The 56,701-nt window shown below is 72.1% G+C and carries 53 protein-coding genes, 1 CRISPR repeat array and 2 riboswitches (1 of these 56 cut by a window edge); of the genes, 17 read left to right on the forward strand and 36 right to left on the reverse strand.

Annotation, left to right across the window (positions count from 1 at the left end):
- Positions 1-217 precede the first annotated feature (217 nt).
- Positions 218-673: direct repeats of the CRISPR family, unit length 29 nt; unit sequence CTGCTCCCCGCGCACGCGGGGATGGACCC.
- A gap of 98 nt (positions 674-771) precedes the next feature.
- The 4 genes from BDW27_RS00005 to mraZ form a co-directional block, all read right to left on the reverse strand.
- The gene (locus BDW27_RS00005) at positions 772-2,748 is read right to left on the reverse strand and encodes a penicillin-binding protein 2 (protein WP_110047736.1); all 1,977 of its coding nucleotides are present in this window, start codon (positions 2,746-2,748) and stop codon (positions 772-774) included.
- Positions 2,745-3,212, reverse strand: a complete 468-nt coding sequence (locus tag BDW27_RS00010; protein WP_110047737.1) for a hypothetical protein — start codon at positions 3,210-3,212, stop codon at positions 2,745-2,747. The genes BDW27_RS00005 and BDW27_RS00010 overlap by 4 nt, the downstream gene beginning before the upstream one ends.
- Positions 3,213-3,221: 9 nt before the next feature.
- Entirely contained in the window at positions 3,222-4,277 is a 1,056-nt protein-coding gene (gene rsmH, locus BDW27_RS00015; protein WP_110048066.1) for a 16S rRNA (cytosine(1402)-N(4))-methyltransferase RsmH, read from the reverse strand.
- A 275-nt stretch (positions 4,278-4,552) separates the two neighbouring features.
- Positions 4,553-4,984 (reverse strand): division/cell wall cluster transcriptional repressor MraZ, encoded by a 432-nt coding sequence (gene mraZ, locus BDW27_RS00020; RefSeq protein ID WP_017546133.1) that lies wholly within the window; start codon positions 4,982-4,984, stop codon positions 4,553-4,555.
- Between the two features lie 309 nt (positions 4,985-5,293).
- Between mraZ and BDW27_RS00025 the strand changes: the two genes are divergently transcribed.
- From BDW27_RS00025 to BDW27_RS00035, 3 genes are read left to right on the forward strand one after another with little or no spacing between them, the layout of a single operon-like run.
- Complete coding sequence (locus tag BDW27_RS00025) at positions 5,294-6,286, forward strand: MoxR family ATPase (RefSeq protein ID WP_110047738.1); 993 nt, start codon at positions 5,294-5,296, stop codon at positions 6,284-6,286.
- A gap of 32 nt (positions 6,287-6,318) precedes the next feature.
- Positions 6,319-7,626, forward strand: a complete 1,308-nt coding sequence (locus tag BDW27_RS00030; protein WP_110047739.1) for a DUF58 domain-containing protein — start codon at positions 6,319-6,321, stop codon at positions 7,624-7,626.
- Positions 7,627-7,643: 17 nt separating this feature from the next.
- Positions 7,644-9,995 carry a transglutaminaseTgpA domain-containing protein gene (locus BDW27_RS00035; RefSeq protein ID WP_110047740.1) on the forward strand — a complete coding sequence of 784 codons (2,352 nt, stop codon included), beginning with the start codon at positions 7,644-7,646 and terminating at the stop codon, positions 9,993-9,995.
- A 194-nt stretch (positions 9,996-10,189) separates the two neighbouring features.
- On the opposite strand, the gene BDW27_RS00040 is transcribed toward BDW27_RS00035, so the two are convergent.
- From BDW27_RS00040 to BDW27_RS00095, 12 genes are all read right to left on the reverse strand, one after another.
- Positions 10,190-10,615 carry a DUF3040 domain-containing protein gene (locus BDW27_RS00040; protein ID WP_110047741.1) on the reverse strand — a complete coding sequence of 142 codons (426 nt, stop codon included), beginning with the start codon at positions 10,613-10,615 and terminating at the stop codon, positions 10,190-10,192.
- Positions 10,616-10,858: 243 nt separating this feature from the next.
- The gene (gene dinB / locus BDW27_RS00045) at positions 10,859-12,145 is read right to left on the reverse strand and encodes a DNA polymerase IV (protein WP_110047742.1); all 1,287 of its coding nucleotides are present in this window, start codon (positions 12,143-12,145) and stop codon (positions 10,859-10,861) included.
- 41 nt (positions 12,146-12,186) lie between these two features.
- Positions 12,187-12,984, reverse strand: coding sequence for a methyltransferase domain-containing protein (locus BDW27_RS00050; RefSeq protein ID WP_017546139.1), 798 nt, complete (start codon positions 12,982-12,984; stop codon positions 12,187-12,189).
- A gap of 44 nt (positions 12,985-13,028) precedes the next feature.
- Positions 13,029-13,442 (reverse strand): transcription antitermination factor NusB, encoded by a 414-nt coding sequence (gene nusB, locus BDW27_RS00055; RefSeq protein WP_026129525.1) that lies wholly within the window; start codon positions 13,440-13,442, stop codon positions 13,029-13,031.
- On the reverse strand, positions 13,442-14,005 hold the full coding sequence (gene efp / locus BDW27_RS00060) for an elongation factor P (RefSeq protein ID WP_017546141.1): 564 nt from the start codon (positions 14,003-14,005) through the stop codon (positions 13,442-13,444). The genes nusB and efp overlap by 1 nt, the downstream gene beginning before the upstream one ends.
- A gap of 160 nt (positions 14,006-14,165) precedes the next feature.
- Positions 14,166-15,248, reverse strand: coding sequence for a 3-dehydroquinate synthase (gene aroB, locus BDW27_RS00065; RefSeq protein WP_017546142.1), 1,083 nt, complete (start codon positions 15,246-15,248; stop codon positions 14,166-14,168).
- The gene (locus BDW27_RS00070) at positions 15,245-15,748 is read right to left on the reverse strand and encodes a shikimate kinase (protein ID WP_110047743.1); all 504 of its coding nucleotides are present in this window, start codon (positions 15,746-15,748) and stop codon (positions 15,245-15,247) included. The genes aroB and BDW27_RS00070 overlap by 4 nt, the downstream gene beginning before the upstream one ends.
- 427 nt (positions 15,749-16,175) lie before the next feature.
- Positions 16,176-16,526: a hypothetical protein gene (locus BDW27_RS00075; RefSeq protein ID WP_017546144.1), complete on the reverse strand. Its 351-nt coding sequence runs from the start codon at positions 16,524-16,526 to the stop codon at positions 16,176-16,178.
- A 67-nt stretch (positions 16,527-16,593) separates the two neighbouring features.
- On the reverse strand, positions 16,594-17,775 hold the full coding sequence (gene aroC / locus BDW27_RS00080; RefSeq protein ID WP_017546145.1) for a chorismate synthase: 1,182 nt from the start codon (positions 17,773-17,775) through the stop codon (positions 16,594-16,596).
- A 45-nt stretch (positions 17,776-17,820) separates the two neighbouring features.
- Positions 17,821-18,792: an A24 family peptidase gene (locus tag BDW27_RS00085; RefSeq protein ID WP_110047744.1), complete on the reverse strand. Its 972-nt coding sequence runs from the start codon at positions 18,790-18,792 to the stop codon at positions 17,821-17,823.
- A gap of 67 nt (positions 18,793-18,859) precedes the next feature.
- Positions 18,860-19,567 carry an SseB family protein gene (locus BDW27_RS00090; RefSeq protein ID WP_026129526.1) on the reverse strand — a complete coding sequence of 236 codons (708 nt, stop codon included), beginning with the start codon at positions 19,565-19,567 and terminating at the stop codon, positions 18,860-18,862.
- A 192-nt stretch (positions 19,568-19,759) separates the two neighbouring features.
- Positions 19,760-20,209 (reverse strand): MarR family winged helix-turn-helix transcriptional regulator, encoded by a 450-nt coding sequence (locus tag BDW27_RS00095; RefSeq protein ID WP_110047745.1) that lies wholly within the window; start codon positions 20,207-20,209, stop codon positions 19,760-19,762.
- 183 nt (positions 20,210-20,392) lie between these two features.
- Here BDW27_RS00095 and BDW27_RS00100 point away from each other — a divergent pair, with 183 nt between their 5' ends.
- The 4 genes from BDW27_RS00100 (at position 20,393) to BDW27_RS00115 (ending at position 25,457) form a co-directional block, all read left to right on the forward strand.
- Complete coding sequence (locus BDW27_RS00100) at positions 20,393-20,935, forward strand: YceI family protein (protein WP_017546149.1); 543 nt, start codon at positions 20,393-20,395, stop codon at positions 20,933-20,935.
- Positions 20,936-21,073: 138 nt separating this feature from the next.
- Positions 21,074-21,421, forward strand: a complete 348-nt coding sequence (locus tag BDW27_RS00105) for a DUF2470 domain-containing protein (RefSeq protein WP_110047746.1) — start codon at positions 21,074-21,076, stop codon at positions 21,419-21,421.
- 239 nt (positions 21,422-21,660) lie between these two features.
- Entirely contained in the window at positions 21,661-24,423 is a 2,763-nt protein-coding gene (locus tag BDW27_RS00110) for a protein kinase (protein WP_110048067.1), read from the forward strand.
- A gap of 44 nt (positions 24,424-24,467) precedes the next feature.
- The gene (locus BDW27_RS00115; RefSeq protein ID WP_017546151.1) at positions 24,468-25,457 is read left to right on the forward strand and encodes an aldose 1-epimerase family protein; all 990 of its coding nucleotides are present in this window, start codon (positions 24,468-24,470) and stop codon (positions 25,455-25,457) included.
- A 197-nt stretch (positions 25,458-25,654) separates the two neighbouring features.
- Here the strand turns inward: BDW27_RS00115 and BDW27_RS00120 are convergent, their stop codons facing one another.
- From BDW27_RS00120 to rpe, 8 genes are all read right to left on the reverse strand, one after another.
- On the reverse strand, positions 25,655-26,227 hold the full coding sequence (locus BDW27_RS00120) for an NTP transferase domain-containing protein (protein WP_110047747.1): 573 nt from the start codon (positions 26,225-26,227) through the stop codon (positions 25,655-25,657).
- A 164-nt stretch (positions 26,228-26,391) separates the two neighbouring features.
- A complete protein-coding gene (locus tag BDW27_RS00125; protein ID WP_110047748.1) occupies positions 26,392-27,558 on the reverse strand; it encodes an XdhC/CoxI family protein in 1,167 nt (388 codons plus the stop codon).
- A 133-nt stretch (positions 27,559-27,691) separates the two neighbouring features.
- Entirely contained in the window at positions 27,692-28,165 is a 474-nt protein-coding gene (locus BDW27_RS00130; protein WP_017546154.1) for a PH domain-containing protein, read from the reverse strand.
- 108 nt (positions 28,166-28,273) lie between these two features.
- Positions 28,274-28,747 (reverse strand): 6,7-dimethyl-8-ribityllumazine synthase, encoded by a 474-nt coding sequence (ribH, locus tag BDW27_RS00135; RefSeq protein WP_017546155.1) that lies wholly within the window; start codon positions 28,745-28,747, stop codon positions 28,274-28,276.
- A 56-nt stretch (positions 28,748-28,803) separates the two neighbouring features.
- A complete protein-coding gene (locus BDW27_RS00140; protein ID WP_110047749.1) occupies positions 28,804-30,090 on the reverse strand; it encodes a bifunctional 3,4-dihydroxy-2-butanone-4-phosphate synthase/GTP cyclohydrolase II in 1,287 nt (428 codons plus the stop codon).
- A 56-nt stretch (positions 30,091-30,146) separates the two neighbouring features.
- A complete protein-coding gene (locus BDW27_RS00145) occupies positions 30,147-30,791 on the reverse strand; it encodes a riboflavin synthase (protein WP_017546157.1) in 645 nt (214 codons plus the stop codon).
- Between the two features lie 117 nt (positions 30,792-30,908).
- Positions 30,909-31,039, reverse strand: a riboswitch (FMN riboswitch).
- 67 nt (positions 31,040-31,106) lie between these two features.
- Positions 31,107-32,123 carry a phosphatase PAP2 family protein gene (locus BDW27_RS00150; RefSeq protein WP_110048068.1) on the reverse strand — a complete coding sequence of 339 codons (1,017 nt, stop codon included), beginning with the start codon at positions 32,121-32,123 and terminating at the stop codon, positions 31,107-31,109.
- 196 nt (positions 32,124-32,319) lie between these two features.
- Positions 32,320-32,988, reverse strand: a complete 669-nt coding sequence (gene rpe / locus BDW27_RS00155; protein ID WP_017546159.1) for a ribulose-phosphate 3-epimerase — start codon at positions 32,986-32,988, stop codon at positions 32,320-32,322.
- Between the two features lie 68 nt (positions 32,989-33,056).
- Between rpe and BDW27_RS00160 the strand changes: the two genes are divergently transcribed.
- Entirely contained in the window at positions 33,057-33,443 is a 387-nt protein-coding gene (locus tag BDW27_RS00160) for a hypothetical protein (RefSeq protein ID WP_110047750.1), read from the forward strand.
- 81 nt (positions 33,444-33,524) lie between these two features.
- Here the strand turns inward: BDW27_RS00160 and BDW27_RS00165 are convergent, their stop codons facing one another.
- Together BDW27_RS00165 and fmt are read right to left on the reverse strand one after the other, a co-directional pair.
- Positions 33,525-34,988, reverse strand: a complete 1,464-nt coding sequence (locus tag BDW27_RS00165; protein WP_110047751.1) for an RsmB/NOP family class I SAM-dependent RNA methyltransferase — start codon at positions 34,986-34,988, stop codon at positions 33,525-33,527.
- A gap of 76 nt (positions 34,989-35,064) precedes the next feature.
- Positions 35,065-36,000 (reverse strand): methionyl-tRNA formyltransferase, encoded by a 936-nt coding sequence (gene fmt / locus BDW27_RS00170; protein ID WP_110047752.1) that lies wholly within the window; start codon positions 35,998-36,000, stop codon positions 35,065-35,067.
- Between the two features lie 109 nt (positions 36,001-36,109).
- Here fmt and BDW27_RS00175 point away from each other — a divergent pair, with 109 nt between their 5' ends.
- On the forward strand, positions 36,110-38,191 hold the full coding sequence (locus BDW27_RS00175; RefSeq protein ID WP_110047753.1) for a primosomal protein N': 2,082 nt from the start codon (positions 36,110-36,112) through the stop codon (positions 38,189-38,191).
- On the opposite strand, the gene BDW27_RS00180 is transcribed toward BDW27_RS00175, so the two are convergent.
- The 3 genes from BDW27_RS00180 to BDW27_RS00195 all read right to left on the reverse strand — a co-directional run bounded on the left by BDW27_RS00180 (position 38,188) and on the right by BDW27_RS00195 (position 41,388).
- The gene (locus BDW27_RS00180; protein WP_110047754.1) at positions 38,188-38,757 is read right to left on the reverse strand and encodes a DinB family protein; all 570 of its coding nucleotides are present in this window, start codon (positions 38,755-38,757) and stop codon (positions 38,188-38,190) included. The two genes, BDW27_RS00175 and BDW27_RS00180, sit on opposite strands and share 4 nt — an antisense overlap.
- Complete coding sequence (locus BDW27_RS00185) at positions 38,748-39,470, reverse strand: SAM-dependent methyltransferase (protein ID WP_199560503.1); 723 nt, start codon at positions 39,468-39,470, stop codon at positions 38,748-38,750. Before BDW27_RS00185 ends, BDW27_RS00180 begins: the two co-directional genes overlap by 10 nt.
- Positions 39,471-39,999: 529 nt before the next feature.
- A complete protein-coding gene (locus tag BDW27_RS00195) occupies positions 40,000-41,388 on the reverse strand; it encodes an aminotransferase class V-fold PLP-dependent enzyme (protein ID WP_110047757.1) in 1,389 nt (462 codons plus the stop codon).
- A gap of 62 nt (positions 41,389-41,450) precedes the next feature.
- Positions 41,451-41,565: riboswitch (SAM riboswitch) on the reverse strand.
- 215 nt (positions 41,566-41,780) lie between these two features.
- On the opposite strand from BDW27_RS00195, the gene BDW27_RS00200 reads away from it, so the two are divergent.
- The 4 genes from BDW27_RS00200 (at position 41,781) to BDW27_RS00215 (ending at position 45,277) form a co-directional block, all read left to right on the forward strand.
- Positions 41,781-42,182, forward strand: a complete 402-nt coding sequence (locus tag BDW27_RS00200; protein WP_026129533.1) for a DUF3870 domain-containing protein — start codon at positions 41,781-41,783, stop codon at positions 42,180-42,182.
- Positions 42,183-42,188: 6 nt separating this feature from the next.
- Complete coding sequence (locus BDW27_RS00205) at positions 42,189-43,475, forward strand: CaiB/BaiF CoA-transferase family protein (RefSeq protein WP_110047758.1); 1,287 nt, start codon at positions 42,189-42,191, stop codon at positions 43,473-43,475.
- 61 nt (positions 43,476-43,536) lie between these two features.
- A complete protein-coding gene (locus BDW27_RS00210; RefSeq protein ID WP_110047759.1) occupies positions 43,537-44,730 on the forward strand; it encodes an acyl-CoA dehydrogenase family protein in 1,194 nt (397 codons plus the stop codon).
- Between the two features lie 79 nt (positions 44,731-44,809).
- Complete coding sequence (locus BDW27_RS00215; protein ID WP_017546170.1) at positions 44,810-45,277, forward strand: nitroreductase/quinone reductase family protein; 468 nt, start codon at positions 44,810-44,812, stop codon at positions 45,275-45,277.
- A gap of 57 nt (positions 45,278-45,334) precedes the next feature.
- On the opposite strand, the gene BDW27_RS00220 is transcribed toward BDW27_RS00215, so the two are convergent.
- From BDW27_RS00220 to ruvC, 7 genes are all read right to left on the reverse strand, one after another.
- The gene (locus tag BDW27_RS00220; RefSeq protein ID WP_110047760.1) at positions 45,335-46,258 is read right to left on the reverse strand and encodes a GNAT family N-acetyltransferase; all 924 of its coding nucleotides are present in this window, start codon (positions 46,256-46,258) and stop codon (positions 45,335-45,337) included.
- Between the two features lie 109 nt (positions 46,259-46,367).
- The gene (locus BDW27_RS00225) at positions 46,368-48,551 is read right to left on the reverse strand and encodes a bifunctional (p)ppGpp synthetase/guanosine-3',5'-bis(diphosphate) 3'-pyrophosphohydrolase (RefSeq protein WP_110048069.1); all 2,184 of its coding nucleotides are present in this window, start codon (positions 48,549-48,551) and stop codon (positions 46,368-46,370) included.
- 608 nt (positions 48,552-49,159) lie between these two features.
- The gene (locus BDW27_RS00230; RefSeq protein ID WP_017546173.1) at positions 49,160-49,720 is read right to left on the reverse strand and encodes an adenine phosphoribosyltransferase; all 561 of its coding nucleotides are present in this window, start codon (positions 49,718-49,720) and stop codon (positions 49,160-49,162) included.
- Between the two features lie 154 nt (positions 49,721-49,874).
- Positions 49,875-50,240, reverse strand: coding sequence for a preprotein translocase subunit YajC (yajC, locus tag BDW27_RS00235; RefSeq protein WP_017546174.1), 366 nt, complete (start codon positions 50,238-50,240; stop codon positions 49,875-49,877).
- 323 nt (positions 50,241-50,563) lie between these two features.
- Positions 50,564-51,640: a Holliday junction branch migration DNA helicase RuvB gene (gene ruvB / locus BDW27_RS00240; RefSeq protein ID WP_110047761.1), complete on the reverse strand. Its 1,077-nt coding sequence runs from the start codon at positions 51,638-51,640 to the stop codon at positions 50,564-50,566.
- 30 nt (positions 51,641-51,670) lie between these two features.
- Entirely contained in the window at positions 51,671-52,288 is a 618-nt protein-coding gene (gene ruvA, locus BDW27_RS00245; protein ID WP_017546176.1) for a Holliday junction branch migration protein RuvA, read from the reverse strand.
- Positions 52,289-52,374: 86 nt separating this feature from the next.
- On the reverse strand, positions 52,375-52,923 hold the full coding sequence (ruvC, locus tag BDW27_RS00250; protein WP_017546177.1) for a crossover junction endodeoxyribonuclease RuvC: 549 nt from the start codon (positions 52,921-52,923) through the stop codon (positions 52,375-52,377).
- 229 nt (positions 52,924-53,152) lie between these two features.
- Between ruvC and BDW27_RS00255 the strand changes: the two genes are divergently transcribed.
- The 4 genes from BDW27_RS00255 to BDW27_RS00270 all read left to right on the forward strand — a co-directional run.
- A complete protein-coding gene (locus BDW27_RS00255; RefSeq protein WP_110048070.1) occupies positions 53,153-53,971 on the forward strand; it encodes an NUDIX hydrolase in 819 nt (272 codons plus the stop codon).
- A 72-nt stretch (positions 53,972-54,043) separates the two neighbouring features.
- Positions 54,044-55,165, forward strand: a complete 1,122-nt coding sequence (locus BDW27_RS00260; protein ID WP_017546179.1) for a hypothetical protein — start codon at positions 54,044-54,046, stop codon at positions 55,163-55,165.
- A gap of 51 nt (positions 55,166-55,216) precedes the next feature.
- Complete coding sequence (locus tag BDW27_RS00265) at positions 55,217-56,203, forward strand: hypothetical protein (protein WP_017546180.1); 987 nt, start codon at positions 55,217-55,219, stop codon at positions 56,201-56,203.
- Positions 56,200-56,701 carry the 5' end (the start) of an adenylosuccinate synthetase gene (locus tag BDW27_RS00270; RefSeq protein ID WP_110047762.1) on the forward strand. The gene runs 860 nt beyond the window's last position, so only the first 502 of its 1,362 coding nucleotides appear in the window; it begins with the start codon at positions 56,200-56,202; the stop codon falls past the right edge of the window. The genes BDW27_RS00265 and BDW27_RS00270 overlap by 4 nt, the downstream gene beginning before the upstream one ends.

A 56,701-nucleotide genomic window follows, 5' to 3' on the forward strand; every position in this document is an offset into this window, starting at 1 on the left:
CAGTCCTGGTCCCGCGCTCTCCTTCGCTGCCGCTGTTGCGTCGGGAAGCGTGACCGGCCGCGACACGAATCCCGGTCAGCGCAGGCATGGAGAAACACATCGCTGTGGCCGTAGGCTCACCCATGACAGCAACGACGAAGGTGGATGTCGGTTTTGTCTGTTTCTCGACAAGTTGGAAAAACGAGCGCTTGCCACCGGTAAGTTCCCAGGTGAAAAACTGCTCCCCGCGCACGCGGGGATGGACCCGCCAGGCCCTGACGACGGAAGATCCTCTCAACCTGCTCCCCGCGCACGCGGGGATGGACCCGAGCGGGCACCACGTGGGAAGGCCAGGCCTTCCTGCTCCCCGCGCACGCGGGGATGGACCCCCAAGCGTCACAGATGGAGGTCGTCGTTGCGGCTGCTCCCCGCGCACGCGGGGATGGACCCGTGCCGTTGGGCTTGAACTCGAACAGCGGCTGCTGCTCCCCGCGCACGCGGGGATGGACCCAGAGCGTTCGGTGAGGTGTGTAGGACGTCACTCTGCTCCCCGCGCACGCGGGGATGGACCCCTCGCGGAGGCCGGCCACCACCCCAGAGTCGTCTGCTCCCCGCACACGCGGGGATGGACCCTGATCATCCGGCAGCGGGCCGAGGCCCGCGCGCTGCTCCCCGCGCACGCGGGGATGGCTCCTGCTCAGTTCAGAAGGACAGGAGTACAGCTACCCCAAGGGCGGGGAAGGGCCATGCAACGCTGGCGGGAGCCGCAGGGTTGCGGCTCCCGCCGATGGGTCAGCGGTCCTCTTCTTCTTCGAAGAGGCGGATGGCCGGGGGCTCGGTGTCCGTCGGAGGGACCTTCATGGTCTTGAGGGCGAAGGACATGATGTCGTTGAACACCGGTCCTGCGGCCTCGCCGCCGTAGTAGGTCTCCTGCGGGTTATGCAGGACCACCTGGACGATGAGCTCGGGGTTGTCCGCCGGGGCGAAGCCCGCGAAGGTCGCCGTGTAGCCACCGCCGTCGTAGCCGCCTGTCTCCGGGTTGATCCGGTTGGCGGTACCGGTCTTGCCCGCTACCCGGTAGCCGTCGATGCGGGCCTGGGGCGCGGTGCCCTCGTCGCTGGTGACGGCTTCGAGCATCAGGGCGAGCTGGTCGGCGGTCTCCTTGCTGACGACCCTGGTCTTCTCCGGCTCCTCGGCGGGGGTGAACTCCCCGTCCGTGTCGACGGTTCCGGCGATGAGCCGGGGCTCGACGCGCACCCCGCCGTTGGCGATGGTGCCGTAGACCGAGGCCATCTGGGTCGCGTTCACCGACAGGCCGTGCCCGATGGACACCGACGGCAGCTGGGTCCCCCACCAGTCGTCGGGGTCGGTGAGCACCCCGGACTCCTCCCCCGGCAGGGCGAGACCGGTGGGCTGTCCCAGGCCGAAGTCCTTCATGTAGGTGTGCAGCACCCCCGCCTTGACCTGGTCGGCGATCTTGATGGTGCCCACGTTGCTGGACTGCGCCATGATGCCGTTGACGGTCAGCCGCTGGGTGCCGTTGTTCGTGGAGTTGCGGAAGGTCTGGTCGTAGTACTGGAGGGTGTACGGCACCGTGTACACCGTCTCCGGTGTGGTCAGCTCCTCCTCCAGCGCGGCGGCGACCGTGATCACCTTGTTGGTACTGCCCGGCTCGAAGGTCTCGGCCACGGCTCCGTTGGACCACTCCTCCGGACCGGTGGCCGCGATGTCGTTCTGCGAGTAGGACGGGTAGTCCGCCATCGCGAGGATCTCCTGGTCGGTGTTGGTGACGATGGCGCTTCCGCCCTCGGCGTCCAACTCCTCCACGCGTTCCGCCAGCGCCTGCTGGACGAACCACTGGAGGTCGCGGTCCAGGGTCAGGCGCACGTCCTGACCGGGCTCGGGCTCGCGCACCAGACCGCCCGCCATGGGGATCTGGGTACCGTCGTTACCCACCTCGACCTGCCGCTTGCCGGCCTCACCGGCGAGCGTGGAGTCCAGGTAGCCCTCCAGTCCCTCCAGGCCGTGCCCCTCCGAACCGACGAAGCCGACCAGGTCCGCGGCGCCGGTCTCCTCCGGGTAGACGCGTTCGTAGTCCACCTCGGCCCCCACACCGGACAGGCCGAGGTCGCGCATGTCCTGCCAGTCCTCCGGCGACACCAACGTGGCCACCACCTGATAGCGGCTGGGCGCGGCGTCGACCTTGGCCTCGACCTCCTCCTGCTCCAGGTCGAAGCGGGTGACCAGCTCGTCCACGAGCTGGTCGCGCTCCTCCTCCTTGACCTCCTCGGGGTCGACGAAGACGGTGCGCACCTCGGCTGACAGTGCGAACGGGTTGCCCCCGGCATCGGTGATCTGTCCGCGCAGGGTGGGGATGTCGATGGTCTGGAGCCGCAGGTTCGCGGCGGCCTCGGCGTACCTCTCGGCCTCCACCCCCTGGATCTGGGTGAGCCTCCCCGCGAACAGGAGGAGGATCACCACGATGATGGCCCCGCCCATCCTGATGCGCTTGTTCGGGTCGCCCTGCCGGAAGGTGCGCCGCAGGAGCGGCGGCGGAGGCGGCGGGGCCGGGCTCCGTCGCCGCGGCCGTTCACCGCCCCTGCGCACCTCGCGCGCGGACCCGCCACGGTTCGTTCCGGAACTCGCGCGGGCACCGCTGGCGGGGCGCCTGGGCTCCCGCTGGGGACGCTTGCTGGGCCGGGACCCGGAGCGTCCCGCCGCTCCGGGTCCACGGGGGTCACGGGGGCGGCGGTCCCGGGGGTTGCTCACTCTCCGCTCCCAACGTTCCCGGTGTCCGTACCGCTGCCGGTGATCTCACCACTGTCCAGGTCGAGGAAGAGCGGAGCGTCCCCCTGCTCCATCCCCATCTCCTCGGCCTCCCTGGCGATGCGCTCGGAGGTCTCCATGTGGGCCACCGACTTCTCCAGCTGCTGCTCCACGTAGGACATCTCCCGGTTCTCCGACTGGAGACTGGTGATCGTGTACGCCTCCTGGGCGACGACGCTGCGCAGCACCAGGAGTGACACCAGCGCACCGCCGAGAAGGCACAGGATGAGCAGGACGAACGGGATCTTCGGCGCGGGTCCGGTACCGCCTGTGCGTGTGGTCGCCGCTGGGCGCGCCGGACGTTTGGGCGCCGGTGGACGCCTGGTGGCCCCTGTGCGCCTGGTGGTCGTCGCCCGCCCCTTGGTGGCGCGGCGCGTGTCCGTCTTCGTGTCCGTCTTCGTGCCCATCTGGTCTCCCTACTGCCGCGACGGCCAGCGCACACGTTCGGCCGCCCGGAGGCGTGCCGACTGTGCGCGCGGGTTGCGTTCGTTCTCTTCGTCCGTGGGGAGTTCCGAGCCCCTGGTGAGGAGCCGGAGTTCCGGTTGGCGGTCCGGGAGGGGGACCGGAAGGTCGGCGGGTGTGGTGTCGGTGACCAGGGCTGCGAGTGCCCTCTTGGTCATCCGGTCCTCCAGCGAGTGGTAGGACAGCACCGCGATGCGGCCGCCGACGTCCAGGCGGGAGATCGCGGCGGGCAGGGTCTCCTTGAGGATGGAGAGCTCGGCGTTGACCTCGATGCGCAGGCCCTGGAAGGTGCGCTTGGCGGGGTGGCCGCCGGTGCGGCGGGTGGCCGCGGGGATGGCGTCGCGCACCAGTTCGGCCAGTTCCCTGGTGGAGTCGATGCGTCCCTGGGCGCGGCGGCGTTCGATCGCCCTGGCCACACGGGAGGCGAAGCGCTCCTCACCGTAGGTGCGCAGGACCCGGGTGAGCTCGGCGACGGAGTAGTCGTTGACGACCTCGGCGGCGGTGAGCGCCTGGGTACCGTCCATGCGCATGTCGAGGGGCGCGTCGTGGGCGTAGGCGAAGCCGCGTTCGGTCTCGTCCAGCTGCGGCGAGGAGACGCCGAGGTCGAGCAGGACCGCGTCGGCGTGCTCCGCCCCGGCCTCGTCGAGTGCGCGCGGGATCTCTGAGTAGACGGCGTGGACGAAGTGGGTCCGGTCCGCGTAGGGTGCGAGGCGCTTGGCGCTGCGTTCCAGGGCGGTGGTGTCCCGGTCCACGCCGACCAGCCTCATGGTGGGGCAGGCCTTGAGCAGCGCCTCGGAGTGTCCGCCCAACCCAAGAGTGCCGTCGACGAACACCGCCCCGGGCCTGCTGAGCGCCGGTGCGAGCAGTTCCACGATCCGGTCGAGCATCACCGGCACGTGCAGGGGGTCGATCCCCGCCCTGGCCGCCTGGATGCGGGCCGCGATGTCGTCGGCCCCGTGGTCCGTCGAGCGGTCCCCTTCGGGCCGCCCGTCCTGCCGGTTGTCCCCCATGCGCTGCTGTTCCTCCACGCTGTCGCGATCTCCCCCTGGGTCCGTGCAGCGCACTGGGCGCGCTCCACGGTGTCCTTCGCGTGGCCCCTCCGAAGTAACCGGCGGGGCCTCCGGACACGGCCGCTATTGTCCACCTTTCGGTGGGCGAACGCTCACGACCTGGCACCGGGGAAGTCGCGCCAGCTCGTGTGACCGTCTCCGGAGACCACCACCGGTCCCGGCGTTGCATGGACTGTGTGCTGGTGGATCGAGGCGTTCCAGCGACCGCCCCGCCGTCACAGCACCCCGGGCAGCACCTCCTCTGAGAGTTGCGAGAACGCCTGCTCCTGCTCGGTCTCGTACTCCGACCACGCGGCGGCGTCCCAGATCTCCAGGCGTGTGTTGGCCCCGATGACGACGCACTCGCGGTCCAGGCCCGCGTAGGCGCGCAGCTTCGACGGGATCGTGATCCTGCCCTGTTTGTCGCAGGACTCGTCGGACGCGCTGGCGAAGAGGACGCGGCTGTAGTCGCGGACCGCCTTGGCGGTGACCGGTGCGGAGCGCAGGGCGTCGGTGACGCGGCGGAACTCGTCCGCCGGAAAGACGTAGAGACAGCGCTCCTGGCCCTTCGTGATCACCAGACCCCCCGACAGTTCGTCGCGGTACTTCGCGGGAAGGAACAGCCGTCCCTTCTGATCGAGGCGAGGTGTGTGGGTGCCGAGGAACACACACTCACCCCCTCACCCCTATGCGGAGAATTCACCCTCTCCACGCTGCTCCACCTTACTCCACTCTTCCCCACCGTCAACAGCTTCAATCCGTATTCAGACGCTGAAGAATCGACAAATGCGCAGGTCAGAATGGCGGGATGGGAACGGTCTGCGCGTGGGGCACCATGACGCCCGCGTGCGTCGCGCACCACCTCCACCCCCCGGGCAACCGTTCGGCGGCCGATTCCGGCATTTTGGTTTGCAAGGGATCTGATTGGCCCTAGCCTCGGAGCGATACACGCAGACACACCGATCGAGAGGGTTCTCGTGTCACTCGGCACACAGCAGGACGGTCACGGGGGCGACGTCCGAGGAGACGTCGGTGCCGTTGTCGCCGTCGCCGAACGCGTCCGTGGCGCGATCGAGACGGTCATCGAGGGCAAGCCCGACGTGCTGCGCATCGCGCTGACCGTCCTGCTCGCTGAGGGCCACCTCCTCGTCGAGGACGTTCCCGGCGTGGGCAAGACGATGATGGCCAAGGCCCTGGGCCGCGCCGTCGACTGCTCGGTGCAGCGCGTCCAGTTCACCCCGGACCTGCTCCCCAGCGACATCACCGGTGTGAGCGTCTACCACCAGGACCGCAACGAGTTCGAGTTCAACCCCGGCCCGGTCTTCGCCAACATCGTGCTCGGCGACGAGATCAACCGGGCCTCGCCGAAGACGCAGTCGGCGCTCCTGGAGTGCATGGAGGAGCGGCAGGTCAGCGTGGACGGCCAGACGCGCGCCCTGGAGCGGCCGTTCATGGTCGTCGCCACGCAGAACCCGGCGGACATGGAGGGCACCTACGCGCTGCCCGAGGCACAGCGGGACCGCTTCATGGCCCGGGTCTCGGTGGGTTACCCCTCACCCCAGGCCGAGCTGGACATGATCGACAGCCACAGCACCCGCTCGCCGCTGGACCGTATGGAGCCGGTGACCAACGCGGCGGAGATCCGATCCCTGGTGGACCGCGTGCACAACGTGCACATGGCCCCGGGCATGCGCCGCTACGTCGTGCACCTGGTCAACTCGACCCGGACCGCCCCCGAACTCAGGTTGGGTGCCTCTCCCCGCGCCACCCTGCACCTGGTCCGCGCCGCGCGGGCGCACGCCGCCCTGGAGGGGCGCCACTACGTCGTCCCCGACGACGTCCAGGCGCTGGCCGTCCCGGTCCTCGCCCACAGGCTGCTGCCCGGTCCCGAGGCCCAGATGGAGCGGCTCAGCGCCGAGCAGATCGTTGCCAAGCTGGTCTCCCGGCTACCCGTGCCCGGCCCCCGCTGACCCTCTGCCCCCTGATCCCCGAGAGACGGACCATGCGCCCGCAACGTACCCTCACCGCACGCGGTGGTCTGATGTTGTTCTTCGGCGTCGTCGCGCTCGTGTGCGGTTTCGTCATCGGTCAGCGGGAGCTCACGGGTGTGGGTCTCTTCCTGCTCCTGGTGCCCCCGATCTCGGCGCTGACGATCCTGGGCGCGACCGGTCGGGTGGTGCAGAGCCGGGCGCTGCAACCGAACCGGATCCCCGCCGGAACCGACACCCGGGTCCTGGTGCGGATCGGCAACGCCTCCACCGCCTGGCCGGTGGTCTGGCTGCGGATCGAGGACGCCCTGCCGGTCCGGCTCGGGTACGAGCCCCGCTACACGGTGGGCTTCCTGTCCGCGAGGGCGGTGCGGGACGTCACCTACCTGGTGCGTCCGGCGGTCCGCGGCCGCTATCCGATCGGCCCGCTGCGGGTCAGCGTGGTGGACCCCCTGGGCTGCGTCCGGGTGACCCGTCAGGTCGGTGCGCCCACTCCGCTGCTGGTCACCCCGCCCGTGGTCCCGCTCTCCACGCTCGGTGTCTCCGACGGTTCCCAGGGGGAGCACTCGCCGCGCCGTTCGGTGACCGGTGCCGGGGAGCAGGACCCCATTCCGCGGGAGTACCGCTACGGCGACGAGATGCGCCGGGTGCACTGGCGTTCCACCGCCAAGCACGGCGAACTCATGGTGCGCCGGGACGAGCAGCACTGGCGGGAGCACAGCACCCTGCTCCTGGACACCAGGTTCGGGGCGCACGACGGCGAGGGTGTCCGGGACTCGCTGGAGACAGCGGTCAGCGTGGCCGCCTCCGTGGCGGTGAACCTCCTGGACAGCGGGCACGAACTGCGTCTGCACACCGAGCGGGGCCAGCTGCACACCGGGAACACCTCGGGTGTGCTGGACGGGCTCGCCACCGTGGAAGCCTCCGAGGCGGACAGCCTGTACGGAGGGATCAGCACCCTGGAGGGCGCGCGGGGTTCCTCGTCCAGTCTGGTGGTGGCCGTCCTGGGCGCTTTGTCGCCCGAGGACGCCGCTGCGCTGTCCCGGGTGCGCGGCTCCGGGCTCCACGTGGCGGTGCTGTGCACGCGGGCCGCGTGGACCGACCCCGAGCACACCCGGAGAACCGCCGAGCTGCTGGCCGCCAACGGCTGGCGGGTGGTTCCGGTCGCCGACCCCGCCGAACTCCCCCCGCTGTGGGGGCGGGCGATCACCCCCGGTTCCGGGGTCTCCCCCATGTCCCCCGTAGCCCCCGGAGGCCCCCTCACCGGCGAGACGCCGCTGGCCCCGGCAGGCACCCGTGTCCCCTGGGAGGGGTCCCGTTGAGACTGTCGCGAACACTGATGCCCCTGGCCGCCCTGGTCTCCATGCTGGCGGCGCTGCCGCTGCTCGGCGGGCTCATCCGCGGCGACGGCTGGTGGGGGCCCGCCGTCGTCCTCATGGTCGCGGTGACCCTGGTGTCCGCCCTGTACCGCCTCACCGGACGCACCTCGATCCCGGTGCCGTTCCTCCAACTGCTGGTGGCGGCGCTGCTGTTCACCCCGATCCTCACCCCCGGCACCGGGTTCCTCGGTGTCGTGCCGACCGCGGCCACCTTCGAGCAGTCCTGGGTGCTGTTCGAGCAGGGCGTCAACGGCATCAACACCAGCACTCCCCCGGTTCCGACCACCACCGGGCTCCAGCTGATCATCGCGCTGACCTTCCTGGTGTTCACGATGACGGCGGACTTCCTCGCGGTGACCGCCCGCTGCCCGGGCATGGTGGGCGGGCTGCTCCTGGCACTGATCGTGGTGCCGTTGGCCGTGGACGGTGCCGGTCTGACCTGGGTGCAGGCCGCCGTCTGCGCGGCGGGGTACGTAACCCTGCTGGCCACGGACATGTGGGTCCGCGGGCGTGAGTGGGGGGTCCGGGTCCCGGACGGGCACACCCCCGGCAGCCGGTTCGTGGCGGGCGCCGCCCAGCTGGGCACCGTGGTCGTCGCCGCCTCCGTCGCGATCCTCCTGGCCCTGTCCCTCCCGTTGATGGTGCCGTCGCTGCGCACCGACGCCTTCCGCACGATGGCGGACGGCGCCGAGTTCGGCTCCAGCGGCAGCGTGACCACCACCCACCCGCTGGTCTCGCTCCGCCGTGACCTGGCAGCCTCCTCCGACCGCACGGTGTTGACCTACCGAAGTGACGCCGAGGAGCCCGAGTACCTGCGCACCTACGTCCTGGACGAGTTCGGCGGCGAGAACTGGACGATGTCACCGGTCCGCACCGGACGCGACACCGCGCTCAGGGGCACCCTCCCGCTGCCCACGGGCTGGAGCCGTGACTCCGGAACGGCTGTCACCACCCAGGTGTCGCTGACCTCCGACGCACCCCGCATGGAGTTCCTGCCCCTGCCCTACCCGGCGCGCTCGGTGGACGTGTCCGGCGACTGGTACGTGGACCCCGCCACCCTGATGGTCTTCACCACCGACACCCCCTCGACCGGGTTCGACTTCACCGTGGAGTCCTCCGAGTACCGCCCCGAGGCGGAGGCCCTGGCCGACGCCGGTCCCCCGGTCTCCCTGACCGACGACCACCTCGACCTCCCCAACAGCATTGACGGGCGGGTCCAGGAGCTCACCGACTCGCTGACCGAGAACGCGGACTCCACCTACGAGCGGGCCGTCGCCCTCCAGGAGTTCTTCACCGGCGGCGACTTCACCTACGACCTCAGTCCGCCCGCGGTCCCGAACGGCGCCGACCCGCTGTCCTACTTCCTCCTGGAGGACAGGGTCGGCTACTGCGAGCAGTTCGCGGGGGCGATGGCCGTCATGGCCCGCCAGGCGGGCATCCCCGCCCGGGTCGCGGTGGGTTACACGGCGGGCCAGCGGGGCGGCGACGGCAGCTGGTCGGTCTCGGTCGGGGACGCGCACGCCTGGCCCGAGCTGTACTTCGAGGGTGCGGGTTGGCTGCGCTTCGAGCCCACCCCCGCCTCCTCGCAGGGGCAGGGCACGGCCTCGGTCCCCGAGTACGCGGGTGGCGACGCAGCCCCCGAGCTCCGCCCCGAACCCGAACCCAGCGCCTCGAACACCCCCGAGCCCAGCCCGAGCCCCGAGGACGAGCCCTCCGCGAGCCCCTCCGACGCGAGCCCGCCCCCCGAGGCGGACGAGGATCCCACGGACTCCGCCGCCGGTACCCCGGGGGGGAGCGCTGGTTCCGGCGCGGCTCCCTGGTGGCCGGTGGCGGTGGGTCTGCTCGGCGGACTGCTGCTGTTGGCCGGCCCCGCCCTGGTGCGGTCCGTGATCCGCTGGTCGCGTCGGGCCGCGGTGGCCTCGGGCGGGACCGCAGCCGCGCACGCCGCGTGGCTGGAGCTGCGGGACACCTGCCTGGACCTGGGTGTGGAGTGGACACTCACCGAGAGCCCCCGGGCGACCGCCGCCCGGCTGGGCGCCGTCCGCCCGAACGGGGCGCTGCTGCCCTCGGAGGCGCACGCCGCCGTGTGGCGCCTGGCTCTGGCGGAGGAGGCGGCCCGCTACGCCCCCGCCCCGGGCGACGACCAGCACCCGAACGGTGCCGAGCTCACCGCGGACCTCGCCACGGCCCGGTCGGGAGCGAGGGCCGCGGCCACCCGTGGCGACCGGTGCCGCGCCCTGCTGCTGCCGCGCTCCCTGGCCCCGTGGCACCGCCCCCGGGTCGCCGCCGACGCCGTTCCCGCCACCGCCTGACCGACCGGGGCGGCCCTGCCGGGACCGCCCCGATGGGGAGCCTCCCGATGGGGCCGCCCGGACGGGGCGACGCGGGGCACACACGACAGTGGGGCCCGCACACGACTGGCGTGTGCGGGCCCCACCGGTGCGAACGGGCGAGCGTTCTGGGCATCCGTCACCTGGGAGGACCGGTGTCCGTCCCGAGCGGGCTGCTACTCCTCGCCCTCCTGGCGACGGCGCCACCGCTCCTCGAAGCGGTTCATCATCCCAGGACGCTTGGCGCCCCTGCGCTTCTGCTTGGTCTCCGTCTCGGCCTCGGCCAGCATCGCCTCCGCGCCGCCCCCGGCGGCCTTGCGCCAGGCGTTGGCGCCCAGCAGGAAGGAGGCGAGCATAAAGATGAACCCGAGGACGCTGATGGTGACCGGAACCGCGATCGACGAGTCCGGACTACTCAGCAGCAGCCCCAGGAGCAGCAATGCCATACCGAGTACGAAGCCGATGACGGCCTTGATGATCCAGCGCTTGTAATGGACTCCGGGGTTCGTCTGCCGAACAGTGTTCGCGAACTTCGGGTCCTCGGCATACAGCGCCTGCTCGATCTGGTCGAGCATGCGCTGCTCGTGTTCAGAGAGCGGCACGGTGCCTCCCTACGGCAGTCCCCGGTTGGGGTGACGGGTACTGATGAACAGTCTCTTGGTCAGTGGTATGCCCAGAATACGGTGCACTAGCGCCTGGTGGAAAGAAAAGCTGCGTGTGTACCTGACCCACTACGGCCACGATACCCTCGCCCTGTATCGGAAACACCGGCTTCCATGCCTCTCTTCTTACCCTTACTCCGGTTCTACTCTGAGAACGTTCAGAGGTCCCCGGAAGTTGCCGCATCATACGTCGTTTTCGTCACGCTTGGCCAATACGGCCGACTGTATCGCGCCTGGACCGAAACGGGCCTTCACCCGGTCCATAACCCGTTCAACGTCCCGCCAACCCGAGTCCTCCTCCCCCAGTGCGAGCTGGTGGTGCGCCTGCCCGACCGGGGCGACGCCCTCCACCCGAACCCCCACCAGGCGCAGCGGGGTGCCCTTCAGCCCCGACGCCGCGTAGAGCGCGCGCGCCACCGCGCTGATCTCCCGGGCCACGTCCGTGCTCTCGGAGAGGGTCCGCGCCCTGGTGATGGTGGAGAAGTCGGCCCGGCGCAGCTTCACGCTCACCGTGCGCCCCACCTGCCCCGAGACCCGCATACGGTGGGCCACCTTCTCGGACAGCCGCAACAGCTCGCGGTCGATCAGGCCCGGGTCATCCACGTCCTCGGCGAAGGTCTCCTCCGCGCCGACACTCTTGTCCGGGGTTTCGGGGACGACCGTGCTGGGGTCCTCACCCCGGGACAGCGCGGCCAGGCGGACGCCGGCCTTCTCCCCCAGCTCCATGCGCAGCAGGTCGGGGTCGGCCCGGGACAGGGCGCCCACCGTGCGCAGCCCCAGCCGGACGAGCGTGCGTTCGGTCTTGTCCCCCACCCCGGGCAGGGCGCCGATCGGCAGGGGGTCCAGGAAGCCGTGCACCTCCCGCGTGGGCACCAGCAGCAGACCGTCGGGCTTGCAGTGGGTGGAACCGAGCTTGGCCACGAAACGAGTGGCGGCCACCCCGACCGAACAGGTGAGCCGCTGCTCGCGGCGGACGCGTTCGCGGATCATCGCGGCGATGCGCACCGGACCGCCGAGACGGCGGCGGGCGCCGGAGACGTCCAGAAAGGCCTCGTCCAACGACAGCGGCTGCACCAGGGGCGTCACCGAGCCCAGGATGTCCATGACGGCCTCGGAGGCCTGACGGTAGGCGGCCCCGTCCGGCGGGTAGACCAGGGCGTCCGGACACAGCCGCATCGCTTGGGCCATGGGCATCGCCGAGTGCACGCCGTGGCGGCGGGCGATGTAGTCGGCGGAGGAGACCACGCTGCGCGGACCGGTGCCGCCCACGATCACCGGACGGCCGCGCGCCTCGGGGTGGCGCAGCTGTTCCACGCTCGCGAAGAACGCGTCCATGTCCAGGTGCAGGATGTTGCAGTCGTCGTCCGGACCGGAGCCGTCCAAGGGGAAGTCGGACCGCAGGGGCGTGATCCCCTCGGAGGTGACCACACCCCGCAGAGCGGCACCGCGCTCCAGTTGACGTCGGCTCATATGCCCAGGTTATGCCCTGTCCGCAGCGCCCCGCCCCGGCCCTAGGGCTTCAGGGCGACGGCGTGCAGCTGGGTGGCGACGCCGATCAGTTCCGGGTGGTCGGCGACGGCCCGCTCCAGTTCCACCAGCTGCTGTCCGGCCTGGGCGTCGCCCTCCCAGGCGTGCCCGGGCAGGATGTCGGCGAACACGCGGACCCCCCGCACGCTCTCCCCGGTGAGGCCGGACTGGCCGATCAGGTCGAGGAGCTGCTGGCGGGTGAACCGGCGGGGCATGGGGTCGGCCCCGCCCCAGCGGCCGTCGGGGTCCTCCAACAGGTGCCGGGCCTCGGTGATGTGCCCGGCCAGGACCCGGTGCAGGGCCCCGGCCACGGCGTTGGTGACCAGCAGGCTGACCGCGCCGCCGGAGCGGGTGACGCCGGCGACGTCGGCCAGCGCGGCGACGGGGTCGTCGACGTACTCCAGCACGTTGTGCACCAGCACGAGGTCGGCACTGGCGGCCGGGAAGAGCGAGGCCAGGTCCTGGGTCTCCCCCTGGACGCCGCGCACCATGACACCGCTCTCGGCGGCGCGGCGCTCCAGGGCGGCCAGGGAGTCGGGGCTGGGTTCGACGACGGTCACGCGGTGACCGAGCTCGGCGAGCGGAACGGCGGCGCCACCGGTGCCACCGCCCGCGTCGACGATCTCCAGGGGTTCACCGTCGAAGAGACGGTCCAGCAGCCGCGAGAGGGCGTCCCACACCACGGCGGTGCGGGCCGCGTTGGCCGCCCGCCCGGGGCCGGTCGGACCACCCGTGCCGAAACCGCTCGCGGCGGTCGCGGGCGTGCCGCTCCTGTCAGTCACCTGCGTTCCCTCAATCAGCTAGTGTCCGGCCTCGGCGCGAGGTCTCAGAGCGCGAGCGTCGCCTTGTTCTCCATCAGCCTGGACAGGAGTCCGCTGATGAAGTTGGGCGACTCGTCGGTGGACAGCTCCTTGGCGACACCGACGGCCTCGGCGATCGCCACACCGTCGGGGATGTCCTCGGCCCACAGGAGCTCGTAGGCTCCCATCCGGAGGATGTTGCGGTCGACGACCGGCATGCGCTCCAGGGTCCACCCGATGGCGTACTCGTCGAGGAGGGAGTCGATCCGGTCGCGCCGCTCGTCGACGGAGCGGGCCAGCAGCTCCGTGAACTCGTTGATCGGCGGTTCGGGCTGGGCTCTGCGACGCTTGATGACGTCCTCCACCGAGGTGGAGCGCACCTCGGCCTCGTAGAGGACCTCCACCGCGCGCCGACGGGCCTTGCGCCGTGCGCCACTCATCAGTTGACACGCCCGAGGTAGTCGCCCGTGCGGGTGTCGACCTTGACGCGCTCGCCGGTGGTGACGAACAGGGGCACCTGGATGGTGGCGCCGGTCTGGACGGTGGCGGGCTTGGTGCCGCCGGTGGAGCGGTCGCCCTGGACGCCCGGGTCGGTCTGGGTGATCTCCAGCTCGACGGCGGCGGGCATCTCGATGTAGAGCGGGTTGCCCTCGTTGGTGGCCACCGTGACCTTGGTGTTCTCCAGCAGGAAGCCCTTGGCCTCGCCGACCACGGCGTCGCCGACCGGGATCTGGTCGAAGGTCTGGGTGTCCATGAAGATGAAGGAGTCACCGTCGTGGTACAGGTACTCCATGTCACGGCGGTCGACGCTGGCGAACTCGACCTTGGAACCGGCGTTGAAGGTCTTGTCGACGATCTTGCCCGTGAGGACGTTCTTGAGCTTGGTGCGGACGAACGCGCCGCCCTTGCCCGGCTTGACGTGCTGGAACTCCAGGACGTTCCAGAGGACGCCGCCGTCGAGCCGCAGGGTCGTGCCGTTCTTGATGTCGTTCGTCGTGGCCACTTCGGTCGTCTCTCCCAGGGGTGTGACACGTCGGAGACCGGACTCGCTGGTCCGGTCGGTGGTCAGTGGGGCGAGGCGTGGTTCCCGTGGCCGCCGGCGGCTGTGCCGACCGGCACCCGGGCACTCCTCGCCTTGGGTCAGTCTAGTGGCTTCCGAGGACTCAGGAACCGTCCACGACCGCCTGGTAGGCCTCGTCCAGCAGCTCGGGGGCGGGTCCGCTCAGGATCGCGGGCCGGGCCAGACCGTCCAGGACCACGAATCGCAGTGTGGAGCCGCGGGCCTTCTTGTCCACGGCCATGGTGGCGCGCAGCTCCGGCCAGGCCTCGGCGGCGTAGGCCACGGGCAGGCCCACGGAGGTGAGCACGGAGCGGTGTCTGCGCACCAGCGCGTCGTCGATGCGCCCGTCCAGCCGGGCGAGTTCGGCAACGAAGACCATGCCGATGGAGACCGCGTAGCCGTGCCGGAAGGTGTAGTTCTCGGCGCGCTCGATGGCGTGCCCGAGGGTGTGGCCGTAGTTGAGGATCTCCCGACGGCCGCTCTCCTTGAGGTCGCCCGAGACGACGTCGGCCTTGACCCGGATGGCGCGTTCGATGAGTTCGCGCGTGTGCCTGCCCTCCGGAAGGGCGGCACCCTCGGGGTCGTCCTCGACCAGGTCGCAGATGACGGGGTCGTCGATGAACCCCGCCTTGACGATCTCGGCCAGCCCGCCGACGTAGTCCGCCCGGGGGAGGCTGGGCAGGGTGGCGAGGTCGCACAGCACCCCCGCGGGGGGGTGGAAGGCGCCCACGAGGTTCTTGCCCTCGGGGGTGTTGATGCCGGTCTTGCCGCCCACGGCGGCATCCACCATGCCCAGCAGCGTGGTGGGAACCAGCACCGAACGCACCCCGCGCAGCCAGGTGGCGGCGACGAACCCGGCGAGGTCGGTGACGGCGCCGCCGCCCACGCCCACCACCGCGTCGGTGCGGGTGAAGTTGAACGACCCCAGCCGGGACCACAGCTCGGTGGCGACCGCGGCGGTCTTGGCCGCCTCGCCGTTCGGCACGGGCATGGGCCGGACGCGGTATCCGGCCTCCTCCAGGACCCCGACGACGGGGCGGGCGATCTGGTCCAGGCCCTCGGGGTGGATGACGGCCACCTGCGCGGCGCCGCCGACCAGGGAGGGCAGTTCCGCGAGGATGCCACTGCCGACCACCACGTCGTAGCGTCCGGTGGGCTCCCCCACGCCGATCCGGGTCACGGTCACTGGGCGGCCTTTCCGGTGGGGAGGGACGCGACGATCGAGTCCACGATCTCCTCGGGGTGGTACTCGGTGGTGGGCACGGTCACCGAGGCGAGGCCCTCGTAGACCGGGAGCCGTTCGTTGAGGAGCCTGCGCAGCTGGGTGCGGGGGTTACCGGACAGGAGCGGGCGGGCGACGTCCATGCCGACGCGCTTGGCGGCCTCACCGAAGTCCACCTGGAGGTAGACGACGTGGTGGTCCACGAGGTCCTTGCGGGTGTCCTCGTTCAGCACCGCGCCGCCGCCGACCGCGATGACGCCCTCCCACGAGCGCAGGCCCTCGGCGACGACCTCGCGTTCCAGGGCGCGGAAGTGCTCCTCGCCCTCCTGGAGGAAGATGTCGCTGATGGGCTTGCCCGCACGCCTCTCGACCTCGGTGTCGGTGCACAACAGGTCCGTGTCCAGGCGGCGGGCCAGGGCCTCGCCGACGGTGGACTTGCCCGAACCGGGCGAACCGATGAGCACCGCGATCGCTCTTGCCACGCTCTGCCTACCTCTGGGGGTCACCCCCGCGCGCCCGCGGGGAACGTTCTGACCGCCTGCTCAGAGCCGCGCCTGACGGCGGCCCATCCCCGCGCGTGCGGGGAGCAGGCTCTGTTCGACCAACGCTACCGGTAGTCGCGAGGACCCTTCCCACGTGCGCGGGGCTCCCCCACCTCAGCCGTCAGCCGTCGCCTGGCAGGGGCGCCGCCCCGCGTGGGTGTGTGGCTCGCTCGAACGGGACGGACCACGGCTCCGAGTGTGATCATCGCCGTGGGCGCGGGGGAAGACACTGTCCGCGCGGGGGATGGTCATGGAAGCTCCGGGCCCCGTGCCGGGGAAGCAACCGCACAGGGCGCTCAGGCGGTGAACAGCACGGCCCTGCCCGCGTGGGCAGGGCCTCTCCGAGGCGTCAGGGTGCCTGCGCGGCGAAGGCGAGGCCCCGGTGGCTGAGTTCGGTGTCCTCGCAGCGTCCCTCCACGGTGGCCTCGACGTCGAAGACGTGCTGCTCGGTGGGCGGGTAGCCGATGAGTTGCAGGGCGCGGCTGGGGACCGGCCCCTCGGAGGCCGCGGCGGACTCCCACAGCAGGACCGCTCCCCAACGGTTGGTCTCGGGGTCGGCGATCCAGGCCTTGAGGCGCAGACCGGGCACCTCGGCGAAGGCGTCGACGGACGTCTCCTTCAGGTACGCGCGCAGGGACTCGATGGTCTGGTCGGACTCGGTCAGGTCCCACCAGACGGTGGCGAGGCGGGGGTGGTGCATGGGGGTGCTCCTGGTGGTGAAAGTGAACTGGCCCGCTCTCCGAGGAGGGCGGGCCAGTGGGGTGGTTCTAGCGGATCGTCAGCGCGTCCAGGTAGCCCTGGAGGTTGCGGGCGGTCTCGGGGACCGAGTCGCCGCCGAACTTCTCGATGGCGGCCTCGGCGATGACGAGGGCGACCATGGCCTCGGCGACCACACCGGCGGCGGGCACGGCGGTGACGTCGCTGCGCTGGTGGTGGGCCTTGGTGGGCTCGCCGGTCTCGGTGTCGATGGTGTCCAGCGCCTTGGGCACCGTGGCGATGGGCTTCATCGCGGCGCGCACCCGCAGGGGGTCGCCGGTGGACATGCCGCCCTCGACCCCTCCGGCGCGGTTGGTGCGGCGGCGGACGCCGTCGGGGCCGGGCTCGATCTCGTCGTGGGCCTCGGAGCCGCGGCGGGCGGCGGTGCGGAAGCCGTCACCGACCTCCACGCCCTTGATGGCCTGGATGCCCATGAGGGCCCCGGCCAGGCGGGAGTCCAGACGGCGGTCCCAGTGCACGTGGCTGCCCAGGCCGGGCGGCAGGTTGTACGCGAGGACCTCGACGACGCCGCCCAGGGTGTCCCCGGACTTCTTGGTGTCGTCGACCTCCTCGACCATGCGGGCGCTGGTCGCGGTGTCGAAGCAGCGCAGCGGGTCCTCGTCGATCGCCGCGAGGTCCTCGGGGCGCGGTTCGGGCGCACCCTCGGGAACCGCGACGGGGCCCATGGAGACCACGTGGCTGAGGATCTCGATGCCGAGCGCCTGTCGGCAGAACTGCCGGGCGACCTCGCCGACCGCGACCCGGGCCGCGGTTTCGCGGGCGCTGGCGCGCTCCAGGATCGGGCGGGACTCCTCGTGCCCGTATTTCTGCATGCCGACGAGGTCGGCGTGCCCGGGGCGGGGGCGGGTGAGGGGCGCGTTGCGCGCCGTGCCGTCCAGTTCCTCGGCGGGAACCGGGTCGGGCGACATCACCTTCTCCCACTTGGGCCACTCGGTGTTTCCGACCTCGATCGCGACCGGCCCACCCTGGGTGATGCCGTGCCGGATACCTCCGATAACGGAGACCTGGTCCTTCTCGAACTTCATCCGGGCGCCCCGACCGTACCCGGCGCGACGTCGGAGCAGCGCGGCGGCGATGTCGTCAGAGGTGACGGACACACCGGCCGGAAGGCCCTCCAGGATCGCGACGAGTGCAGGTCCGTGGGACTCCCCCGCGGTCAGCCAACGCAACATGTGCACGATCCTCCCACGGATCGGAGGGAGGCGTGGTCACCGGGTTCAGGGTTGCGGAAGCAGGGGGTGACCGGCCAGGACGGTCGCGAGGGTGGCGGCGAGCATGAAGGGGCCGAGCGGGAGCGGTTCGGCCCGGGTGATCCGGCGCAGGAGCAGCAGGACCACTCCCAGCAGGGAGAAGGCCGCGAAGGCCCAGAAGGCGGCGACCAGCGCGCCCACCGGTCCGGCGACCCAGCCCGCGTAGAGGCCGGTGAGCCCGGAGAGCTTGACGTCCCCGAAGCCGAGCCCGCCCGGTCTGATCCGCCACATCAGCCAGTAGAGGACCGTGATGAGCGCCATGCCGACCAGGGCACCGGCGCCGCGCTCCAGGTGGGGTCCGAAGGGCGGGAGGAGCACCGCCGCGGCCAGGAGGAGCGCGGCGACGGGGTAGGCGGGGGCGACGAGGGCGTCGGGCAGGCGCATGACGCGCAGGTCGACGACGGACAGCGGGACGCCGAGAGCGACGAGCCAGAGCACGGCCAGGAGCCCGAACGGCGACCAGTCGGCCAGGTGGGCGGGGCTGAGGGCGCCGACCGCGGCGAAGAGGAGCGCCGTGGTGGCGACGACGGCCGGGTGGGGTCGGACCCGGAGCGCGCAGTGGGGGCAGGTACCGTCCCGCCGGAAGGCACGGGAGGCGACGACGGGGAGCCCCCGGGCGAAGCGGATCGGGTTCAGGCAGTGCGGGCAGCGGGGCGGCGGGGGCCCGTCGTGTTCCTCCTCCGGGTCGGGGACGGTCGTGGTGACGGGCGCCGTCGGTGTGTCGGGCGCGCCTGCCCGCTCCTCGATTCCACCTGTGGCAGCGTCCTGGTGGGGAGCGGGCCGCCCGGGGCCGGGTGGCCCCGGCGGAAGGGCCGTACCGAAGAGGTGGACCAGCCGGCCGCCGGTACGGCCGACCGTGAGGCCCAGGGCGAAGAGCACGGCGGCCGCGAGGACCGCCCACGGGAGCGGGGACGACGTGAGCACCAGGGGGGTGGGCATGTTCGGAAACTACCTGTTGGCGTCGTCCGGCGACAGGGTGTGGGGCGACCTGTGGACAACCCCGGGGTCACTCGTCGTCGCGCCGGGCCCGTACGACCGCGCTGAGTTCGACACCGCCGGGCAGCACGTGCCGGAGTTCGGCGGTGAGCCGCTCGGCGACCCTGCGCAGCGACTCGTCGTCGCGCTCCTCCAGTTCGAGGCGGATGCCGAGGTCGGCGCGCTCGGAGGGGTGGATGCGCACGCGCTCGATCCCGAACTCGGTGTGGGTCACCCCGTAGACGATGCCCAGGACCTGCGGGTCGTCCTTGGGCTCGGGGACCGATCCCTGCTCGGCGAGCACGGTGAGGAAGCGGCCCTGGATGGTGTGCGGGACCGGCCCGGACACGTCGATGACCAGCGCGTCCGCGTTCTCCTCCAGGGTGGCCTGGCAGGCGTCCTGGGTGGTGAAGGGCACCGGGCGGGCGTCCGGGCGCCAGCGCCGTACGGCGTCCACGGAGGTGAAGGCCAGGACCCCGCGACGACCGTCCTTGCCGGTCATGATGGGGATGGCCACCTCGCTGTTCTTGTCCTTGGTGAGCCCGCCCACGCCCTGCTCGGTCTCGGTGGCCACGGCCACCACGGGGATGAGGACCCGGGATCCGCTGAGGGCGGCGAGGACCTGTCGGTCGCCGGTCCGGCCCGCGGCGTGCTCACGCAGGCTTGCCTCGACGTCCGGGTCGGCGCTGCCGTCGTCGTCACGGAAGTTCTGGGCGCCGATGATCGATGGTCTGCTCACGGGCTCCGACTCTACCCGGGGTGTGCGTGCGTTCCGGAGTCGCTTCTCGGACAGAACCATGTGACCTCTCCCCTGTTCCGGGCGGACTCGGCCGCCGTCTCGCGGGGTCGGCGCTCGTGTGCTCCGCCCCGCGGACACCAGCCTCACAGGAGGGCGTCGCGGACGCGGGCGGTTCCGGGAAGTCCGCGCGGATCAGGGTCGGGCGCCGCCGAGCGTGTCGACGATCCCCCGGAGCTGGTCGACCTGTTCGGGGGTGAGCCGGTCGAACATCAGCGAGCGCACCCGGGTGGCGTGGCCCGGTGCTGCCCGGTGAAGGGCCGCGGTGCCGTCGTCGGTGAGGACCGCCCACAGTCCGCGCCGGTCGTCCTCGCAGTTCTCCCGCCGCACGTGTCCGTCGCGTTCGAGGCGGGCGATCTGGTGGGACAGGCGGCTCTTGGAGACGATCACGGTCTCGGCGAGGTCGCGCATCCGCATGCGCTGTTCGGGGGCTTCGGAGAGGTGGGCGAGGATGCCGTACTCGATAAGGGAGAGGCCGTCCCGGTCGCGCAGGTCGTGTTCGAGTTCGTCGTAGATCCACGCGTTCATCCGCAGGAACCCGCGCCAGACGTCCTGTTCGTCGGGTTCGAGCCATGCCTTCTCCATGGGCGTGATTCTAGCCCGGTGGAGCGGGTGGCGGTGGCGGAGCGGCAAGGCCCTTGCACCCTCGGGGACGAACACCTAATCTACTTCCAAGGAAGATACTTCTAAGGTACTTTGTTGTCAGACAAAGAACCAGCCAGTGGGTCGACCCGGCACCCGGGCCGCCCGAACACAGGGAGAGACACCATGGCCGATCAGGAACTCAAGCCCGGCACCTGGAAGATCGACACCGCCCACAGCATCGTCGGCTTCTCCGTCCGCCACATGATGGTGAGCAAGGTCCGTGGCCGCTTCGAGAAGTTCGACGCCACGCTGACCGTGCCCGAGGACCCCACCCAGTCCTCCGTCGAGGCCACCATCGACGCCAGCTCGATCAACACCGACAACGCCGACCGTGACAACCACATCCGGTCCAACGACTTCTTCGAGGCCGACAACCACCCCGCGTTCAGCTTCCGCTCCACCGGGCTGGAGGCCAGGGGCGAGGACTTCGTCCTCAAGGGCGACCTGACCATCAAGAAGAACACCCACCCGGTCGAGCTGGCCCTGGAGTTCAACGGCTCCACCGTCGACCCCTACGGCCTGGACCGCGCCGGTTTCGCCGCCTCCACCACCATCAGCCGCAAGAAGTTCGGCGTCGACATCGAGATGCCGATGGAGAGCGGCGGCGTGGTCGTCGGCGACAAGATCTCCATCGAGATCGACGCCGAGTTCACCCGCCAGGCCTGAGCCGCTCCGGCTCCGGCGGGCACGACGACACGGTCCGGCGCCACCGCCCCGAGTTTTGACGACACTCCGTCAGTAACCCGGCGGGGCCTCGGATATCGTCGACGGGGGAGGGTCCACACGGACCCTCCCCCGTTCCGTATGTCCGGCAGCGCCCCACAGACCGCAGGAGAGACCACCGTGCCGTCCCAACCCTTCGCCCCCGAGGTCGTCACCGCCGTCACCGCCCACATGAACGGCGACCACCCCGAGGACACCCTGCTCATCTGCCGCGCCCTGGGCGACCGACCCGACGCGACCGCCGCCCGGATGACCGGCCTGGACGGTGAGGGCGGCGACTACGCGGTCACCGTGGACGGAACCGAGGAGGACGTGCGTATCCCCTGGTCCGCCCCGCTCACCGAACGCGCGCAGATCCGCGTCGAGGTGGTCCGCATGTACCAGGAGGCCTGCGCCGCTCTCGGAACCACCCCGCGCGGCGAGCACTGACCCCCGCCCGTCATCGCAGGAGGGTCCGGTGACGAAGGGTCACGAAAACCGGAACCCGAACGGCCTTTGAGGAGTCCCATCCGGTGACGGGGGAAGACCGTTCACGGGTCCGGAACGAGGCGGCTCCACCTCTCCGACCGGACCCGGGAACGACCTAACCTGGAGGGGTCCGCCCCGCCACGGAGATCCCCCCGGACACCCGCAGACGACCGCCTATCCGAAGGATGGCTCCGGCCTCGATGGTCACGCCCGACCCCGGTGACGAGAACGCACCCACCCAGCGGATCGACCCGACGACACCCACCACGCGAGCCAACCCGGCGGTGGGAGCCACGCGCTGGGTCACACGCGTGTTCCGCCCAGGCGCCGCGCCGCCACCCGAGCCGGGAGGCGCGTACCCGGGGCCGCCCCCCGCCCCGGACGACGGGCCCACCCGCGTGGTCCCCCCGGGCGCGCCGAACGGAACGGACCGCACCACCGTCCTGCCCGGCGACGCCGCCCTGGGCTCCGCGCCCGCCGACGGCACCCGGGTCCAGGCGCCAGCCGCCGCCACCGGGCGCCCGGGCACGAACCGACCCGCCGTCGTCGCGTCCCAGCCCTCCGGAGGCCGGACCCCGTGGTGGCGGGTGCTCCTCGGGCCCCTCCTCGACTGGATGGCCCGTCTGGTCTCCCGCGTGGTCGTGGGCCCCGCGGGCGACCTCGACTACGCCGTGCCCGCCGAACTCCGCCGCCGCTACCAGGTCCTGGACCACATCGGCGCGGGCGGCGAGGCCGTCGTCTACCTCGCCGAACCCACCGACTCCCCCGGGCGCCAGCTGGCCCTGAAGGTGTACCGGCCCGGTCACGACATCAACCGCGAACTCCTGGACCGTCTGCGCGCGCGGGGCACCGCCTCTCCGCACACGCCCGCCATCCAGGGCTACGGGACCGCCGCCAGCTCCTGGGGAGAGGACCTGGCCTGGGAGGCCCAGGAGTACTTCTCCCTGGGCACCCTGCGCGAGGTCATCAACCAGTCCCCCATGGACGACGAGGGCGCCCGGGCCGTGGTCCGCGCCGTCGCCGACTGCCTGCACCACTGGCAGAGCGAGCTCCAGCACAACCACACCGACGTCAAGCCCGAGAACCTGCTGGTCCGCTCACTGGACCCGCCGGTGGTGGCACTCACCGACTTCGGCGGGGCAGTCCGCGCCACCATGAGCCGCGTCTACGGCGGCCAGGCCGTCACCGAGGCCTACGCCTCCCCCGAAGTGGTGGAGGGCCGCCGTGAGGCACCGGCCGCCTGGTGGTCGCTGGGCGTCATGGTGCACGAGCTCACCACCGGGCGCCGCCCCGACCGCGGCGGGAACTGGCTGACCGCCCGCAACACCGAGGTGGACATCTCCGCCATCACCGACGAGCGCTGGCGCCTGCTCGCCCGGGGCCTGCTCACCCTGGCCCCCTCCACCCGGTGGGGGTACGACGAGGTCGCGGCGTGGCTGGCCGGGGAGCGCCCGCCGATCCGCACCGCGAGCCGCCGGCGCCCCATCAACTTCGCCGGGACCTCCCACGAGGACCCGCCCAGCCTCGCCTTCGACCTGCTCGACCGCTCCGACACCGGCGCGATGTGGCTGCGCAGCCACTGGTCCGAGCTGCGCACCTGGCTGGACCGCGAGGTCAACGACTACACCTTCGACCGATCCTACCTCACCGGTCTGGAGGCCCGCCCCGACCTCGCGCACGTGGCTATCAGCGCCCTGGCCGCCCGCTACGTGCCCGGCATGCCGCCGCGCTTCCGGGGGCACGAGATCAGCGCGGACGGGCTGCTGGCCCTGGCTGCGGGCGACGCCAGCCGCCACTCCGTGGTCCGCGAGACCGTGGAGTCGGGCGTGGTGGGACTGGGCGCCCAGCACTGGTGTCCGCATCCCGAGTGCCGCTCGGGCGGATCGGGCCGCTGCGCCCTGCTGGAGCGGGTCCAGCACGAGGTCCCGCTGCTGATGGCGCGGGTCAACGAGACCCTGGAGCGGGTGGTGGACGCGCGCCCCGACTCGACCCGGAACCCGGACGCGCCACGGCCGCCCGCCTCCCACGAGATCGACTCCACGTGGGCGCGCGCGGTGGAGCTGGTGCTGTCGCCCGACACCGCCGCGCAGCACCGGTCCCTGCTGCGTCGCCAGTCCTGGCACCCGCAGCAGCGCAGCTCCGCACCGAACGCGCCGTGGTGGTCAGAGCAGCGCAAGGCGGCGCTGCGTGACGGCGGCGACCAGCTGGCCAGCCGGAGCGCCGTCCTGGCCTCCCTCCTCCTGCTGCCGGAGGCCGCACGGGTCGGCGGTTCGATCGCCGAGCGCGAGCGCGCCGACGGACGGGCCCGCCGCCAGGACCGCTGGGCCTCCCTGGGCGGATCGGCACGGGCACGCTGGGAGGGGGCACAGGAGAAGGTGGCCACCGCCCGCCAGCGTCGAGCGGTCGCTGCCACCCGGCCGGACAACCCGGCGCTGCCCGGTGACCCCACCCGCCCGCAGGAGCCCGCGACCGCCAAGGAGAAACGTCGGCAGGACCGGGCGGCCCGGCGGGTCGACCGGACGATGGGCCAGATCCAGCGCGCGATGAAGGCTGGCCGGTGCCGCCGGTTCGCCTACCCGGCCGCCCTGCTGGGCCTGGTGGACGGTCTCGGCCGGGCCGTGCGCCCCGGGGAGGGTTTCTTCCCCGAGAGCGCGTTCGTGACCGACGCCTACACGGGTCTGCTGGACTTCAGCGACAACCCCCTGACCGAGGGGGCCGCGGCGCTGACCGGCCTGCTGCCCGGCGGGATCGGCGCGGCCTGGTGGTTCCCGGTCCTGTTGTCGATCGCCCTGTTCGTGCTGGGCCGCACGGCGGCGAAGTCCACCCTCAAGGCCCGTCGCAGGCTGGGCGCCTTCCGCCTGGCCGTGGCGGGATCGTTGGTCATGCTCGTGGTGCTGTTCTCCACGGGGCTGCTGGCCCTGGGGTCCGGTGTGCTCATCCCCCTGGACGGCCTGCTGGGCTGAGGTCCCCGGCGGGCCGACACCCCGGGTGAGGCGTCGGACACGCTATGATCTCCCGGTTCGGCGGTGTGCCGGACCACGGGGAGAAGGGTGAACGGGTGGCTGAGGTGTTCGAGCTGCGCGCCGGGGAGTACCGGGCGCGCGTCGACCGTACCGGGGCCGGGTTGCAGGCGCTCTCCTGGCGGGGACACGACCTGGTCTGGCCCTACACCCGCCAGTCGGGTCCCATCGCCTCCCAGGGGCAGCTGCTGGCGCCCTGGCCCAACCGGGTGGCCTCGGCCCGCTACACCTTCCAGGGCACCGAGTACCGGCTGGACGTCAACGACCCGGAGACCGGTTCCGCGATCCACGGCCTGGTCAGCGAGGTGGCGTGGTCCACCCAGGAGCGTTCCGAGGAGGACGTGACCCTGCGTCTGGACTTCCCCGGCACTCCCGGATACCCGTTCCCGCTGGAACTGACCGCCGCCTACCGCCTGACCGCCGACGCCTCGGCGGCGCACGGGCTCACGGTCACCGTCACGGCGCGCAACACCGGGGACTCGGACGCCCCGTACGGCCTGGGCTTCCACCCCTACCTCACCCTGGGCGCGCCCTTCCGGGACCTGGTGGAGCGGGGCGAGGTGCGGCTGGAGGCCACCGCCGGGAGCCGTCAGCCCGCTGACGCCACGCTGGTGCCCGTGGGCGACCCGGTGCCGGTGTCCGGAACCGAGTACGACCTGCGCCCGCCCGGCCGGAACCCGGGCACGACGCAGCTGGACACCGCCTTCACCGACCTCGACCGCGACAGTGACGGGCGCGCCTGGGTGCGGCTGAGCGGACCCGACCACCGAGTGTGCCTGTGGGCGGGCCGGGGCTACGGGTGGCTCCAGCTGTTCAGCTCCGACTCCCTCGGCGGCGACCTCCACCGGGCCCACCTGGCGGCCGAACCCATGACCTGCCCGCCCGACGCCCTCAACAGCGGCACCGACCTGATCGTCCTGGCCCCTGGTGAGAGCGTGGAGCACACGTTCGGCATCCTCGCCGAGTCGCTGGGCTGATCAGTCCGCGGTCCGGGCCACCACGGCGAACTGCCCCGAGGCGGGATCGTGCGGTGCCCTCGTCAGGTTCGCCGTGGACCCCGTCCACAGCGAACCGTTTCTGAGCTGGGCCGGCCGTGAGCGTGTCCGGTGTGACCCCAGTGGACCCCGTCGTGGAACACCGGCGCACCGTCCGCGGACGAAGTCGTAGCGGGCCCTCACACTCCCCCGAGCGCCTCCGTGAGTCGGGCCAGGTCCTCCTCGGTGTCGATGTCCTCGGGGCTGGCGACGTCGTCGCAGACCACCGCGGTGACCAGGTGGGAGTAGGCCCGCAGGAAGGGGCGGGCGCCCACGTCCTGCTCGGCCATCGAGTAGACCGTGGACCAGTGCTCGCGGCCCAGCAGGACGGGGTTGCGGGGATTGCCGTGATAGGTGGCCACAGCGGCCCGGGCGCCCTGGGCGTAGGCCTCGACCAGACGCCGGACCGCCTCGGGAGTGACCAGGGGCTGGTCGGCCAGGGCCACCAGCAGGGCGTCGACGGTGTCGGGCATCGCGTCGATCCCGGCGCGGACCGAGGATCCCATCCCCGTGGGCCAGTCGGGGTTGTGCACGGTCACCGCGCCGGACACGGTGGTGTCGGCGGCGCCCAGAACCACCAGGACCGGGGTGCATCCGCCCTCGGTGAGGGTGCGTGTGCCACGGTCCACGAGGCGTTCGCCCGCGAGTTCGACCAGGGCCTTGGGGCGGCCGAGCCTGCTCCCCGAACCCGCCGCGAGCAGCAGACCGGCCACAGCACCCGAACGCACGTCTCCTCGCTCCCCCGTACCCATGACGCGATGATGCCACGGCCGGGGGCCCCGAGTGGGCCGCCTGGACCAGGTCGTGGGCACGGCTCCGCAGCCGGGTCCGGTATCACCGCCCTGAGCTGGCCCTTCGCCCCCGGGTCGGTTTCGGTTCACCCCTTGGACTGGCCGAATCCGGCCGGAACCAGGGGTGTCGGTGGCGTGTCCCGGTGGATCCGTCCGCTGGTCTCGCTCAGACCCCGGCCGCTGCCGCCCCACCGGGTGCGCACCAGTTCGGCGGCGATGGACACCGCCGTCTCCTCAGGAGTGCGCGCACCCAGGTCGAGTCCGATGGGCGAGTGCAGACGCGCCAGCGCCTCCTCCTCCACACCGGCCTCGCGGAGCCTCTCCACGCGGTCCTCGTGCGTACGCCGGGAACCCATCGCGCCGATGTATCCGGCCTCGGTGGACAGCGCCCGCTTGAGCACGGGGACGTCGAACTTGGGGTCGTGGGTGAGCACGCAGATCGCGGTGCGCTGGTCGATCTCGTCGGCGATCTCGTCCAGGTACACGTGCGGCCACTTCACCACCACCTCCTCGGCGGTCGGGAACCGCTTGGCGGTGGCGAACACCGGACGGGCGTCGCACACCGTCACCCGGTAGCCCAGGTAGGAGCCCAGATCCGCGACGGCCGCGGCGAAGTCGATGGCGCCGAACACCAGCATGCGGGGCGCCGGGGCGAACGACTGGACGAACACCTCCAGCTCGTCACCGCGCCGCTGGCCGTCCACGCCGTAGTGCAGCAGACCGGTGCTGCCCTGGGCCAGCATGCCGCGCACGTCGTCGTCCAGTGCGGCGGCCAGGCGCTCACCGCCCTCACCCAGGTCGCCCTCGGCGTTCCCCGGCCACACGACGCGGCGGCGGCCCACCCGGGAGGCGTCGGAGGGATCGGCCACGACGGTGGCCACCGCCACTGGCTGGTGCTCGTCCACGGCACCGATCACCGCGCCCAGCTGGGGGTAGGTCGCCCGGTTCACCGGTTCGACGAACACGTGCAGGGTTCCCCCGCAGGTGAGGCCGACACTGAAGGCGTCGTCGTCGTTGACGCCGTACGTGCGGCGCACGGGCACACCCGTGCGGATCGCCTCCAGGGCCTCCTCGTAGACGGCGCCCTCCACGCAGCCGCCCGACACACTGCCGGCGACCTCACCGGAGGCGCTCACCAGCATGGCCGCGCCCGCGTCACGAGGCGCGCTCTTGAAGGTGTCGATCACCGTGGCCACGGCGAAGGTCTCCCCCGAGGCGTACAGCTCGGACACGCTCGCTCGGACATCTCGCACGCTGCACCTCTTCCACGACTCCCCCGGCGGGCCGCCCCGGTCCGCTCATGGGCCTTGGTATCAACCTATGTGCCCAACGCAACACGAAAGAGCCCCCGTTCCTCCAGGAAACAGGGGCTCGATTCGGTCGCGTCTACGAAAGAGGGCCTTCGGGGAGGTCGGGCTCGCGGCCCTCGCCCCGGTCCAGCATGGAGCGGAACTCGGCGAGACCGCGCTGGGCGTACTCTCCGTCGGTGCTCTGGATGCCCATCACCGGCAGCGACGTGCCGTCCGACAGGTCCAGGCAGGGCCACGGCTCGCCGACCGGCATCCGGATGTCCAGGACCTCCGGCCAGGCCAGGTGGTGCGTGCGGACACCGTTGATGACGACCACCCCGCGCTCCATGGCGATCAGCCGGGGACGGCCCAGCATGTGCAGCCCGGCGGCCACCGCCAGCCCGAGCCCCACGACCAGGAAACGGTCCATCATCCGCCACTCGGCGGGCAGGATCACGGCCAGCACGACCATGGTCCCCACGATCAGCACGCCCAGGCCGTACGCGACCAGACGCACCGCACGGGGCCGCCAGGTCCTCGGCAGGGCCGCCTTGCTCGACGCCTCGTCCACAGGTAGTTCCCTCGTCCGCACCAACTGCTCCATCTCCACGCCCTCGGGCGTGCCTCACCCCGGTCACCGTCCGGCCAGGCGCGGGCGCGCGCGACCAGGAGGGTGGGATCAGCGACGCAGACCGCGCAGCGCGACCGCCGTGTCCAGGGCGGCCGAAGCGGCCTCGGCGCCCTTGTCCTCGACGCTTCCCGGGAGTCCGGCGCGGTCACGCGCCTGTTCCAGGGTGTCACACGTGAGCACACCGTTGCCCACGGGGGTGGACTCGCGCAGGGCCACCTCGGTCAGACCGTGGGTGACCGACTGGCACACGTAGTCGAAGTGCGGGGTGCCGCCGCGGATGACCGCGCCCAGGGCGATCACCGCGTCGTGCCTGCGCGCCAGCTCCTGGGCGACCACCGGGATCTCCACGGCCCCGGCGACCCTCACCACGACGGGATCGGCGGCCCCTGAGGCCTTCACCACGGCGAGCGCGTTGGCGAGCATCGGCTCGACGATCGCCTCGTTCCACCGGGTGACGACGAGGCCCACCGACAGCCCCGAGGCGTCGACCTGGTGTTCGTCCGGACGTCCTGTGCCGCTCATGACCGGCCTTTCCTGGGATGGGAGTGGATGGTGAACCGGGGGGGTGGAGGGTGCTTCTAGCGTGCGACGGCGGCCAGGTCGTGGCCCATGCGGTCGCGCTTGGTCAGCAGGTAGGAGAGGTTGTCGTCGGTGACGAAGGTCGGCATGGCCACCCGTTCGTTCACCCGCACCCCGTGGTGTTCCAGGCCCTCGGCCTTGGCCGGGTTGTTGGACAGCAGCCGCACCGAGGCGACCCCGAGGTCGGCGAGGATGCGCGCGCCGGCGCCGAACTCGCGCGCGTCGGCGGGCAGGCCCAGGCGCAGGTTGGCGTCGACGGTGTCCACGCCCTGGTCCTGGAGGCTGTAGGCGCGCAGCTTGTGCAGCAGGCCGATCCCCCGGCCCTCGTGACCGCCCATGTACACGATCACCCCGCGCCCCTCCTCGGCCACGGCCGCCATGGCCGCGTCGAGCTGGGCGCCGCAGTCGCAGCGGTGGGAGCCGAAGGCGTCGCCGGTCAGGCACTCCGAGTGCAGGCGGGCCAGGACGTCGTCGCCGTCGGTCAGGTCGCCGAGGACCAGGGCGACGTGCTCGGCGCCGTCCGCGGTGCCCTTGAAGCCGATCGCGCGCCACTCCCCGTACTGGTTGGGCATGCGCGTCTCCACCATGCGCGTGACCAGCGCGGGGTGGGCCTCCTCCTCGGTGAGCGTCTCGCCCAGGGCGGCGCGGTGGGCGGCGAGCTGCTCGACCGACACCAGCTTCAGGCCGTGCTCGTCGGCGAACTCGCGCAGCCGGGGCAGGCGGGCCATGGTGCCGTCGTCGTTGACCACCTCGGCGAGCACACCGGCGGGGCGCAGACCGGCCAGGCGGGCGAAGTCCACGGAGGCCTCGGTGTGGCCCCTCCGGGCCAGGACGCCGCCCGGGCGGGCGCGCAACGGCAGGATGTGGCCGGGGCGCACGAAGTCCACGGGGCCGCTCTCCTCGGAGGCCAGCAGGCGGATGGTGCGGGCGCGGTCGGCGGCGGAGATACCGGTGCTGACGCCCTCGCGGGCGTCCACCGTCACCGTGTAGGCGGTGCGCAGGCTCTCCTCGTTGCGCGCGGTCATCAGCGGCAGGTCGAGGCGGTCCAGGTCCTCTCCCTCCATGGGCACGCACACCACTCCGGAGGTGTAGCGGATCATGAAGGCCAGCAGTTCGGGGGTGGCGAGCTCGGCGGCGAAGATGATGTCGCCCTCGTTCTCGCGGTCCTCGTCGTCCACCACCACGATGGCCCTGCCCTGGGCGAACTCGGCGATGGCGTCCTCGATGCGGTCGAGGACGACGGCCTGTCCGGTGTCGGCGGCCGGGGTGGTGTCGGTGACGGTCATTCCCGCTCCTGAAGGTGCGTGGTGGGTGGTGGGTCTCGGTGGGTGGTGGCGGTGCGCTAGGCGCGGGTGCCGTCCTGCGCGCGGGCCCGGGAGACCGCGGTGATGCGCTCCACGTACTTGGCGATGACGTCCACCTCGACGTTCACGGCGGCACCGACCGCCAGGGCGCCCAGGGTGGTGGCCTCCAGGGTGGCCGGGATGAGACTGACCTCGAAGAACTCGTCCTCGGCTCCGGGTGCGCTCACGGCGGACACGGTGAGGCTGGTGCCGTCCACCGTGATGGAACCCTTCTCGACCACGTACGGGGAGAGTTGCGGGGACAGGCCGAACCGTAGGACGTCCCACTTGTCACCCGGATCACGGGAGAGGAGCGTGGCGGTGCCGTCGACGTGGCCCTGCACGATGTGACCGCCCAGGCGACCGTCGGTGCGGGCGGCGCGTTCGAGGTTCACGGGGGCGCCGGGGGTGAGGGCGCCGAGGGACGAGCGGTCCAGGGACTCCTTCATCACGTCGGCGGTGAAGGTGCCCTCACCGCGAGCGACGACCGTCAGGCACACGCCGTTGACGGCGATGGAGTCACCGAGCCCGGCGTCGGAACTGACCAGGGGTCCGTCCACGGTGAGCAGAGCCGCCTCACCGTTGGCCCCGGTGGGTTGGATGGAGACGACCTTGCCGAGTTCCTCGACGATTCCGGTGAACACGCCCTACGTCCCTTCGCCTGGCACGGCTCCGGGGAAAAGGGTGTGGAATCACGGGTCCACGACAGGGACGGAACACGAAACCGTCGCCAAGGTTCGGCACGGCTCGGACCCGCCCCAACGCGCACTGCCTCCCATCCGGACTTTAACCGTCGGTACCGGAATTCCACCGGTTCAACCGGTCGATGGAATCGACCGGGTCGCGGACTGTCACCGCCGGTTCGGACTTTCACCGACCCCGGAGCACGCGTTTGACTGTTGTCTAACGACTCGATGGTAACCCCTCCCCCACCCGGCGCATAGCCGGTGTGACGGGGTTCATTGCGTACCGGAGGCCGAAGTCCCCTCCCGCGAGGGCGGTTCGGGGCGGCGGGCCAGGCCGCCGCGCACGAACATCTCCGGTGCCCCGAAGGACGCCCAGAGGGCCACCGCGCCGTAGACCAGGAACGACACCAGAGCCGAGGGCAGGCCCTCCAGGTCCCGGAAGAGGACCCGATCCACCACCAGGATGAGGACGACCACGGAGATCCCGAGGACCAACCGGGCGGCGCGGGCCGTGACGGTGCCCTCAGCGCTGTACCAGCCGCGCCGGTACAGCAGGGTGAAGCCGAGGACCCCGCCGAGCAGGGCGCCGCAGGTGGTGTGGAGCCCGACCAGGGTGTGCCCGGCCGGGTCGGCGGGGGTGGCGCCGATCCACTCGGTGGTCGGAACGACCCAGTCCCCGCGTACGATCGTCTGCCAGACGGTCGCGACCACGCACGGCACCAGAGCGGCGACCAGCAGGTACGACACCCAGCGCACCGTATCCAGGGAGAGCCACCAGGCCAGCACACGGTCCTCGTAGCGCAGCACCAGCCACAGAATGCCCCCGCCCACAGCCAGTCCCACCACGACGTCACTGAAGTAGTGCGCGCCCAGGAGGACGCGGGACAGGGCCACCAGGGCGATCACCGCGACGGCCGCCCACACCAGGCCCCGGTGGCCGGACCTGGCCGCGAGATAGCCGTAGGTCACCACCGCCGCCTGGCTGTGCCCCGAGGGCATCCCGAAACTGCCGTGCTGCGCGTGTCCGGTGACGCGGGCGTCGAACCAGTAGGGCCGGGACCCGTACAGCACCGACTTGAGCAGGTTGTTGACCACCGCCGAGGCGATGACGGCCACGAAGAGCCGGGCGCCCAGGCCCGCGTGGAAGCACCAGAAGACGGTCACCAGCAGGACGATGATGACGCCCTGCGAGCCCAGTAAGGTGACGGCCCCCAGGAGGGGGGCGAGCCCTTCGGTCAGCCCCTGCAGCCAGCGGATGGTCTCGCTCTCCGCCTCCCAGAGGGCGTCCATGGCCAGGTGCTCGGTGGTCCTCACGCGTACTCCACGGGTCCGCGCCTGGCAACGCGCTCACGCCGCGCCGCTCCCCCGGGGGGAAGACGGAGCCGCGACCAAGCGAAATCGACGACTACAGCGGGCAGCATAGGGCGGGCCGCCCGCGGTGGCCAGGCCCCGGGGCCCGGCGCGCCGCGATCGTTACCGGACGCGGTCAGGCGAGCGGGCTGGCCTTGCGGGCCTGGGCGCGCAGGGACTCGATGGCGCCGTCCGGGTCCTGGGCTCCGTAGACGGCGGAACCGGCCACGAACACGTCGGCTCCGGCCTCGGCGGCGCGTTCGATGGTCTCGTCGCTCACTCCGCCGTCGACCTGGAGCCACACCGAGGCGTCCCGGTTGTCGAGGAGTTCGCGGGCCCGGCGGATCTTGGGCAGCACGAGGTCCAGGAACCGCTGTCCGCCGAAGCCGGGTTCGACGGTCATGAGCAGGAGCATGTCCATCTCGCCGATCAGGTCCTCGTAGGGGTCGACCGGTTCGGCGGGGTTGAGGGCCAGTCCGGCGCGGGCGCCGTGCCTGCGGATCTCGCGCAAGGTACGTACGGGGGCGTTGGCGGCCCCGGCGTGGATGGTGACGCTGCCCGCGCCCGCCTCGGCGTAGGCAGGGGCCCATCGGTCGGGGTCCTCGATCATCAGATGGCAGTCCAGAGGCGTGGTGGTCGCCTTGAGGAGGGACTCCACGATGGGCAGGCCCAGGGTGAGGTTCGGGACGAAGTGTCCGTCCATGACGTCGACGTGCAGCCAGTCCGCGCTGGGGACGCGTGCGGCCTCGTCGGCGAGGTGCGCGAAGTCGGCGCTGAGGATGCTGGGAGAGATCTGAATTGCCACGTCAGCAGTGTATCGGGGCGGGTTCGGGGCAGGTGTGCCTCGGGGGCACGACCGACCGAGGGGGAACCATGTTGGACGAGGACGGGCTGAGGGACTTCCTGGAGGCCTACAGCCGGGAGCTGGTGCGCGGCGACCTGGACGGGGTGGCCGCGCGGTACGGCTATCCGGCCTACGTCGCGGGGGACGTCGAGAGCATCCCCGTGGCGTCGCCCGAGGACGTCAGAGGCGCCTTCGCGGGCTCTGCGGAGGGCTACCGGGAGCGCGGGATGGTCGAGGCCGTCCCCGAGATCCGTGGGATCGAGGAGCTCACCGACCGACTCGTCTGGGCGCACGTGCGCTGGTCCTATCTCGACGCGAGCGGCGAGGAGGTGCGGGCCGAGTCCTACCGTTACCTGCTCAGGGAGGCGGGTAACTCCTGCATGATCTGCGTGGTGGTCGCGACCGGCACCGACTGAGCATCGCCTTTACAGCGTAGATTCCCCAATGTCCGAAAGACACCCCTGGGCACGGTGGCCCAGGGGTGGTGTCCCGTCCGCCTACTCCGGCTTGCGCCGGAAGAGGGCGAGGAACATGGCGTCCGTGCCGTGGACGTGCGGCCAGAACTGGGCGTACTTCCCCTCGGGACCCGCGGCGAGGTCGGGGACCTCGTCGAGGTAGTCCGGGGCGCGCAGGAGTTCGAGGTCGTCGCGCTCGTCCAGCACCTTCCGAACGATCCCGTCGGTCTCGTCCAGGTGCGGCGAGCAGGTCACGTAGGCGACCACGCCGCCGGGGCGCGCGGACTCGACCGCCCGGGTGAGCAGGTCGTGCTGGAGCGGGGCCAACTGGGTGACGTTCTCCGGCCCCCGGCGCCAGCGGGACTCCGGGCGGCGGCGCAGGGCGCCCAGGCCGGTGCACGGCACGTCGGCCAGGACGCGGTCGAAGGAACCCGGCTTCCACGCGGGTCGGGTGCCGTCCGCGACGATGGCGCGGCCCGCGTCGCGGGGGGCGCGGCGCACGGCGTTGGCGACCAGACCGGCGCGGGCAGGCTGGAGCTCGGAGGCCACCAGGCGGGCCTCGCCCTGGCCCGCCAGGCTGGCCAGAAGCCCGGCCTTGCCCCCGGGGCCGGCGCACATGTCCAGCCACAGGCGGTCGTCGCCCTTGGCGTCCACTCGGGAGAGCGCGAGGGCGACGAGCTGGCTGGCCTCGTCCTGGACAGCCGCCCGGTTCTGGCGGACCTCGCGGACGAGCCCCGGGTCGCCCTCGGGCAGGTACGCGGCGAAGGGCGAGTAGCGGCCCGGGAGCGCCCCGGACTCCTCCAGGTCGGCGACCTTCGCGCGGCCGGGCTTGGCCACGAGGGTGACCCTGGGGCGCTCGTTGTGCGCGACCAACAGCTCCTCGGTCCGGACCAGACCGTCCCTGGCCCGTTCTCCGAGGGCGCGGGCCAGCTCCTTGACCACCCAGCGCGGGTGGCTCTGGACCACGGACAGGTAGCCGCTGGGGTCGCGCTCGCGGTCGGGGGCGACGATCTCGATCCACGCGTCCAGGTCGCGGGCGCTCACCTTGCGCAGGATCGCGTTGACGAACTTGCCCCGGTGCTGGCCCACCACGCGGCGGGCCAGGTCCACGGTCTCGCTGACGGCGGCGTGCGGCGGGATGTTCGTGGACAGCAGCTGGTGGGAGCCGAGCCGCAGCAGCGGAAGCACCTCGGCGTCCACCGAGGCCAGCGAGCGGTCGACGCAGGTCTCCAGGATCGCGTCGTAGGTGCCCTGACGGCGTAGCGTCCCGTAGGTGAGCTCGGTGGCCAGCGCCGCGTCCCGGCCGTGGATGCCGCGCTCACTGAGCTGGGCGGGCAGGAGGAGGTTCGCGTAGGCGTCGCGCTGCTCCACCGCGCGCAGCACGTCGTAGGCGACACGGCGGGCGGGATCGCGGGGCTGCGGCGGCCCGCTCCGGTGGCCACCGCCCTGCCTGGGCTTTCCACCCTTACGGGGACGCTGGTTCCGGGACCGGGACTGCTCGCTCAACGTGTGCTCTGCCTCAACAAGCCGGGGACGGGTGCCGACGCGCGTTCACGCACGCCAGGTCCGAGAGTACGGCAGCTCAGCGGCCGAGTCGGTCGTCATCGGTGGGACGCACGCCACGGGCCCAGTCCACGGCGGCCATCTCCTTCTTGCCCTGCGGCTGGACCCACCCGAGCTCGACGGGGTGGGTGCTGGTGCCGACGATGACGCGCTTCTTGTCCGCGTGCAGCTGGCCGGGGTCGAGTTCGGGCCGGTCGGCGTCGGTGACCGGCCGCACCGCGCCCAGCTTCAGACGCGTGCCCCGGAAGGTGGTCCAGGCGCCGGGCGCGGGCGTGCACGCGCGGGCGACCCGGTCCACGCGCCGGGCGGGCGCGGTGAAGTCGAGTTCCGCGTCCAGAGTGGTGAGCTTGCCCGCGTAGGACACGTCCGCGTCCGGCTGCGGGACCGGGCTCAGTTCCCCGGAGGCGATACCGTCCACGGTGCGCACCAGGAGCCCCGCTCCGGACACGGCGAGGCGCCCGAGGAGCTCCCCGCTGGTGTCGGTGGGGCGGACCGTCTCGGCGAGGGTGCCGTAGACCGGCCCGGCGTCCAGTTCCTTGACGATACGGAAGGTGGAGGCTCCGGTGACGTCGTCTCCGTGCAGGACGGCGTGCTGGACCGGGGCCGCGCCGCGCCACGCGGGCAGCAGGGAGAAGTGCAGGTTCACCCAGCCGTGCTTGGGTACGTCCAGCGCGGACTGCGGCAACAGGGCGCCGTAGGCCACCACCGGGCAGCAGTCGGGGGCGATCTCCGACAGGCGCGCCAGGAACTCGGGGTCCCCGGCCTTGGCGGGCTTGAGGACCTCGATGCCCTCGCTCTCGGCGAGTTCCGCGACGGGGCTGGCCGAGACCCGGCGTCCGCGACCAGCACGCGCGTCGGGCCGGGTGACCACCGCGGCGACCTCGTGTTCGGAGTCGATGAGCGCCCTGAGTGAGGGCACCGCCACCTCCGGTGTTCCGGCAAAGACAAGCTTCATGTTCGGGTCCCCCTCCGCTGCGCCTACGGATCACTGTTCTACCAGTACCCGTGGGGGCTCCCGAGCGGGAAAGGCGGTGTTGTCAGCGGGTTCTGGTAAACCAAGGGTGATGACTGAGCAGCCCGACCAGCCCGACGACGGCCTCTTCGACGTGTCGGAACTGCTGGACCCCAGGGCGCTGGCCAAGGCCAGGGCCAAGGAGGCGTCCCGCCCCGAGCCCCGAAGGCCCGCCGCGAGCCTTCCGGTGGCGCGCGTCATCGTGGACACCCCGCTCCCCCACCTGGACCGGTACTTCGACTACCAGGTCTCCGGCGACCAGGACGCCGAGGCGGTGCCCGGCTGCCGGGTGAAGGTGTGGTTCCACGGACGCCTGCTGTCGGGGCTGCTGGCGGAGCGGGTGGAGCGGTCGGACTTCGCCGGGCAGTTGCTCTACCTGGACTCCGTGGTCTCCTCCGAGCCGGTGCTGTCCCCGGAGATCCTGGAGCTGGCCCGGGCCGTGGCGGACCGGTACGCGGGCACCCTCAACGAGGTGGCCAAGCTGGCCCTTCCACCGCGCAGGGTCAGGGTGGAGCGGGAGACCCCACCGGACGAGGAGGACCAGGCGGAGCGGGAGGCCGTGGCGACGGACCCGGGTCCCTGGCGGGACTATCCGGAGGGTCCGGGGTTCGTCGCGGCCCTGCGCGAGGGGCGTCCGGCCCGCGCGGTGTGGAACGCCCTGCCCGGCCCCGAGTGGGCCGACGCCGTCGCCGTGGCCGCCGGGGCCGCCCTGGAGGCCGGTCGCGGCACGGTGGTCGTGGTCCCCAACAGCCGTGACGTCCAGGCCGTGGACGCCGCTCTGACCCGTCACCTGGGCGAGGGACGGCACGCCGCGCTGCCCGCCGACCTGGGGCCGACCCCGCGCTATCGGCGCTGGCTCTCGGTGCTGCACGGGCGAACCAGGGTGGTGGTGGGGTCGCGTCTGGCCCTCCTGGCTCCCGTCCACGACCTGGGTCTGGTGGTGCTGTGGGACGACGGGGACGACGTGCACGTGGACCCGCACGCGCCCTATCCGCACGCCCGGACGGTCCTGGCGATGCGCGCGCACATGTCGGGGGCGGGCGCGCTCTTCGGCGGCCACACCCGCACCACCGACACCCAGCTGCTGGTCGAGTCCGGGTGGGCGCTGCCGTTGGTCGCCGACCGGGCGACCCTGCGCAGCCGTGCGCCCCTCGTCAAACCCGCCGGGGACGACCGCGAGCTGGCCCGGGACGAGGCCGCGCGAAGCGCACGGCTGCCGAGCCTGGCCCTGAAGGCCGCCAGGGACGGCGCGCGCGAGGGTCCGGTGCTCTTCCAGGTGCCGCGCCGCGGCTATCTCAACGCCCTGGCGTGCGCCGGTTGTCGCGAACCGGCCCGTTGCGGGGAGTGCCACGGGCCGCTGGCCATCCGCGAGGCGCACGCCGTGCCCTCCTGCGGGTGGTGCGGCCGGGTGGCCGGGCAGTGGGCCTGCGCCGAGTGCGGGGTGACCCGTATGCGCGCGGTGGTGGTGGGCGCCCGCCGAACCGCCGAGGAGCTGGGCCGGGCCTTCCCGTCACTGACCGTGCGCACCTCGGGCCGGGACGAGGTCCTGGCGGAGGTGCCGAACAAACCCTCGCTGGTGGTGTCCACCCCGGGGGCCGAGCCCGTGGTCCCGGACGGCGGGTACGCGGCGGCGGTGCTCCTGGACGGTTGGGCGCTGCTCAACCGGGCCGACCTGCGCGCCTCGGAGGAGGCGCTGCGCCGCTGGCTCAACGCGGCCGCTCTGGTGCGGCCGGGCGGCACCGTGGTGGTGTCGGCGGACGCGTCCCTGCCGGTGGTGCAGTCACTGGTGCGCTGGGACCCGGGCGGGTTCGCCGAGCGCGAGCTGGCCGAGCGGCGCGGGCTGGGGTTTCCCCCCGCGGTGTCGATGGCCTCGATCACCGGCGCCCCCGAGCACGTGCGCGAGCTGCTGGACCAGATCCGGCTGCCCGAGTCCGCCGAGCTGCTGGGACCGGTTCCGGTGGGTTCCGAGACGGGGGAGAACGGTGACCACGTGACCGAGCGGGCGCTGTTGCGCGTGCCGCGCTCGGCGGTGGGCGACCTCTCCCGTGCGTTGAAGGCGGCCGCCTCGGCACGCAGCGCGCGCCGGGACGAACACCTGGTGCAGGTCCGGGTGGACCCCCTGCACGTGCTCTAGGAGACCGGTTCGGACCAGGGGCCGGGACTCTCCCCGAAGCGCGCCCTGTGGAGGTCGCGCAGGAGGGCGATCTCGGCGCCGTGGTGGATGAACTCGCGGTTGAGGTGCAGGATGAGCACGACCAGCGGGAAGTCCGACCACTGGGGTGCCTCGGCGCCTCCCACCGGCTCGGCCAGGGCGTCGTCGTCGAGCTCCTGGATGTGCTCGGACCAGGTGGTGTAGGCCCTGCGCAGGCGCTGTTTGGCCTCGGCCGCGCTGGAGGGCCAGTCGATGTTGTCGCGGTTGGTGGTGCGGTCGCCGAAGTGCCAGTTGATCCGGGCCTCCAGCACGTCCACCACGATGTGCCCCAGGCGCCAGGCGATGGTGGTGACCGGCGGTGGCTCGGGCTCGGGATAGGCGCCGTCCGGGGCGTGGCGTCCGTCGGGCAGCTGGCGCACCGTCCAGCAGTTCGGGACCGGCTCCCAGTAGAACTCCGCGTCCGTCAGTCCTTCGAGCCTGGGCCACAGCGAGAAGTCCCAGTAGAACCTCATCTGGGCAAGGATCTCGCCGTTCCAGTTCAGCGCCATCGCGTCGCTCCCCTTCCTCGCCTGGGCACGCGGCCCAGTCCGCCCAGGGTTCCACAACCCGGGGCGGGCACGTCCTCGTCCGGATAGGGCCACCAGGTCAGGTCGGCGACCCCCGGTTCGACGGGGAGGAAAGGGGCGAAGGCCCGCTCCGCCGTAGGGCGGGGAGCCGTGGAGGTGAGGGCGACGTATCCGCCGCCGCGCATCATCGTGTGCAGTGTGTCGAGCCCGGCTGGCGGTTCCTGTTCGGTGCCGGGTCGGGTCATCAGTACGGCGACGGGCTCGTCGAAGTCGACGAGCCCGCTGGTGTGGAGGCGTCGGAGCACGGTGTCCGTCCCGGAGTCACCGGCACCGTCCCCGGCCAGAACCGTCGCGTTGAGCGCGGGGGCGGCCAGCACCCCCGCAGTTCCGGTCGGGGCCAGGTGCACCACGGTGGCGTCGGTGTTGGCCCGGCGGATCCGCTCTGCGGTGCCGGGCACCGGACAGCCCCAGTCCACGAACTGGCGTATCCCGGCGTCCGCGCAGAGGTAGTCGACCACGCGGCCGAGAAAGGCCTGGTGCAGACGGACCAGTTCGGTCTCGGCGGGGTCGGGCGGCGGGCAGCCGCGCGCGCTGAGGCTGACCACCGGTGATGGTTGCTCGGGCACGCGCGGGGGTTCGGTCGCTCGGAACACGGCCGTGAGGGGACCTGTCTTGGGTCCTCGGACGTCCGTCACGTTCACGCTCCCCCAGCCGGTTCGCTCGCGGGAGGCGGGCCGCGTCGTCGGTGCGGACCGGTCGGGTCCGGCGACGGCGCGCCCCACCGTCAGGGCCCGATAGTACCGTCTGGGAACGTGATCCCCAGCACACCTAAGCGTGAAATGTGACTTAGTGCGTCGAATGTGGGGTCATGCGTAACAAGGTTCCTTGAGTCCGAGGTCCCACGCCCTTCCCGAACACCCCGGAGTCGGTGCCTCCCAGCTCCCGCACCCAGCGGACCCACAGGACGCAGACTCCCCCCGAGCACAGCCCGAAGATCACCAGGGCCCACACCAGCAACCACGTCTCCACCGACGCACCTTTCGTCCCCACTGGCTGTGCCCGAGAGAGCCGGGCGCTACCGGACGTGGCCCGATTCGGCCAGAGCGCGGTGTGGGGAGAGGTGGTGTGCCAGGGCCCGGGAAGGCGCGCGGCACCGGTGAGGGCCGACCGAACGACAGCAGGCGGCCCGGACCCCGGCCGAACCGCCCGCGCACCGCAACGGGTTCAGAGCACGTTGCGGGGGTCCGGGACCGGGGCGAGGCGGCCGTCGCAGTCGGCGTACTCCCAGAGCGGGCCCCGGGCCACGAGGTCGGCGACGGCTCCGACGAGCCGGTCCACGTGCTCCTCGGTGGTCCCCACGCCCAGGCTCGCCCGCACGGCCTGCTCGTGCCCCTCGGGCAGCAGGCGGGTGGTGAGGGGGTGGGCGCAGAACAGGCCGTCCCGCACCCCGATCCCGTACTCGGCGGAGAGCGCGGCGGCCAGGAGGTCGGCGGGCAGGCCGTCGACCACGAAGGACACGATCCCGACCCGCGCGTGCTCGGGGTCCCACAGGGACAGTTCGTGCACGCCCTCGATCTCGCCCAGCCCGGCGCGCAGGCGCTCCAGGAGCGCGGCCTCGCGGATGTGCTGGAGGGAGAGAGTCTCGGTGGTGAAGGTGTCGCAGGCCGCCGCCAGTGCCACGGCTCCCAGGACGTTCGGGCTGCCCGCCTCGTGTCTGGCAGGGAGGTCGTTCCACTGGACGTCGTGTTCGGTCACCCGGCGGGTGGCGCCCCCGCCCGCGAGGTAGGGGGCGGCGGCGGAGAGCCAGTCGGCGCGGCCCGCCAGCACCCCCGAGCCGAAGGGGGCGTAGAGCTTGTGACCGGACAGCGCCACGTAGTCCGCGCCGGTCGCGGCGAGGCTGAACGGCAGGTGCGGCACGTACTGGGCGGCGTCCACCACCACGCGGGCGCCCTCGGCGTGGGCGGCCTCCACCAGCTCCTCGACCGGCCAGATCTCACCGGTGACGTTGGAGGCGGCGGTGACGCACAGCAGCCGGGGACCCTCGGGCTCCTCGGCGAGCGCGGTGCGGGCGGCGGTGACGGCCGCCTCGGGCGACGCGGGCAGCGGGAGCCGGACCACCTTCCCGGCGCGCGAGGCCGGGTGCTCCCACGGGAGGAGGCTGGCGTGGTGCTCGGACTCGAAGACCACCACGGTGCAGCCCTCGGGGACGGCGCGGGCCAGCAGGTTCACGGCGTCGGTGGTGCCGCGCACGAACACGACCGCGTCAGCGGAGCCGGACGCGTCGGCCTCCGTGCGCACGCCCAGGAACCGGGAGACGCTGCGGCGGGCGCGTTCGTAGGCGTCGGTGCTGACCTGTGAGTGGTGCCCGGCGCCCCGGTGGACGCTGGCGTAGTAGGGCAGGGCGGCGGCGAGCGCGTCGGCGACGCTGGTCAGACACGGGGCACTGGCGGCGTAGTCGAAGTTCGCGTAGTCCACGTACTCGCCGGTGACCAGCGGGGTCCCACCCTCGGCTGTGACGATCGCGCACTCGGTGCGGGCCCTGGCGTCGCGGGCCGCGTCCCTGGCGGCGGAACGGCTGGAGCGCGTGGAGTCGAACGGGATGACAGTGGTCATGGGGCACCTCTTCTGTGGGTCGTGGGACCCACGGGGTACGCCGATGACGGCCGCGCCTCAGGGGTCCGCGCTTGTCTGACACGGTCGTGTCGGGACCTGGTCCTCACCCGGGGCACCCCACCGCGGAAGGAGGGTTGCCGACCAGCTAGCCGGGGCTTGTCGCTGGTACTCGTGACCTGTGCCGAAATGTAACACAAGCTCCCGTGGGCGCGCATCCGCGCCCGTGTGCCCCGGGCCACCCCCGCCCTTGACACCGACCGTCCCGGCTGGGCCATACTGATCGGGAACTGCCCTCACGTCGCGGGTGTCCGGTTTCCCCCGGCTGCCCTTCAGACGCGAGACTCCAGTGAGTCGGAGTTTTCGCGTGCCCGCAGACAAGAGGTGCTCTTCCTTTGTACGGCGACGACCGTGTTCAGCAGCTTTTCCGCAACCCGAGGGTTGTGCTCATCTCCGGCTACGCCCGTCTTCCCGACTCGGTGGCGAGCCATTCCCAGTACCAGCGGCTCGGGGTCGTGCTCGCGGTGGACTCCGCGGACGGCCGGATCGTGGCCGCGGACACCACGCTCCTGACCGACCTCGCCAAGGACTTCTTCCGTGCCCTGGTCGAGGGCGCCTCGGTGACCGACGACATCGCGGAGATCGTCCAGCGGGTCCAGACGCGCTACGCGGGCCAGTCCGGCGCCGCGCTCACCACCGCGCTCCGCCGCTGCCTGGAGACCTACTACCAGCTGCGGGACGGCGACCAGCTGCCCTGCGGCCCCGAGGATCCCGCCAGCCTCGACGGCAAGGAGTGACCCCCCATGAGTGAGACCAGTCCCCAGCCCGCCCCCGCGGACGGAACAGGGGAGGACGCCCCGCTCCCCCTCGCCGGAGTGCGGATCGCCGACCTGTCCCGCGTGCTCGCGGGCCCCTACGCCACCATGCTGCTCGCGGACATGGGCGCCGAGGTGGTGAAGGTGGAGCAGCCCGGTCGGGGCGACGACACCCGTTCCTGGGGTCCGCCCTACGCCGAGCCCACCGAGGAGCACCGGGCGGACCACTCCCCCGGCGAGGCCGCCTACTTCCTGTCCGTGAACCGGAACAAGCGGAGCCTGGCCGTGGACCTGAAGGACCCCGAGGGTCTGGCCGCCGTCCAGGAGCTGTGCGCCACCTCGGACGTGGTGATCCAGAACTTCCGGCCCGGGGTGATCGACCGGCTCGGCCTGGGGTACGCGCAGGTCAGCGCGCGCAATCCGGCGGTCGTGTACTGCTCGGTGAGCGGGTTCGGCCCGGAGCACGATCCCGCCACCCGCCCCGGGTTCGACATCGTCGTGCAGGCCGAGAGCGGGCTGATGGCCACGACCGGCCCCGCCGACGGTCCGGCGAGCAAGGTGGGTGTGGCGCTCACCGACGTCCTGACCGGCCTGAACGCGGCAGTGGGCATCCTCGGCGCGCTCATGCGGGCCCGGGTGACCGGACGCGGCGAGAACATCAGCGTCTCGCTGGTCAACTCCACCCTGTCGAGCCTGGTCAACCTGGCACAGCAGGCGCTGGTCACCGGAGCCGAACCGGCGCGTGTGGGCAACGCCCACACGACCATCGTGCCCTACCAGGTGTTCCCCACCAAGGACGCGGAGGTGGTGATCGCCGCCGGGAACGACGCCCTGTACCAGCGGCTGTGCGCCGCGATCGACCGCCCCGACCTGGGCCGGGACCCCCGGTACGCCACCAACCCGGAACGGGTGGCGCACCGGGACGAACTGGTCGCGGAACTCTCGGCGACACTGCGGGAACGGCCGGCCGAGCACTGGATGGGGGTCCTGGTCGGGGCCGGGGTCCCGGCTGGCAGGGTCCGCGGGGTACTGGACGCGCTGCGCACCGCCGACGCCAACGGCGACGACGTCCTGCGCACGGTGGAACACCCCACGGCCGGACCGTTGGAACAGGTGCGGGCGGGCTTTCGCATGGAGCACACCCCCGTGCCGATGACCGCCCCTCCGCTGCTCGGACAGCACTCGGAGCGGGTCCTGGCCGAGCTCGGCCTGACCCCGGACCGGATCGCGGCGCTCCTGGCCAGCGGCGCCGTCCAGCAGACCGACGTCGGCTGAGCCGGGGCCCGCGCCCCGGCACCGACCCCACACACGCAAGCACCACGAAGGGACACCCACCATGAGCGACTCCAAGCGCAGGGCCGCCGCCCCCGACCCCCTCGACTTCCTGGCCGTGGACGCCGAGCTCTCCGACACCGAGCGCGACATCCGCGACGCCGTCCGCGAGTTCTCCACCCGTGAGCTCCTGCCCAACGTCGCCGACTGGTTCGAGGCCGGAACCCTCCCGGACCCGCGCGGGCTGGCCAAGGCCTTCGGTGACCTGGGAGTGCTCGGCATGCACCTGGACGGCTACGGCTGCGGCGGTTCCAGCGCGGTCGCCTACGGCCTGGCCTGCAGGGAGCTCGAGGCGGTGGACTCCGGTCTGCGCAGCTTCGTGTCCGTGCAGGGATCGCTGGCCATGGCCGCCATCCACAAGTTCGGTTCGGAGGAGCACAAGAACGAGTGGCTGCCGAAGATGGCCGCCGGTGAGGCGATCGGCTGCTTCGGACTGACCGAGCCCGACTCCGGCTCCGACCCCGGCTCCATGCGCACGCGCGCCCGCCGTGACGGCTCGGACTGGGTCCTCAACGGCACCAAGATGTGGATCACCAACGGTTCGGTCGCCGACGTCGCCGTGGTGTGGGCCGCCACCGAGGACGGGATCCGGGGCTTCGTGGTGCCCACGGACACCCCCGGGTTCTCGGCCAACGTGATCCACAGGAAGCTCTCGCTGCGCGCCTCCATCACCTCCGAGCTGGTCCTGGAGGACGTGCGCCTGCCCGCCGACGCCGTCATGCCCGCGTCGAAGGGGCTCGGGTCGCCGCTGTCCTGCCTGAACGAGGCCCGCTACGGCATCGTGTGGGGCGTGGCCGGTGCCGCCCGCGCCTGCTACGAGGCGTCCCTGGACTACGCGAAGACGCGTGAGCAGTTCGGCAAGCCCATCGGCGGGTTCCAGCTCACCCAGCGCAAGCTCGCCGACATGGTCGTGGACGTCAACCACGCCTCGATGACAGCGCTGCGGATCGGCCGGCTCAAGGACGAGGGGAACTGCCACCACAACCACGTGAGCTTCGGGAAGTTCGCCAACGTGGCGGCGGCGCAGCGGGTGGCCCGGACCGCGCGCGGCATCCACGGTGCCAACGGGATCACCCTGGAGTACCCGGTGATGCGTCACATGGTGAACCTGGAGACGGTGGCCACCTACGAGGGCACGGAGGAGATCCACGCGCTCAGCATCGGCCAGTCCGTGACCGGCGTCTCGGCGTTCCGGTAGGGCGGCGGGCACCCCTCGGGTGCCATCGGTGGCCGGAAACCATCACAATGGGAGCATCCGATCGAGGGAGTTGCCGAAGATGGTGAACGAACCGACGAAGCGGTTCGAGATGACGAAACTGCGGCGGACCGCCAACGCCTTCGTCAGCGGCTTCGTCAAGTACGGGGCCTGCCCGCCGGAGCTGCACCTGCTCACCACGCGTGGGCGCACCTCCGGTTTCCTGCGCACCATCCCGCTCAGTGTCCTGGACAGTGAGAGCGGACGGTACCTGGTCTCTCCGTACGGCGAGGTCGGCTGGGTGCGCAACATCCGCAAGGACGGTTTCGCCACCCTGCGCCAGGGCGGCTGGATCGAACTGGTGAGTGTGCGGGAGCTCGGCCCGGCCGAGGCGGCTCCGGTGCTCAAGGAGTACCTGGACAACCCCAGGTCCGCGGTCGTGGGCCCGTACTTCGACGCCCCGCCGGAGGCCCCGGAGCAGGCGTTCGAGGCCGAGGCCGACCGGCACCCGGTCTTCCAGATCGTGCGGTCCACGACGATCCGTCTGTAGAACCGCGCTGAGCCCCGGTCACCCGGAACTCGGGTGGCCGGGGCTCAGCCGTGCGGGTCAGCGCGCGGGGCGCAGCAGGGCCGTGCCCCGGTCGAGCGGCGTGTAGCCCACGGTCGCGTACGTCATGGCCGGGGTCGGGTAGGCCTCGTTCGGTGTGGTGTTGATGTACACCCGGTCCCCGCCCCGACGCGCGGTCAGGGCGCACGCCGTGAGGGCGAGCGCGACGGCCAGGCCCCGGCGCCGGTGCGCGGGGACCACGCCGAGGGGTTCGATCTCCGAGCAGCGGTTCTCCGGGTCCCACCACACGACGCAGCAGGCGGCCAGCGACCCGCCGGGGGCCTCCACCACCAGGTCGAGTTCGCGGTCGTACAGCAGCGCGGCGCGGGTGTTGTCGTACCGTTCCCGACTGAACCGGCTGGTCAGGTCCGGGTTCACCGTGCCCACGCGCTCGGGCCAGGGCAGGTCGGAGGGCTTCCAGGCGGTGCGGTGGCACTCCACCCGGGCCTCCTCCTCGCCCTCACGCACCGCGCGGATCCGGTAGCCGTCCGGCAGGTGGATCTCCTCCTCGGTGGCGTCGCGGCTCATCCACTCACCGAAGGTGTTGTCCTTCCCGAGGGCGAAACCGGCCTTCTCCGCGAGGTCGCGGAGCACGGTGTCCCCCTGGAAGGCCAAGAGCTCCACTGCGGCGTCACCGGTTCGGGCCAGGGCCCAGTCCAGGAGCGCGGCCCCGGCCTCGGGGTCGTCGGAGGCGCCCACGGCAGAGACGGTGGCGAGGGACCGCAGGGCGTCGGGGCCCTCGACCACGGCCCAGCCCACGACCTCACCGTCCCGGCGGGCCACGGCCGCGTTCTCGGACGTGAACTCCTCGGTGGCCAGCTGCCAACCGAGGCCGCCGGGGTGGGGGGACTTCGGCCACAGGCGCTGGGCGAGGGCCTCCAGGGAGCGTGCGTCCCCGGGGCGGAGCGGGCGGACGTCGAGCATGGGGGGCTGCCTTCCCTCGGAGTGGTCCCAGGCACGTTAGCCCACGGGATCTCCCCCGCTCCACCGGTTTTCCGGGGCCGCCGCACCGCCCTCGCGGGGTGGCCGAGGGTCAGTTGCGGACGCGGAACACGTCGTAGACGCCGTCGACCCCGCGTACCGCGCGCAGCACGCTGCCCAGGTGCGTGGGGTCGGCCATCTCGAAGGTGAAACGGCTCTGCGCCACCCGGTCGCGGCTGGTCTGGACCGTCGCCGACAGGATGTTGACGTGCTGGTCGGAGAGTACGCGGGTGATGTCGGAGAGCAGACGCGAGCGGTCCAGTGCCTCCACGTGCAGCGCCACCAGGAACATCGAGTCCTCGGTGGGCCGCCACTCGACGTCCACCATGCGCTCGCGGTCCAGGCTCGCGGCGTTGACGCAGTCCTCGCGGTGCACCGAGACCCCGTTGCCGCGAGTCACGAACCCCACGATGTCGTCACCGGGCACGGGCGTACAACACTTGGACAGGCGCGCCCACACGTCGGCGTCGCCACCGGCCACGACCACGCCCGGGTTCCCCGCGCGCTGGCGGCTGGTCGCCACCTTGGTCGGCAGCGACGACTCCGCGAGATCCTCCGCGTGGCTGTCCAGCCCGCCCATGGAGTCCACGAGCTTGCCGACCACGCTCTGCGCGCTGACCTGGCGTTCGCCCACGGCCGCGTACAGGGAGTCGACGTCCGGATAGCGCAGGTCACGGGCGAGGGCGATGATGGCCTCACCGTTGAACAGGCGCTTGACCGGCAGCTCCTGCTTGCGCATGTACTTGGCGATCTCGTCCTTGCCCTGCTCGATCGCGGCCTCGCGGCGTTCCTTGGTGAACCAGTGCCGGATCTTGTTGCGGGCGCGGGCGCTCTTGACGAAGTTCAGCCAGTCGCGGCTGGGCCCGGCGTCGGGGTCCTTGGAGGTGAGGATCTCCACCGTCTCGCCGTTGTGCAGCTCGTTCTCCAGCGGCACGAGGCGGCCGTTGATCCGGGCGCCCACGGTGCGGTGGCCGACCTCGGTGTGCACCGCGTACGCGAAGTCGACCGCCGTGGCGCCCTGCGGCAGCGAGATGACGTCGCCGCCGGGGGTGAAGACGAACACCTCCTGCACGGAGAGGTCGAAGCGCAGCGACTCCAGGAACTCGCCCGGGTCCTTGGTCTCCTGCTGCCAGTCGATCAGCTGGCGCAGCCACTGCATGTCGGTGCTGCCCTTGGACTTGGCCTCGGCACCGGCGGAGTTGCGGTCCTCCTTGTACTTCCAGTGCGCGGCGATGCCGTACTCGGCGCGACGGTGCATCGCCCGGGTGCGGATCTGGAGTTCGACCGGGTTGCCGGAGGGGCCGATGACCGTCGTGTGCAGCGACTGGTACATGTTGAACTTCGGCATCGCGATGTAGTCCTTGAACCGGCCGGGGACCGGGTTCCACCGCGCGTGGATGGTTCCCAGGGCCGCGTAGCAGTCCCGGACGCTGTCGACCAGGACCCGCACCGCGATGAGGTCGTAGATCTCGTCGAAGCCCACGTTGCGGGCGATCATCTTCTGGTAGATCGAGTAGTAGTGCTTGGGCCGGCCGCGCACGGTCGCCTTGAGCTTGGACTCGCGCAGGTCGGCCGAGACCGCCTCGATGACCTCCTGGAGGTACACGTCGCGGCGGGGGGCCCGCTCGGAGACCAGGCGGGCGATCTCGTCGAAGCGCTTGGGGTAGAGGGTGGCGAAGGCCAGGTCCTCCAGTTCCCACTTGATGGTGTTCATGCCCAGGCGGTGGGCGAGCGGGGCGAAGATCTCCAGGGTCTCGCGGGCCTTCTTCTCCCGCTTGGCGCGGGCCGGGAGGTAGCGCAGGGTCCGCATGTTGTGCAGGCGGTCGCACAGCTTGATGACCAGGACGCGGATGTCGCGGGCCATCGCCACGACCATCTTGCGGACCGTCTCGGCCTGGGTGGCCTCGCCGTACTTGACCTTGTCCAGCTTGGTGACGCCGTCGACCAGCTCGGCGATCTCGTCGCCGAAGTCAGCTCGCAGCTCGTCGAGGGAGTAGTCGGTGTCCTCGACGGTGTCGTGCAGGAGGGCGGCGGCCAGGGTGGCCTCCTGCATACCCAGTTCGGCGAGGATGGTGGCGACGGCGAGGGGGTGCGTGATGTAGGGGTCGCCGCTCTTGCGTTTCTGGTGGCGATGATGGTGGGCCGCGACCTCGTAGGCGCGTTCGATCAGTCGTACGTCCACCTTGGGATGGGTGGCCCGCACCGTCTTGATCAGTGGTTCGAGCACCGGGTTCATCGTCACTCCCCGCTGGGCCCCGAGTCGGGCGAGCCTTCGGCGTACTCGCACCGTGGAGGGTGTGGTGGCGGCCGCCTGCGCCCCCGGGGCCCCCGGCCCCGAGACGTCGGAGGGCGCCGCGTCACGCGCGGCGCCCTCCGGGCGGTCCTTCTGTGGTCTGTCGGTGGCCTGCGCACCACTGCCGTCCGCACGCTCGGTTCGCGTGGCGGCTTCCTCGGGGGTGGCGGCCGTCGGCGTCTCGGGGTTCTCCCGGTCCGGACCCTGCTCGGACACCGCCCCGGTCGAGACCACTTCGTTTGGCATGCCTACCTCCCGCGGTTCCTCCCGGTGGAGCCGACGTCGCCGTTCGGCCCGCCTCCGGTGCACGTGCGTGTCATCAGGGCCAGTCGTTGACGCGGCCGCCGCGGTCCCCTCGCCCGTCAGTCTAGTGGGACCACTTCCCACCTGCGCGGGGAGCGGTCCGACCCCTCGTTTCCCCGGGTCCGGCTCGGAGGTACGGACGGTGACTCAGGTCACCAGGTACGTCACACCGAGTGCTGGAGTAGGTCAACAAGGACCGGCTGCCGGGGTATTCCCCCGAGGGGCGGCAGCGAGGCGAGGTGTCGGCCTCAGACCGAAAGGAGGGTGCGCGGCTCCACGTCGGGCATCTTCTCCCGTCCCCGCAGTGCGGAGAGCTCCATCAGGACGGAGAATCCCACGACCGTACCACCCGCCTTGCGGACCAGGTCCACCGCGGCCCTGCCGGTCCCGCCGGTCGCGAGGACGTCGTCGACGATGAGCACACGGCCGCCCGGGGTGATCGCGTCGGAGTGGATCTCGACGGTCGCGGTGCCGTACTCCAGATCATAGGCCTGGTCGATGGTGTCCGAGGGCAGTTTCCCGGCTTTGCGCGCGGGAACGAAGCCCGCGCCCAGCGCCATGGCGACGGGAGCTCCGAAGATGAAGCCGCGCGCCTCCAGTCCGACCACGTGGTCGATCCCGCTTCCGAGGAAGGGCGCCGCCAGGGCCCGCACCGCGACGGAGAACGCACCGGGCTCGTTGAGCAGGGGGGTGATGTCCTTGAACAGGATGCCCGGGTGCGGGAAGTCGGGGACGTCGCGGATGTGCGCCTCGATCAGGGCGAGGTCGGCGGCGTCCGGGGCGTCCGGGATCGCGGTGTCGTGAGGCATGGGTGGCGGGGCCTTCTGTGGTGGGTCCGGTCGGGCGTTGACCCGGCGGATCTGCGGGCGGCGTTGGCCGGGAAACAGCGGTACCGGCCCCGGGTGGGGGGCCGGTACCGAAGTCTGTGGTGAGCCGGGGCGCGGTGTCACGCCCGGCCCGGTGCTATCCCTTGGGCTTGTCGTCGTCGCCGAAGTCGGGACGGTCCTCGACCGGGGTGTCGTCGGCGGCGGGCGTGATGACCTCGCCGACACCGGCCTTGAGCATCCGGATGCGGGTACCGGGGGAGATCTCCAGGAGCACGTCCTGGTCGTGGATCTCCACCACCGTCGCGAAGATGCCCGCCTTGGTCATGACCTCGACGCCGGGGACCAGGGAACTCTGCATCTGCGTCTCCTGCTGGCGACGCTTCTGGTTCGGGCGCCAGAAGAGGAGCCAGAAGACCAGGAGGATCAGCACGAACGGGAGCATCATGCTGAAGATGCTGCCCTCCTGCTGGGCCGCGTCGGCGAGAGTGTAAATGCCCTGCACGGGGGCGTCCTTCCTGACGTTTCGTGTGGCCGACGTCTGCCGGTTCGGACACCGCGACGACCACCTTCTCGGGCCGACCGACCACGGCGGCCGGAGTCGTACCCGATGCCTACAACGCTCGGGGGAGCCAACTCGTTCCGCCGGTGTCCGACGACACCAGACGAGGCCGCTGCCCCGTCCTGGCTGGTTCGACCCAGTTTACGTGGCGCCGGTCACCGGTCACCCACCGCCCGGGGTCGGAGCGCTAACGGTTCGGACCCGGTTCGCGCACGCGCCTCATTGTGCCCGGACGGGGGCCCGCTTGTGAAGTCTCCCGGCTCCGGTCAGGAGGCCGAGGTGCCCTGACCGGCCTTCCCTGCCCCGTTCGCGGCGGGGTCGGCGGCGGCGCCGAAGGCTGCGTCCGGCGGGGGGATGATCCCCATGTGCGCCCAGGCCATCGGGGTGGCCACACGGCCGCGCGGGGTGCGGGCGAGGAATCCGGAGCGGACTAGGAAGGGTTCGGCGACCACCTCCACGGTCTCGGCCTCCTCCCCCACGGACACCGCGAGCGTGGACAGTCCCACCGGGCCTCCCCGGAAGCGGTTCATGAGCACGTCCAGGATGGCCCGGTCCAGGCGGTCCAGACCGAGCGCGTCCACCTCGTACAGCTCCAGGGCGGCGCGGGCGTTGTCCAGGGTGAGACGGCCGTCTCCGCGCACCTCGGCGTAGTCGCGCACGCGGCGCAGGAGCCGGTTGGCGATCCGGGGGGTGCCCCGAGAGCGGCCGGCGATCTCCCCGGCCGCCTCCCCTTCCAGCGGGGCGCCGAGGAGCCCTGCGGAGCGGTGCAGGATCTGCTCCAGCTCGCCGGGCTCGTAGAAGTCCATGTGGGCGGTGAAGCCGAAGCGGTCGCGCAGCGGTGCCGGGAGCATGCCCGCGCGGGTGGTGGCCCCGACCAGGGTGAACGGGGCGATGTCCAGGGGGATGGCGGTGGCGCCGGGACCCTTGCCGACCACGACGTCGACCCGGAAGTCCTCCATGGCGACGTAGAGCATCTCCTCGGCCGGGCGGGCCATGCGGTGGATCTCGTCGAGGAAGAGGACCTCACCCTCCTGGAGGGTGGAGAGCACGGCGGCGAGGTCGCCGGAGCGTTCGATGGCGGGGCCGGAGGTGATGCGCAGGGGCGCGCCGAGTTCGGCGGCGATGATCATGGCGAGGGTGGTCTTGCCCAGGCCCGGGCCGCCGGACATGAGGATGTGGTCGGGGGCGCGGCCCCGGCGCTGGGCGCTGTGCAGGACCAGGGAGAGCTGTTCGCGCACCCGGTGCTGGCCGACGAACTCGTCCAGGTTCCTGGGGCGCAGCGCGCCCTCGATCTGGTGTTCCTCGACGTCGGCTTCGGGCGAGACGGCGTCACGCTCGTACACGGGTCTTCTCCCTCCGGTTCCTGTCGGTGGCTAGGCGCGGCTGAGTCTGCGCAGGGCGCTGCGCAGCAGGACGGTGACGTCGCCGGTGTCCTCGGCCTCGGCGGCGACGGCCGAGGCGGCCGCCTCGGCGTCCTTGGTCGACCAGCCGAGGTTGACGAGGCCGGAGACGACCTGGCCGCGCCAGGCCCCGTTGGGTTCGGTGCCGCCGGAGGCGTCGGCGGGGGGCAGGGTGCCGTCGGTCATGACCGGGGCGTCGAGTTTGCCGCGCAGTTCCAGGACGATGCGCTGGGCGCCCTTCTTGCCGATGCCCGGGACGCGCGTCAGGGCGGTGGTGTCCTCGGTGGCCACCGCCTGGCGGAGGCTGTCGGGGCTGTGCACGGCGAGCATGGCCAGGGCGATGCGGGGGCCGATGCCGGAGGCGGTCTGGACCTGTTCGAACAGGTTCCGCTCGTCGTCGTCGGCGAACCCGAAGAGGGTGAGGGAGTCCTCGCGGACGACGAGGCTGGTGGCCACGGTGCCCTCCTCCCCCACGTGAAGCCGGGAGAGGGCGGAGGGAGTGCACTGGACGGTCATACCGACCCCGCCGACGTCGATCACGGCGCTGGCCGCGCCGCGTGCGGCCACCCGGCCGGTGAGGAACGCGATCATCTCGTGTGGACACCGGGAGGGGTGCCCGTCTCCTTCCTTGGGGGCTGTGGTGCTGCCTGACGCGCACGCCGCCGCTCTGCCGGGGGCTAGCGGCCGCGTGCGCGTCGGGCCAGTTCCACCTTGCGGGCGAAGTCCTGTTGGGCCTGGGCGACCCGGGCCTGGGCCCCGCCGCGCCAGATGTGGCAGATGGCCAGGGCCACGGCGTCCGCGGCGTCGGCCGGTTTCGGCGGCCCGTCGAGTCCGAGGATACGCGCCACCATGCCACCGACCTGCTTCTTGTCGGCGCGACCGTTGCCGGTGATGGCGGCCTTGGCCTCGCTGGGGGTGTGGGTGGCCACGGGGAGTCCGCGCCGGGCGGCGCAGACCAGGGCGATGCCGCTGGCCTGGGCGGTTCCCATGACGGTGCTGAGGTTGTGCTGGGCGAAGACGCGTTCGACGGCGACGGCGTCCGGCTCGTACTTGTCGAGCCATTCCTCGATGCCGCGTTCGACCTCCACCAGGCGCTGCGGGAGCGGGGTGTCGGGGCTGGTGCGGATGGCGTCGGCGGCCAGCAGGCGCAGGGGGCGGCCGATGGCGCCCTCGACGGCCCCGACCCCGCAGCGGGTCAGCCCCGGGTCGATCCCCAGCACGCGCACGTCCCCACCCTGTCCTTTTCTCGTCGCCCACGGCCGTGTTCTCGAACGTCCGTTCGCACCATGCTAGCGGCGGGCGCCGACGGGATCGGCCGCCAGGCGCGGCGTGTCGCCCCCGAGGGGTGGACGGGCGGACCCAGGGGTGGACGGGCGGACCGAGCGGTGCTAGGTTGAACTCACATCGAGAAAAACTCAGCTTGAGAACAACAAGGGGGAAGCAGTGTCCGAGGGGATCGACGGGCCGACCGGGGACCCGCGCGGAGCGGGTCGCTACGACGCGGCCGACGAGCGCAGGTACCTCGCCGGCTACGACCCGAACGCGTTCGCGCCCGTCGCCGTCACCGTCGACGTGGTGGCCACGACCATCCGCGACGGAGTCCCCCACGTCCTGCTCGGCCGACGCACCCGGCAGCCGCAGCGAGGCCGGTGGGCTCTGCCCGGCGGCTTCGTCCGGGCCCAGGACGGACCGGACGCCCCGGCCGACCGCGACCTGCCGGACGCCGCCCTGCGCGTGCTCACGGAGAAGACCCCCCTGCCCGCCGAGCTGCACCTGGAGCAGCTCGGCACCTACGGGGCGATCGCGCGGGACCCGCGGATGCGGGTGGTGTCGGTGGCGTACATGGTGCTGGCCCCCGACCTGCCCGACCCGCACACCGGCCGCGACACGGCCGAGGCCGCGTGGGTCCCGTGGACCGCCCTCGGACACGGCGACGGTGGCAGGGACCGGCACGAACTCGCCTTCGACCACGCTCGCGTCCTCGCCGACGCGATCGAACGCGCCCGTTCCAAGCTGGAGTACACCGCGCTCGCCACCGCCTTCCTCCCGTCCACGTTCACCATCTCCGCTCTGCGCGGCGTGTACGAGGCGGTGTGGGGGCGGACCCTGCACGCCGCCAACTTCCACCGCAAGATCCTGGCCACCCCGGGGTTCGTGGAGGACACCGGTGAGCTGGCCGAGCGCGGGGGCGCGGGGGGCGGCCGCCGCGCGCGGCTGTACCGGGCGGGCGGCGCCGCCCTGCTCCACCCGCCACTCCTGCGCGGCGCCCAGTGAGGAGACGGGGCCGCCAACAGTGAGCGGGACCCCGTGAGCACTCGTCGAGCCACACCCCCGGAAGGGAGACCGGTGAACGTGGAGCACAACCCCCAGGGCGGACTCGACTCCGCCCTGCGCGAGCTCGGACTCGCGGCCGACCCCGCCGCGCTGTTCGGTCCCCTGCCGCTCGACGGCGAGGCGGTCCCCGTGGCCGCCACCGCCGCGTACCGGCACCTGGCCCGGCTGCTCCATCCCGACACCGCGCCCGCCGAGCGCTCCGCCGAGGCAGCGGCCGGGTTCTCCCGGCTCACCGAGGCCTGGCGGCGCTACCGGACGGCGGTGGAGGGCGGCCTGGGCCTCGACGACATCACCCTCGTGGCCCGGGGGCGGACCTACCACGTGAGCCGGGACGGCGCTCTGGCCAGCGGCGACGTGGCCGACCTGCATCCGGTGCGGTGGCGGGAGGGCACCCGTGGCGCGGCGCCGGACGGCCCCTGGCGGGACGCACTGCTCAAGCTCCCCCGGGCCCCGCGCGACAACGACCTCCTCCTGGCCGAGGCAACCGCGCTGCGCCGGATCCGCGAACGCGGCGCCGAACGGTACCGGGCGTTCGCCCCGGAGCTGGTGGAGTCGGTCCGCCACCGGGACGCGGCCACGGGTGTGGAGCGGCGGGGCAACGTGCTGGGCCGACTGTCCGGTTTCCACAGCCTCGCCGAGGTGCGACGGGCGTACCCGGACGGGATCGACCCGCGCGACGCCGCGTGGATGTGGCGGCGGCTGCTGGTGGCGCTGGGCAACGCCCACCAGTCCGGGGTCGTGCACGGCGCGGTCGTACCCGAGCACGTTCTGGTCCACCCCGAGGCGCACGGTCTCGTCCTCGTGGACTGGTGCTACTCCGTCACCTTCGGCGAGCGGCGCACCGCGCCGCACGTCCCGGCGATGGTTCCGCACCGCCGGGAGACGTATCCGCCGGAGGTCGCCGAGCGCCGCCCCGCCGTGCCCGCCACCGACGTGTACATGGCCACCCGGTGCGTGGAGTTCGTGACCGACGGCCGCCTCCCCGGTCCGCTGCGGGCCCTGGCTCGCGGGTGCACGCTGCCCTCCCCGGAGAGGCGCCCCAAGGACGCGTTCGCACTGCTCGGTGAGCTGGACGAGGCGCTGGAGCGGTGCTTCGGTCCGCGCCGGTTCCGCCCCTTCGCCATGCCCGCCTGAACCACTCGACCCCCGTTACCCACCCACCACCCCGAACAGAAGGAGACGACGATGGGAAGCAGCAGCTGGTCCACCGACGCCCACCACGCCAGGCGGGCCTACCAGGCCTCCGCCGGAAGCAGTGGGTTCGACTACCACGACGACGTCACCAGTACCCCGCGCGACCAGTGGCGGGCCCACGCCTCACTCGACCCGCGCGGCGTGGCGATGCGTGAGAGCCGCGACTCCGAGGCGCACCCGAACTCCCTGGCGGTGTCGGTGCTCTTCGACGTCACCGGCTCCATGGGGCGCGTGCCCCGCGCCCTCCAGGCCAAGCTCCCCGACCTGTTCGGGCTGCTCCTGCGCCGGGGGTACGTGCAGGACCCGCAGATCCTGTTCGGTGCCATCGGCGACGCCACCTGCGACCGCGTGCCGCTCCAGGTCGGCCAGTTCGAGTCCGGCAACGAACTGGAGGACGACCTCGGCAACATCCTGCTGGAGGGCGGGGGCGGGGGTCAGATGACCGAGTCCTACGAACTGGCGATGTACTTCATGGCCCGGCACACCGCACTGGACTGCCTGGAGAAGCGCGGGCGGCGCGGGTACCTGTTCATCGTGGGCGACGAGATGGCCTACAGCGCGGTCAAGGCGCGGGAGGTCCGGGAGGTGATCGGCGACGACCTCGACGGGGACGTGGCCCTCCCGGAGCTCCTGGAGGAGCTGCGGCGCAAGTACGAGGTGTACTTCCTCATGCCGACCGGCAGCTACCACTTCCGGGACGACCGGGTCCGGAAGTTCTGGGAACGGCACCTGGGCCAGAACCTGGTCCTGCTGGACGACCTGGACGCGGTCTGCGAGACGATCGCGGTCACCGTGGGCCTGGGTGAGGAGGCCATCGACCTGGAGGAGGGTCTGCGGGACCTGGCCGACGCCGGGTCGGACCAGGCCGACGTGGTGGGCCGGGCCCTGCGTCCGCTGGCGCGCGGGCGCGGCGCGGTGGCCACCTCGCCCGACCTGGAGGGGCTGGCCGGTGACGGCCCCGGGGTGGACCGGCTGTGAACGGCCGGGCGCCGTCCGATGAGCACGCGATCGTCGTGGACCTGGGGTTCGGCGACGCGGGCAAGGGCGTGACCGTGGACCTGCTGTGCGCGGGGGGCCGTTACGGCGCCGTGGTGCGCGCCAACGGCGGCGCCCAGGCCGCGCACAACGTGGTGACCCCGGACGGTAGGCACCACACGTTCGCGCAGTTCGGGGCGGGCACGCTCGCCCCGGGCGGCCCGGTGCCCACCCACCTGTCCCGGTTCGTGGTGGTGGACCCCTTCGCGTTGGCCGCCGAGGCCCAGCACCTGGCGGCGCTGGGGGTGGCGGACCCGTTCTCCCTGGTCACGGTGGACCGGCGCGCGCTGATCAGCACTCCGTGGCACGCGGCCGCCAACCGTGCCCGGGAGCGTGCGCGCGGCCGGGACCGGCACGGTTCGTGCGGGATGGGGGTGGGCGAGACGATGGCCTATGCCCTGGAGCACCCCGAGGACGCGCCCACGGTGGGCGACTGCGCGT

This window comes from Nocardiopsis sp. L17-MgMaSL7, assembly GCF_003182025.1.
Lineage (GTDB): Bacteria > Actinomycetota > Actinomycetes > Streptosporangiales > Streptosporangiaceae > Nocardiopsis > Nocardiopsis prasina.

Excerpts from the sequence above, each read along its gene's own strand:
- BDW27_RS00010 (WP_110047737.1), bottom strand. The coding sequence starts at position 3,212 with ATGGGCACGAAGACGGACACGAAGACGGACACGCGCCGCGCCACCAAG.
- rsmH (WP_110048066.1), bottom strand. The coding sequence starts at position 4,277 with ATGGGGGACAACCGGCAGGACGGGCGGCCCGAAGGGGACCGCTCGACG.
- BDW27_RS00030 (WP_110047739.1), top strand. The coding sequence starts at position 6,319 with ATGCGCCCGCAACGTACCCTCACCGCACGCGGTGGTCTGATGTTGTTC.
- BDW27_RS00035 (WP_110047740.1), top strand. The coding sequence starts at position 7,644 with ATGCCCCTGGCCGCCCTGGTCTCCATGCTGGCGGCGCTGCCGCTGCTC.
- dinB (WP_110047742.1), bottom strand. The coding sequence starts at position 12,145 with ATGAGCCGACGTCAACTGGAGCGCGGTGCCGCTCTGCGGGGTGTGGTC.
- nusB (WP_026129525.1), bottom strand. The coding sequence starts at position 13,442 with ATGAGTGGCGCACGGCGCAAGGCCCGTCGGCGCGCGGTGGAGGTCCTC.
- BDW27_RS00075 (WP_017546144.1), bottom strand. The coding sequence starts at position 16,526 with ATGCACCACCCCCGCCTCGCCACCGTCTGGTGGGACCTGACCGAGTCC.
- aroC (WP_017546145.1), bottom strand. The coding sequence starts at position 17,775 with ATGTTGCGTTGGCTGACCGCGGGGGAGTCCCACGGACCTGCACTCGTC.
- BDW27_RS00085 (WP_110047744.1), bottom strand. The coding sequence starts at position 18,792 with ATGCCCACCCCCCTGGTGCTCACGTCGTCCCCGCTCCCGTGGGCGGTC.
- BDW27_RS00095 (WP_110047745.1), bottom strand. The coding sequence starts at position 20,209 with ATGGAGAAGGCATGGCTCGAACCCGACGAACAGGACGTCTGGCGCGGG.
- BDW27_RS00100 (WP_017546149.1), top strand. The coding sequence starts at position 20,393 with ATGGCCGATCAGGAACTCAAGCCCGGCACCTGGAAGATCGACACCGCC.
- BDW27_RS00105 (WP_110047746.1), top strand. The coding sequence starts at position 21,074 with ATGTCCGGCAGCGCCCCACAGACCGCAGGAGAGACCACCGTGCCGTCC.
- BDW27_RS00110 (WP_110048067.1), top strand. The coding sequence starts at position 21,661 with ATGGTCACGCCCGACCCCGGTGACGAGAACGCACCCACCCAGCGGATC.
- BDW27_RS00115 (WP_017546151.1), top strand. The coding sequence starts at position 24,468 with ATGATCTCCCGGTTCGGCGGTGTGCCGGACCACGGGGAGAAGGGTGAA.
- ribH (WP_017546155.1), bottom strand. The coding sequence starts at position 28,747 with ATGAGCGGCACAGGACGTCCGGACGAACACCAGGTCGACGCCTCGGGG.
- BDW27_RS00140 (WP_110047749.1), bottom strand. The coding sequence starts at position 30,090 with ATGACCGTCACCGACACCACCCCGGCCGCCGACACCGGACAGGCCGTC.
- BDW27_RS00150 (WP_110048068.1), bottom strand. The coding sequence starts at position 32,123 with ATGGACGCCCTCTGGGAGGCGGAGAGCGAGACCATCCGCTGGCTGCAG.
- BDW27_RS00160 (WP_110047750.1), top strand. The coding sequence starts at position 33,057 with ATGTTGGACGAGGACGGGCTGAGGGACTTCCTGGAGGCCTACAGCCGG.
- fmt (WP_110047752.1), bottom strand. The coding sequence starts at position 36,000 with ATGAAGCTTGTCTTTGCCGGAACACCGGAGGTGGCGGTGCCCTCACTC.
- BDW27_RS00175 (WP_110047753.1), top strand. The coding sequence starts at position 36,110 with ATGACTGAGCAGCCCGACCAGCCCGACGACGGCCTCTTCGACGTGTCG.
- BDW27_RS00180 (WP_110047754.1), bottom strand. The coding sequence starts at position 38,757 with ATGGCGCTGAACTGGAACGGCGAGATCCTTGCCCAGATGAGGTTCTAC.
- BDW27_RS00195 (WP_110047757.1), bottom strand. The coding sequence starts at position 41,388 with ATGACCACTGTCATCCCGTTCGACTCCACGCGCTCCAGCCGTTCCGCC.
- BDW27_RS00205 (WP_110047758.1), top strand. The coding sequence starts at position 42,189 with ATGAGTGAGACCAGTCCCCAGCCCGCCCCCGCGGACGGAACAGGGGAG.
- BDW27_RS00210 (WP_110047759.1), top strand. The coding sequence starts at position 43,537 with ATGAGCGACTCCAAGCGCAGGGCCGCCGCCCCCGACCCCCTCGACTTC.
- BDW27_RS00215 (WP_017546170.1), top strand. The coding sequence starts at position 44,810 with ATGGTGAACGAACCGACGAAGCGGTTCGAGATGACGAAACTGCGGCGG.
- BDW27_RS00220 (WP_110047760.1), bottom strand. The coding sequence starts at position 46,258 with ATGCTCGACGTCCGCCCGCTCCGCCCCGGGGACGCACGCTCCCTGGAG.
- BDW27_RS00225 (WP_110048069.1), bottom strand. The coding sequence starts at position 48,551 with ATGAACCCGGTGCTCGAACCACTGATCAAGACGGTGCGGGCCACCCAT.
- BDW27_RS00230 (WP_017546173.1), bottom strand. The coding sequence starts at position 49,720 with ATGCCTCACGACACCGCGATCCCGGACGCCCCGGACGCCGCCGACCTC.
- ruvA (WP_017546176.1), bottom strand. The coding sequence starts at position 52,288 with ATGATCGCGTTCCTCACCGGCCGGGTGGCCGCACGCGGCGCGGCCAGC.
- BDW27_RS00265 (WP_017546180.1), top strand. The coding sequence starts at position 55,217 with ATGGGAAGCAGCAGCTGGTCCACCGACGCCCACCACGCCAGGCGGGCC.